Annotated in this window: 54 protein-coding genes; 25 read left to right on the top strand and 29 right to left on the bottom strand. The window is 69.3% G+C overall.

The features are described 5' to 3' along the window. Positions 1–177: 177 nt before the first annotated feature. Positions 178–1,002, top strand: a complete 825-nt coding sequence (locus ACE3OG_RS03375) for a lytic transglycosylase domain-containing protein (protein ID WP_374306060.1) — start codon at positions 178–180, stop codon at positions 1,000–1,002. 25 nt (positions 1,003–1,027) lie between these two features. On the opposite strand, the gene ACE3OG_RS03370 is transcribed toward ACE3OG_RS03375, so the two are convergent. The 19 genes from ACE3OG_RS03370 to ACE3OG_RS03280 all read right to left on the bottom strand — a co-directional run bounded on the left by ACE3OG_RS03370 (position 1,028) and on the right by ACE3OG_RS03280 (position 22,797). Beyond that, positions 1,028–1,834: a lytic transglycosylase domain-containing protein gene (locus ACE3OG_RS03370; RefSeq protein WP_374306059.1), complete on the bottom strand. Its 807-nt coding sequence runs from the start codon at positions 1,832–1,834 to the stop codon at positions 1,028–1,030. A 184-nt stretch (positions 1,835–2,018) separates the two neighbouring features. After that, positions 2,019–2,774, bottom strand: a complete 756-nt coding sequence (locus ACE3OG_RS03365) for a hypothetical protein (RefSeq protein ID WP_374306057.1) — start codon at positions 2,772–2,774, stop codon at positions 2,019–2,021. 61 nt (positions 2,775–2,835) lie between these two features. Then, positions 2,836–5,499 (bottom strand): excinuclease ABC subunit UvrB, encoded by a 2,664-nt coding sequence (gene uvrB, locus ACE3OG_RS03360; RefSeq protein ID WP_374306055.1) that lies wholly within the window; start codon positions 5,497–5,499, stop codon positions 2,836–2,838. 48 nt (positions 5,500–5,547) lie between these two features. Beyond that, positions 5,548–5,733: a hypothetical protein gene (locus tag ACE3OG_RS03355; protein WP_374306054.1), complete on the bottom strand. Its 186-nt coding sequence runs from the start codon at positions 5,731–5,733 to the stop codon at positions 5,548–5,550. 68 nt (positions 5,734–5,801) lie between these two features. Continuing rightward, positions 5,802–7,256 carry a trypsin-like peptidase domain-containing protein gene (locus ACE3OG_RS03350; RefSeq protein WP_374306053.1) on the bottom strand — a complete coding sequence of 485 codons (1,455 nt, stop codon included), beginning with the start codon at positions 7,254–7,256 and terminating at the stop codon, positions 5,802–5,804. 85 nt (positions 7,257–7,341) lie between these two features. Further along, positions 7,342–8,439 carry a hypothetical protein gene (locus ACE3OG_RS03345; RefSeq protein WP_374306051.1) on the bottom strand — a complete coding sequence of 366 codons (1,098 nt, stop codon included), beginning with the start codon at positions 8,437–8,439 and terminating at the stop codon, positions 7,342–7,344. Next, positions 8,436–8,591: a cbb3-type cytochrome oxidase assembly protein CcoS gene (gene ccoS / locus ACE3OG_RS03340; protein ID WP_374306050.1), complete on the bottom strand. Its 156-nt coding sequence runs from the start codon at positions 8,589–8,591 to the stop codon at positions 8,436–8,438. Before ccoS ends, ACE3OG_RS03345 begins: the two co-directional genes overlap by 4 nt. Continuing rightward, positions 8,588–10,828: a heavy metal translocating P-type ATPase gene (locus tag ACE3OG_RS03335; protein WP_374306049.1), complete on the bottom strand. Its 2,241-nt coding sequence runs from the start codon at positions 10,826–10,828 to the stop codon at positions 8,588–8,590. Before ACE3OG_RS03335 ends, ccoS begins: the two co-directional genes overlap by 4 nt. 107 nt (positions 10,829–10,935) lie before the next feature. Continuing rightward, positions 10,936–11,460 carry a FixH family protein gene (locus tag ACE3OG_RS03330; RefSeq protein WP_374306047.1) on the bottom strand — a complete coding sequence of 175 codons (525 nt, stop codon included), beginning with the start codon at positions 11,458–11,460 and terminating at the stop codon, positions 10,936–10,938. Between the two features lie 46 nt (positions 11,461–11,506). After that, entirely contained in the window at positions 11,507–12,952 is a 1,446-nt protein-coding gene (gene ccoG, locus ACE3OG_RS03325; protein ID WP_374306046.1) for a cytochrome c oxidase accessory protein CcoG, read from the bottom strand. Between the two features lie 131 nt (positions 12,953–13,083). Further along, positions 13,084–13,968 (bottom strand): cytochrome-c oxidase, cbb3-type subunit III, encoded by an 885-nt coding sequence (ccoP, locus tag ACE3OG_RS03320; RefSeq protein WP_374306044.1) that lies wholly within the window; start codon positions 13,966–13,968, stop codon positions 13,084–13,086. 4 nt (positions 13,969–13,972) lie between these two features. Continuing rightward, positions 13,973–14,125: a cbb3-type cytochrome c oxidase subunit 3 gene (locus ACE3OG_RS03315; RefSeq protein WP_374306042.1), complete on the bottom strand. Its 153-nt coding sequence runs from the start codon at positions 14,123–14,125 to the stop codon at positions 13,973–13,975. A gap of 9 nt (positions 14,126–14,134) precedes the next feature. After that, complete coding sequence (gene ccoO / locus ACE3OG_RS03310) at positions 14,135–14,902, bottom strand: cytochrome-c oxidase, cbb3-type subunit II (protein WP_374306041.1); 768 nt, start codon at positions 14,900–14,902, stop codon at positions 14,135–14,137. A gap of 11 nt (positions 14,903–14,913) precedes the next feature. After that, the gene (ccoN, locus tag ACE3OG_RS03305; RefSeq protein WP_374306040.1) at positions 14,914–16,581 is read right to left on the bottom strand and encodes a cytochrome-c oxidase, cbb3-type subunit I; all 1,668 of its coding nucleotides are present in this window, start codon (positions 16,579–16,581) and stop codon (positions 14,914–14,916) included. Positions 16,582–16,769: 188 nt separating this feature from the next. Continuing rightward, positions 16,770–17,033, bottom strand: coding sequence for a formate dehydrogenase subunit delta (locus ACE3OG_RS03300; RefSeq protein WP_374306039.1), 264 nt, complete (start codon positions 17,031–17,033; stop codon positions 16,770–16,772). Further along, positions 17,023–17,877, bottom strand: coding sequence for a formate dehydrogenase accessory sulfurtransferase FdhD (gene fdhD, locus ACE3OG_RS03295; protein WP_374306038.1), 855 nt, complete (start codon positions 17,875–17,877; stop codon positions 17,023–17,025). The genes ACE3OG_RS03300 and fdhD overlap by 11 nt, the downstream gene beginning before the upstream one ends. Next, a complete protein-coding gene (gene fdhF, locus ACE3OG_RS03290; protein WP_374306037.1) occupies positions 17,874–20,723 on the bottom strand; it encodes a formate dehydrogenase subunit alpha in 2,850 nt (949 codons plus the stop codon). Before fdhF ends, fdhD begins: the two co-directional genes overlap by 4 nt. 11 nt (positions 20,724–20,734) lie before the next feature. Beyond that, complete coding sequence (locus tag ACE3OG_RS03285) at positions 20,735–22,285, bottom strand: formate dehydrogenase beta subunit (RefSeq protein WP_374306035.1); 1,551 nt, start codon at positions 22,283–22,285, stop codon at positions 20,735–20,737. Next, on the bottom strand, positions 22,282–22,797 hold the full coding sequence (locus ACE3OG_RS03280) for a formate dehydrogenase subunit gamma (RefSeq protein ID WP_374306033.1): 516 nt from the start codon (positions 22,795–22,797) through the stop codon (positions 22,282–22,284). Before ACE3OG_RS03280 ends, ACE3OG_RS03285 begins: the two co-directional genes overlap by 4 nt. A gap of 802 nt (positions 22,798–23,599) precedes the next feature. Here ACE3OG_RS03280 and ACE3OG_RS03275 point away from each other — a divergent pair. The 3 genes from ACE3OG_RS03275 (at position 23,600) to ACE3OG_RS03265 (ending at position 25,492) form a co-directional block, all read left to right on the top strand. After that, a complete protein-coding gene (locus ACE3OG_RS03275; protein ID WP_374306032.1) occupies positions 23,600–24,427 on the top strand; it encodes a TorF family putative porin in 828 nt (275 codons plus the stop codon). Positions 24,428–24,578: 151 nt separating this feature from the next. Beyond that, positions 24,579–24,896, top strand: coding sequence for a hypothetical protein (locus ACE3OG_RS03270; RefSeq protein WP_374306031.1), 318 nt, complete (start codon positions 24,579–24,581; stop codon positions 24,894–24,896). Positions 24,897–25,102: 206 nt separating this feature from the next. Beyond that, a complete protein-coding gene (locus tag ACE3OG_RS03265) occupies positions 25,103–25,492 on the top strand; it encodes a GFA family protein (protein WP_374306030.1) in 390 nt (129 codons plus the stop codon). A gap of 24 nt (positions 25,493–25,516) precedes the next feature. Here ACE3OG_RS03265 and ACE3OG_RS03260 read toward each other — a convergent pair whose 3' ends face one another. The 5 genes from ACE3OG_RS03260 to zwf form a co-directional block, all read right to left on the bottom strand. Beyond that, on the bottom strand, positions 25,517–25,711 hold the full coding sequence (locus tag ACE3OG_RS03260; RefSeq protein WP_374306029.1) for a hypothetical protein: 195 nt from the start codon (positions 25,709–25,711) through the stop codon (positions 25,517–25,519). A gap of 77 nt (positions 25,712–25,788) precedes the next feature. Further along, on the bottom strand, positions 25,789–26,454 hold the full coding sequence (locus tag ACE3OG_RS03255) for a class II aldolase/adducin family protein (protein WP_374306028.1): 666 nt from the start codon (positions 26,452–26,454) through the stop codon (positions 25,789–25,791). Continuing rightward, entirely contained in the window at positions 26,454–27,101 is a 648-nt protein-coding gene (gene eda / locus ACE3OG_RS03250) for a bifunctional 4-hydroxy-2-oxoglutarate aldolase/2-dehydro-3-deoxy-phosphogluconate aldolase (RefSeq protein WP_374306026.1), read from the bottom strand. The genes ACE3OG_RS03255 and eda overlap by 1 nt, the downstream gene beginning before the upstream one ends. A gap of 50 nt (positions 27,102–27,151) precedes the next feature. Next, positions 27,152–28,963 (bottom strand): phosphogluconate dehydratase, encoded by a 1,812-nt coding sequence (edd, locus tag ACE3OG_RS03245; protein WP_374306024.1) that lies wholly within the window; start codon positions 28,961–28,963, stop codon positions 27,152–27,154. A gap of 43 nt (positions 28,964–29,006) precedes the next feature. Further along, positions 29,007–30,479, bottom strand: coding sequence for a glucose-6-phosphate dehydrogenase (gene zwf / locus ACE3OG_RS03240; protein ID WP_374306023.1), 1,473 nt, complete (start codon positions 30,477–30,479; stop codon positions 29,007–29,009). Positions 30,480–30,843: 364 nt separating this feature from the next. On the opposite strand from zwf, the gene ACE3OG_RS03235 reads away from it, so the two are divergent. From ACE3OG_RS03235 to truA, 5 genes are read left to right on the top strand one after another with little or no spacing between them, the layout of a single operon-like run. Next, complete coding sequence (locus tag ACE3OG_RS03235; RefSeq protein WP_374306021.1) at positions 30,844–32,298, top strand: M17 family metallopeptidase; 1,455 nt, start codon at positions 30,844–30,846, stop codon at positions 32,296–32,298. Positions 32,299–32,302: 4 nt separating this feature from the next. Continuing rightward, the gene (locus ACE3OG_RS03230) at positions 32,303–33,154 is read left to right on the top strand and encodes an NlpC/P60 family protein (protein ID WP_374306019.1); all 852 of its coding nucleotides are present in this window, start codon (positions 32,303–32,305) and stop codon (positions 33,152–33,154) included. A 49-nt stretch (positions 33,155–33,203) separates the two neighbouring features. Then, complete coding sequence (gene def / locus ACE3OG_RS03225; protein WP_374306018.1) at positions 33,204–33,815, top strand: peptide deformylase; 612 nt, start codon at positions 33,204–33,206, stop codon at positions 33,813–33,815. Positions 33,816–33,827: 12 nt separating this feature from the next. Further along, the gene (gene fmt / locus ACE3OG_RS03220; RefSeq protein ID WP_374306017.1) at positions 33,828–34,763 is read left to right on the top strand and encodes a methionyl-tRNA formyltransferase; all 936 of its coding nucleotides are present in this window, start codon (positions 33,828–33,830) and stop codon (positions 34,761–34,763) included. 1 nt (position 34,764) lies between these two features. Continuing rightward, entirely contained in the window at positions 34,765–35,502 is a 738-nt protein-coding gene (gene truA, locus ACE3OG_RS03215; protein ID WP_374306016.1) for a tRNA pseudouridine(38-40) synthase TruA, read from the top strand. On the opposite strand, the gene pgeF is transcribed toward truA, so the two are convergent. From pgeF to lgt, 3 genes are read right to left on the bottom strand one after another with little or no spacing between them, the layout of a single operon-like run. Then, positions 35,499–36,278 (bottom strand): peptidoglycan editing factor PgeF, encoded by a 780-nt coding sequence (pgeF, locus tag ACE3OG_RS03210; protein WP_374306015.1) that lies wholly within the window; start codon positions 36,276–36,278, stop codon positions 35,499–35,501. The two genes, truA and pgeF, sit on opposite strands and share 4 nt — an antisense overlap. Beyond that, complete coding sequence (locus ACE3OG_RS03205) at positions 36,268–37,356, bottom strand: class I SAM-dependent methyltransferase (protein ID WP_374306014.1); 1,089 nt, start codon at positions 37,354–37,356, stop codon at positions 36,268–36,270. Before ACE3OG_RS03205 ends, pgeF begins: the two co-directional genes overlap by 11 nt. Then, the gene (gene lgt, locus ACE3OG_RS03200) at positions 37,353–38,171 is read right to left on the bottom strand and encodes a prolipoprotein diacylglyceryl transferase (protein ID WP_374306013.1); all 819 of its coding nucleotides are present in this window, start codon (positions 38,169–38,171) and stop codon (positions 37,353–37,355) included. The genes ACE3OG_RS03205 and lgt overlap by 4 nt, the downstream gene beginning before the upstream one ends. Positions 38,172–38,327: 156 nt before the next feature. Here lgt and ACE3OG_RS03195 point away from each other — a divergent pair, with 156 nt between their 5' ends. The 5 genes from ACE3OG_RS03195 (at position 38,328) to ACE3OG_RS03175 (ending at position 41,378) form a co-directional block, all read left to right on the top strand. After that, positions 38,328–38,597, top strand: coding sequence for an accessory factor UbiK family protein (locus ACE3OG_RS03195; protein ID WP_374306012.1), 270 nt, complete (start codon positions 38,328–38,330; stop codon positions 38,595–38,597). Positions 38,598–38,797: 200 nt separating this feature from the next. After that, positions 38,798–39,298 carry a YbjN domain-containing protein gene (locus ACE3OG_RS03190; protein WP_374306011.1) on the top strand — a complete coding sequence of 167 codons (501 nt, stop codon included), beginning with the start codon at positions 38,798–38,800 and terminating at the stop codon, positions 39,296–39,298. Continuing rightward, a complete protein-coding gene (proC, locus tag ACE3OG_RS03185; protein WP_374306009.1) occupies positions 39,295–40,137 on the top strand; it encodes a pyrroline-5-carboxylate reductase in 843 nt (280 codons plus the stop codon). Before ACE3OG_RS03190 ends, proC begins: the two co-directional genes overlap by 4 nt. Next, positions 40,138–40,566, top strand: a complete 429-nt coding sequence (locus tag ACE3OG_RS03180; RefSeq protein ID WP_374306008.1) for a hypothetical protein — start codon at positions 40,138–40,140, stop codon at positions 40,564–40,566. 77 nt (positions 40,567–40,643) lie between these two features. Then, a complete protein-coding gene (locus tag ACE3OG_RS03175) occupies positions 40,644–41,378 on the top strand; it encodes a TetR/AcrR family transcriptional regulator (RefSeq protein ID WP_374306007.1) in 735 nt (244 codons plus the stop codon). A gap of 6 nt (positions 41,379–41,384) precedes the next feature. Here ACE3OG_RS03175 and ACE3OG_RS03170 read toward each other — a convergent pair whose 3' ends face one another. Continuing rightward, a complete protein-coding gene (locus tag ACE3OG_RS03170) occupies positions 41,385–41,894 on the bottom strand; it encodes an FxsA family protein (RefSeq protein ID WP_374306006.1) in 510 nt (169 codons plus the stop codon). A 143-nt stretch (positions 41,895–42,037) separates the two neighbouring features. Here ACE3OG_RS03170 and ACE3OG_RS03165 point away from each other — a divergent pair, with 143 nt between their 5' ends. From ACE3OG_RS03165 to ACE3OG_RS03115, 11 genes are all read left to right on the top strand, one after another. Then, complete coding sequence (locus ACE3OG_RS03165; protein ID WP_374306005.1) at positions 42,038–42,730, top strand: Tim44/TimA family putative adaptor protein; 693 nt, start codon at positions 42,038–42,040, stop codon at positions 42,728–42,730. Between the two features lie 14 nt (positions 42,731–42,744). Next, positions 42,745–43,806 (top strand): MltA domain-containing protein, encoded by a 1,062-nt coding sequence (locus ACE3OG_RS03160; RefSeq protein ID WP_374306004.1) that lies wholly within the window; start codon positions 42,745–42,747, stop codon positions 43,804–43,806. Further along, the gene (locus ACE3OG_RS03155; RefSeq protein ID WP_374306003.1) at positions 43,803–44,426 is read left to right on the top strand and encodes a Smr/MutS family protein; all 624 of its coding nucleotides are present in this window, start codon (positions 43,803–43,805) and stop codon (positions 44,424–44,426) included. The genes ACE3OG_RS03160 and ACE3OG_RS03155 overlap by 4 nt, the downstream gene beginning before the upstream one ends. A 2-nt stretch (positions 44,427–44,428) precedes the next feature. Continuing rightward, positions 44,429–44,851 carry a metallopeptidase family protein gene (locus ACE3OG_RS03150; RefSeq protein ID WP_374306002.1) on the top strand — a complete coding sequence of 141 codons (423 nt, stop codon included), beginning with the start codon at positions 44,429–44,431 and terminating at the stop codon, positions 44,849–44,851. Positions 44,852–44,924: 73 nt separating this feature from the next. Next, complete coding sequence (gene leuD / locus ACE3OG_RS03145) at positions 44,925–45,530, top strand: 3-isopropylmalate dehydratase small subunit (protein WP_374306000.1); 606 nt, start codon at positions 44,925–44,927, stop codon at positions 45,528–45,530. A gap of 356 nt (positions 45,531–45,886) precedes the next feature. Next, complete coding sequence (pqqA, locus tag ACE3OG_RS03140; protein WP_374305999.1) at positions 45,887–46,009, top strand: pyrroloquinoline quinone precursor peptide PqqA; 123 nt, start codon at positions 45,887–45,889, stop codon at positions 46,007–46,009. Positions 46,010–46,059: 50 nt separating this feature from the next. Next, entirely contained in the window at positions 46,060–46,956 is an 897-nt protein-coding gene (gene pqqB, locus ACE3OG_RS03135) for a pyrroloquinoline quinone biosynthesis protein PqqB (protein WP_374305997.1), read from the top strand. After that, entirely contained in the window at positions 46,953–47,726 is a 774-nt protein-coding gene (gene pqqC / locus ACE3OG_RS03130) for a pyrroloquinoline-quinone synthase PqqC (protein WP_374305996.1), read from the top strand. Before pqqB ends, pqqC begins: the two co-directional genes overlap by 4 nt. After that, positions 47,723–48,013 (top strand): pyrroloquinoline quinone biosynthesis peptide chaperone PqqD, encoded by a 291-nt coding sequence (pqqD, locus tag ACE3OG_RS03125; RefSeq protein ID WP_374305994.1) that lies wholly within the window; start codon positions 47,723–47,725, stop codon positions 48,011–48,013. Before pqqC ends, pqqD begins: the two co-directional genes overlap by 4 nt. After that, positions 48,010–49,140: a pyrroloquinoline quinone biosynthesis protein PqqE gene (pqqE, locus tag ACE3OG_RS03120; RefSeq protein WP_374305993.1), complete on the top strand. Its 1,131-nt coding sequence runs from the start codon at positions 48,010–48,012 to the stop codon at positions 49,138–49,140. The genes pqqD and pqqE overlap by 4 nt, the downstream gene beginning before the upstream one ends. 311 nt (positions 49,141–49,451) lie before the next feature. Then, positions 49,452–52,961, top strand: coding sequence for an indolepyruvate ferredoxin oxidoreductase family protein (locus ACE3OG_RS03115; protein WP_374305992.1), 3,510 nt, complete (start codon positions 49,452–49,454; stop codon positions 52,959–52,961). A gap of 65 nt (positions 52,962–53,026) precedes the next feature. On the opposite strand, the gene ACE3OG_RS03110 is transcribed toward ACE3OG_RS03115, so the two are convergent. Beyond that, positions 53,027–54,457 carry a homospermidine synthase gene (locus tag ACE3OG_RS03110; protein WP_374305991.1) on the bottom strand — a complete coding sequence of 477 codons (1,431 nt, stop codon included), beginning with the start codon at positions 54,455–54,457 and terminating at the stop codon, positions 53,027–53,029. Positions 54,458–54,632: the final 175 nt, after the last annotated feature.

Genomic DNA, 54,632 nt, shown 5'->3' with positions numbered 1-54,632 from the left:
TCGAGCCGCGCTCCGAGGAAAACGTCGGCTCCGCCCAAGGCTTCTTCCGTCAACCGATGTTTGATCGACTATGGCGATTGTCTGGCGAAGCCTTGCGCATTAACAGACAGGATGCGGCCGGAGCCGGCGCCTCCGGCGCGCGCTTGCGGCCGGCGGCGTCCCACCGGAGCTTCCCGCATGCGATCGACGACGCGCCTTCTCGCCAGCGCCATCGCCCTGTCCGGCGCCGTTCTCGCCGCGTCCGCCGAGGCCGCGACCTGCCGCGATCCGCGCGGATTCGACGCCTTTCTCGCCGACATGAAGAAGGAGGCGACGGCGCAGGGCGTCTCGCCCGCCGCGGCGGCGGCGCTCGACGGGCTGACCTACGACCCCAAGGTGATCTCGCTCGATCAGGGCCAGCACGTCTTCAAGCAGACGTTCGAGCAATTCTCCGGCCGCATGATCAACGCGAGCCGCATGAAGCAGGGCGCGCTGAAGCTCAAGCAGTACGCCTCCCCGCTCAGCCGGATCGAGGAGACCTATGGCGCGCCGGGGCCGGTGATCGTGGCGATCTGGGGCCTTGAGACCGACTTCGGGGCGGTGAACGGCGACTTCTCGACGCTGCGCTCGCTGGCGACGCTCGCCTTCGACTGCCGGCGGACCGACAAGTTCCAGGCCGAGCTCATCGACGCGCTGCGGCTCGTCGAGCGCGGCGACCTCCCGCCCGAGGCGATGCGCGGCGCCTGGGCGGGCGAGCTCGGACAGGCCCAGTTCATGCCTTCGTCCTACGTCAAATACGCCGTCGACTTCACGGGCGACGGCAAGCGCGACCTGCTGCGCAACCCCCTCGACGTGATGGCCTCGATCGCCAACTACCTCAAGGCGCACGGCTGGAAGCCCGGCGAAGGATGGGAGCCGGACCAGCCGAACTTCGCGGCGATCAAGGAATGGAACGCCGCCGACGTCTACGCCCGCACCATCGCCGCCTTCGCGACGAAGCTCGCGGCGACGCAGGCCCAATAGGGGCGCGCCGCGAGCCGCGCGGCTTTTAGCGGCCGCCGCCGTCGATCTTCGCGCCGACCATGGCGATCGCCTGCTGATAGACCGAGGCCGCGTTCCAGGCCTGCAGCACGGAGAAATTCGGCTCGCCCGGCTGGTAGCCGGCGCCCGGCGTCCAGCCATGCGCCTTCAGGAACGTCGCGGTGGCGTTGAGCGCGCCGGACGGCGTGTCGAGATTGGCCCCGCCGCCATATTGCAGGATGTTCTTCGGCAGGAACTGCGTCTGGCCGATCTCGCCATGCATCGAGCCGCGCTCATTGGCCGACATCAGGCCCTTGTCGATCAGGGTCAGGGCGGCGAGGAGCTGGTCGGTGAAATAGGCCGAGCGGCGGCAGTCATAGGCGAGCGTCGCCACCGCCGAGAGGGCGTGCTGGTTGCCCTTGACGGCGCCGAAACCCGTCTCGAAGCCCCAGATGGCGATCAGCGGCCCGGCCGGCACGCCGGTGCGCTGCTGGATCGAGGCGAACAGGCCGGCGTTCGACTGCTTCAGCGCGCGCCCGCGCGAGGCGATGACATTGCCGCCGCGCTTGGCCATGAACTGGTCGAGCGACAGCCTGAAGCCGTGCTGGCCGCGGTCGGCGCCGATGGTCGCGGAATTGTAGTGCGTTCCCTGCAGCGCCGAGATCCCCGCCGCGCCGACGCCCCTGCCCTTCGCCTCTTGCGAAAAGGCCTGCTTCCACGCCTCGAAGCCGCCGGGGCCGTTGCCGCATTGCGCGGCGAAGGCCTCGCCCGACAGCGCGACGACACCTGCGGCGGCCGCGAACGCGACCGCCCTGAACCGCCCAACCTTGGTCATTCAGATCCCCTCCGCGCCCTTCGCCCGAACGGGGCGCCCGCTCGCGCTTAGCGCCCTGCGCGAGTTGTGTCAAAATGTGGCCCTAAGCAGATCACGAACGTAAATCAAGACATGACTTATGAGACACGATTTCTTTTGACTATAGGCGTAATTTATCTGCCTTCATTACCAGTGAGTCATTTCGCTAGTTACGCCCTTGTATAAAAAAGAACGGCTCTCCCGGTTTAGGCGCAGGAAGGATAGGAGGATCCTTGTCCGGAGGAAGCCCTTTCCCACCAAACACCAAAACTCGATCTCCTGATTTTATCTTTAGGTCAACACCTCCATAAAACGGTGCCTGAGGACCAGCACCATAGCTATTTACAACTACCCCCGCAGCTTCAAGTCCAATTTTTAATGGATCTTTAGATATATCATCTGAAGATATATAATTATCTGTGACAATAAATAGACCAACACCTACACTGTCTCCGATTCTATTTACCCCACCAGCGTAATGTTTTTCAATATCAAGCGCCATGGACACAAGCCCACCATAATGATTTCCTTCAACGTCCCCATTTTCTATTACAAAGACTCGTCCGACCTTACCACGGATTGCGTCATTAAGAGTTTTACTTTGTTGATTTGTAAATATCCTTGGTGCAAGAGATCTTTCAATTCTCAATCTTTCAGATTTTTCTCTTTCTAGATCTAATGTAATAAGCAAGTTTTTTTGATGAATTTCCTCTGCTTTTTTGTCTGCAATCGCAGCCTGTTCGTTAAGCGACGCAATCTTAAGATCACTCTCGGCTGAAATGCTAATAGCCGAAATAAGAGCTATAAATCCGGAAAACGTACTAAGCGTTGCTAATGTTTTAATATATTTTGTAGAAAACGCAGCGCCTAACGAAAATATAAGTACTGCTACTTGGCTAATCATGCTGACATAATTAATCATATTTATATTCCGCATCGCACGCATGTTAAACGACGAATAATTCGCATACAAATTTTCAAGTCTACCGCGACTTCCCCCTGAACGTTCGTGTGCCGCCCTTCCCCGCGCTGGAGCGCGGCTTCTGCGGCGCCGGGCGCGAAAGGCCCCTCGCCTCGCCGCCGCCGAAATTATGCGGCCCCATCTCGGCGTCGGTCGGCTTATGCGGCCGGCTCGCCGGCAGGTTGGCGGCGGCTCCATATTTGCGCTCGCCCTGATAGGCGCCGCCGGCCGCCTCGACCTCGCGCTGGCTGGCCATCGGATCGGCGCCGACGGCGAGCTCCACCGCCTGCAGCCGCTTGAGCTCGTCGCGCAGCCGCGCCGCCTCCTCGAAGTCGAGATCGGCGGCGGCCGCCCGCATGCGCTTCTCGAGGTCGGCGACCGTCGCCTGGAAGTTGTGGCCGACGAGCGATTGCGGCGCGACGAGGCCGGAGTCGACGCTCACATGGTCGCGCTCGTAGACCGAGCCAAGAATGTCCTGGATGTCGCGCCTGATCGAGGCCGGGGTGATGCCGTTCGCCTCGTTATACGTCGCCTGCTTCTCGCGCCGCCGGCTGGTCTCGGCGATGGCGCGCGCCATCGAGCCCGTCTCATGGTCGGCGTAGAGGATCACCTTGCCGTCGACGTTGCGCGCGGCGCGGCCGATCGTCTGCACGAGCGAGGTCTCGCTGCGCAGAAAGCCCTCCTTGTCGGCGTCGAGGATGGCGACGAGGCCGCATTCGGGAATGTCGAGCCCTTCGCGCAGGAGGTTGATGCCGACGAGGACGTCGAAGGCGCCAAGGCGCAGGTCGCGGATGATCTCGATGCGCTCGATGGTGTCGATGTCCGAATGCATGTAGCGCACGCGCACCCCGTGCTCGTGCAGATATTCGGTGAGGTCCTCGGCCATGCGCTTGGTCAGCACGGTGACGAGGACGCGCAGGCCCTTCGCCGCCGCCGCCTTCGCCTCGCCGAGCAGGTCGTCGACCTGCGCGCGCGCCGGGCGCACCTCGACGGGGGGGTCGATGAGGCCGGTCGGGCGGATCACCTGCTCGACGAACACGCCGCCCGTGCGCTCCATCTCCCAGCTTCCGGGCGTCGCCGAGACATGCACCGTCTGCGGGCGCATCGCCTCCCATTCCTCGAAGCGCAGCGGGCGGTTGTCGAGGCAGGACGGCAGGCGGAAGCCATATTCGGCGAGCGTCGCCTTGCGGCGGAAGTCGCCGCGGTACATGGCGCCGATCTGCGGCACGGTGACATGCGACTCGTCGGTGAAGACGAGCGCGTCGTCGGGCAGATATTCGAACAGCGTCGGCGGCGGCTCGCCCGGCTTGCGGCCGGTGAGGTAGCGCGAATAATTCTCGACGCCGGCGCAGGAGCCGGTCGCCTCCAGCATCTCGAGGTCGAAGGTCGTGCGCTGCTCGAGCCGCTGCGCCTCGAGCAGGCGCCCGGCGGCGTAGAGCTCCTCGAGCCGCTGCTTCATCTCCAGCTTGATGCCCTTGATCGACTGCAGAAGCGTCGGGCGCGGCGTGACGTAATGCGAATTCGCGTAGATCTTCACGAATTCGAGGTCCTGCGTCTTCTTTCCCGTGAGCGGATCGAACTCGGAGATCGACTCGATCGAATCGCCGAAGAAATTGATCCGCCAGGCGCGGTCCTCGTAGTGGGCCGGAAAGAGATCGACGGTGTCCCCTCTCACCCGGAAAACGCCGCGCGAAAAATCGCCGGCCGAGCGCTTGTATTGCAGGGCGACGAGGTCGGCGACGAGCTGGCGCTGGTCGATGCGCTCGCCCGTCTTCACGGTGAAGGTCATCGCCGTGTAGGTTTCGACCGAGCCGATGCCGTAGATGCACGACACCGAGGCGACGATGATCACGTCGTCGCGCTCGAGCAGCGCGCGCGTCGCCGCGTGGCGCATCCGGTCGATCTGCTCGTTGATCGAGCTTTCCTTCTCGATATAGGTGTCCGAGCGCGGAACATAAGCTTCCGGCTGGTAGTAGTCGTAGTAGGAGACGAAATATTCGACGGCGTTCTCGGGGAAGAAGCTCCTGAACTCGCCGTAGAGCTGGGCGGCCAGCGTCTTGTTGGGCGCGAGGATCAGCGCCGGGCGGCCGGTGCGCTCGATGACCTTGGCCATGGTGAAGGTCTTGCCCGAGCCCGTGACGCCGAGCAGCACCTGGTCGCGCTCATGCGCCTCGAGGCCCGCGACGAGCTCGTCGATCGCCGCCGGCTGGTCGCCTCTCGGCTCGAACTCGGAGACGAGCCTGAACGGCACGCCTCCCTCGCTCTTGTCCGGCCGGGGCGGCCGATGCGGCGTCCAGGGCTTCTTCTCGCGCAGGTTGGGATCGCCGCGCTCGAGCAGGTCTTTCAGCGATTCGACCGTGGCGACGGCGCCGGAGAGGCCCTCTTCGCGGCGCGCCGGCGCCCGGGAGGGCGGATCGGAGGGCCTGACGAGGCCGAAAGTTTCGGCGAGCTTTGCGTCGACGCCCGAAACGGCGCCGGCGTCATAGGCGGCCGGCGCCTCGGCGAGGCCGGTTGGGCGGGCCCCGGGCCGAGGCTGGTTGAGCGCCGGATTGAGCAGCTCCGCGAGATGCTCGTCGAGCGGGACGACCTCCGGTCGCGAGGCCTTCGAGCGCGGCGATTTTTGCGCAGGCGCGCGCGGAGACTTCGATCTGGCGGGCGCGGCGTCGGAACGGGGCGGCTTCGGCATGGGCCCAATATGGGGCCGATCGCTCGCCTGCGGAAGGCGCCGGCGTGGCTACAGCCGATGCGACAGCACGCCCAGCAGCAGCGCGCCATAGGCGATCGCGAGCGCCCAGAAGCGATGCGGCGCCACATAATGGCCGACGACGGGAATGCGCCAGTAGAGGCTCGCGATCGCGAGCCCGGCGAGGACGAGCGACAGCAGCACGATCGGCGCGCCGGGAGACGAGAGTTTCGGCATGGCGTTGAGCTTCCGGTTTCGGGCCGGAGGAGTCTTCGCGCGGCGGCGTTAACAATTTCTCGCGCGGCTCATTCGCAGAGGATGAACACGACCATCGCCTTCGCCGCGTCGGCGAGATCGGGCGGCGCCATGGCCCCGCTCGCCGTCCCCTCGGCGTAGTCGACGCCGGCGCTTTGCAGGAAGCTCTGCGCCACCGTCGCCTTGATGGCGAAGGCGACGTTCTGCGGCAGGTCGCCGATAGAAACGGCCACTTTCAGCGCGTCGAGCTTCGACGAAACGACGCCGACGACATTGCCGGCCTGGTCGAGCAGCGGACCGCCGGAATTGCCCGGCTGGACGGGCGCGGAAATCTGCAGATAGCGGCTGTCGTCCACGACCCCGGCCAGCGCCGTGACGTTGCCAAGCGTGAAATTGCCGGAGCTCGCCAGCAGCGTCGATAGCGGGAAGCCGAAGACCGCGACCCCTTCGCCGAGCCGAATTTTCCCGCGCAGCGCCGCGAAGCGCTCCGGCTTCAGGGACGTGCGCAGCGCGGCGAGGTCGTTGCGCTCGTCGCGCGCGACGACGGCGGCGTCTTGCCCGGCCTCCTTCTGGCGGAAGACGCGCAGGCGGCCGCAGTCCTCGACGACGTGGGCGTTGGTCAGGACATAGCCGTCGGCGTTGACGAAGAAGCCGCTCCCTGAGGAGGCGCCATGCGGCTTCGCTTCGGGCGGCGCGGGCTCAGCCGGTTTCGCCTGCGGCGGCCTTGCGACGACGATCTCGGCGCGCGGGGCAGGTTCGGCCGGCTGCGGGATCGCCGCGAACGGCGCGTCGCCCATCGCGGCGGCGAGGGAGCCGGACATCAGCATGGCGACGCGCTCGATGTGCAGGGCCTTCTCCTCGGTTCGCCAGGTGAGGAAGAAGCACAGCAGCCCCGCGCCGTCCTGCTGGCAGCGGGAATATTTGTCGAGCGCGCCGACCGAGGCCGAAATGGCGAAGAAATCCGGCTTTCGCGCCTTGTAATGAATGACGCCGCCCTTCGAGAGCAGCGACGCGAGCGAAGCCTCGAAGCCTACGCCGACGGTCGCCTTCGGGAAATATTCATAGAGAATCTCCAGCCGGCCCGCGGGATCGCTCCAGGCTGTGCCGTAGGCGTCGTCGCGGGCGACGAGGCCGAGGCCCATGGGAATCCAAATCCGGCGACCGCGCTGCGGATGCGCGAGGGCGCGGAAGCCCCAGAGCCGCCACAGTGGCGCCGCGCTCGTCTCGACGGCCTCGACCAGCGCGGCGTCGACGACGCCGGTCGGCGCGAGGCCATGATCGACCTGGAAGCGCGCGACGGCGTCGAACAGCTTCGGACTGAAATCGGGGGTCGGCACGACCACCCAGTAGCCGGCCCCGGTCAGGAGAATCTTGAAGCCTATTCTGTCGTCGGGGGCGAGGCGCTCATAGGCGGCCTGCGCGCGGGCGTAGGCCGCGGCGCTCCCCTGCGCCAGCGCGGGCGCGGCGGAGAGAATGAAGATGACGATCGCAGCAAGGGCGCGCATGGCTGTCTCCCGCGCCGCAGAGTTTCCGCCATAAATTCGCCGCAGAATAGCCGGATTTCGGCAAAAATCGACAATCCTGCGCGTCCTAGCCGCGCAGGGTCGCCGCCGACAGCGCGCCGAGCACGGCGGCGCAGAACAGCGCGCAGTCATGCAGCGCGAGCAGCGCGCGGGAGACGCCCGCCCCCCGATGCAGCCATTGCGTCGCGCCGAGCGTCGCCAGCGACCAGCCTGCGCCGCCGACGATCAGCGCGAGGTCGAACCCGGCCGCGCTCACCTGCGCGGGCAGCGCGGCGACGGCGAGCGCCAGCAGGACGAGGCCGGCTGCGACGCCGGCGACCGGCCTCGGGCGGAGGCCGAACGCGCCGGCGAGCGCCGCCGGCGCATACATGGCCAGCAAATGCCAGGACACCGCGCCGGCGGCGGCGCCGAGCCCGAGGCCGCAGGAGGCCATGACGAGGGGCGCGCCGGCCATCAGCACCATCATGCCGAACCAGGCCAGCGCCGCCGCGAGCGTCACGACGGCGTAGCGCGAAAGGTCGCGGCGCTCCGGCGCGCCGACGTCGGGCGCCTCGAAGCCCGACGGCAGGGGCGCCGCGAGCGCCAGCACGCAGAGCTGCGCGAGGCCCGCGCCGATCAGCGCGCCCGCCGGCGCGAGCGGGCCGAGCGCCTCGCGCGAGAGGGCCGCGACACCCGGCGCGGCGAAGGCGGCGAGAGCGCCCGCGCCGAGCACCAGCGCCGCCGCGCGCGGGTCGGCGCCGACGCTGTGGCGGTAGTAGAGCCCGAAGCCCTGCGCCGCGCCAAGCCAGAAGGCGCCGAGGCAGAGCGCCGGAAACGCGCCGGCGTAAAGGCTCCAGGCCGCGATCGCGGCGCCGGCGACGCCAAGGCTCGCCCCCAGCGCGAAAGAGGAGCGCCGGCCGAACAGCCCGGTCAGAAAAGATGCGGGGAACGTCGCCGCCGCCGCCCCGGCGAGCAGGATCGCGACGGGAAGCGCCGCGGCGCCCTGCGAGGGCGCGAGCGCGGCGCCTGCGAGCGGCAGGGCGGCGAAGGCCAGCGCCTGCGACAGAACCGCGAAGGCGAAGCCGGCGCAGACGAGCCCGATCGGAGCCGGGCGCGCCGGCCGCTCGTCGTCGGGAAGCTCGAAATCGCAGGAGCAGCTGATGAGCCCCGCGCGGCCGCGCGTCATGCGCGCGGCTTCAGGTCGTCGTCGCCCAGCACCCGCACCGCCGCGCCGTCGAGATCATCGTACTGACCGCTGCGCAGCGCCCAAAGGAAGGCGACGAGCCCGGTCAGGCCGAGCAGCAGCGCGATGGGCACGAGAAAGAGCAGAACGGTCATGACTGCATGGCCTCGTTCAGGCGGGCGCGCGGCGCGGCGGCGCCCTGGCGCGGTTCGCCGCCGCGCGTCCGCGCCCGCAGCGCGTTGAGCGTCACGACGATGGAGGAGCCCGACATCGCCGCGGCCGCGACGAGCGGCGTGGCGAGGCCGGCGACCGCCACCGGCACCGCGATCATATTATATGCGACGGCGAAGACGAGATTCTGCCGCATCAGCCTCCGCGCGCGGCGCGAAATCTCGACCGCCGCGACGACCGGCTCCAACCGGTCGCCGAGGAACAGCGCGTCGGCGGCGGCCTGCGCCAGCCCGGAGGCGGCGACCGGCGACAGCGAGGCGTGCGCGGCGGCGAGCGCCGGCGCGTCGTTCATGCCGTCGCCGACCATCAGCGGCTTGCGCCCCTGCGCCTTCAGCGCCGCGAGCAGGTCGAGTTTTCCGCCCGGGCGCAGGCCGGCGCGCCAGTCTTCGACGCCAAGCTCCCGCGCGCAAGCGGCGACGGCGGCCTCGCGGTCGCCCGAGGCGACGATGATGTCGAGCCCGAGCGCGCGCAGCCGCACCACGGCGGCGGCGGCGTCAGGCCGCAGCTTCTGGCGGATGCGGAAGATCGCCGCCTCCTCGCCGCGGCGGAAGGCGATGAGGGAATCGAGCGGATGCGCCCGCCCCGCCGCGAGCGCCAGCGCCTCGAGGCCGCAGAAGGCGGGCGAGCCGAGCAGCGCCTCGTGTCCGCCGACGACGGCGCGCACGCCGGCCCCGGCGATCTCCTCCGCCTGCGCGAAAGGCGCGCCCTCCGGCGAGAGGCGGGCGAGCGCGGCGGCCAGCGGGTGGCGCGAGGCGAGCGCCAGCCGGGCGGCGCAGGCGACGAGTTCGGGCGCGGTCCCCGCCTCGACCTCGACGCCAAGGTCCGGCAGGGTCAGCGTGCCGGTCTTGTCGAACACGACGACGTCGGCCTCGGCGAGGCGCTCGATGGCGTCGCCGGCGTTGAGCACGACCTGCGCGCGCAGGAGCGCGCCGGCGGCGACGACCTGCACGGCGGGCACGGCCAGCGCGAGGGCGCAGGGACAGGTGATGATGAGCACGGCGATAGCGGTGATCAAAGCGAAGTGGAGCGAGGCGCCGAAGGCGAGCCACCCCAGCGCCGTCAGCGCCGCCGTGGCGTGCACGAGCGGCGCGTAGAGGCGCGCGGCGCGGTCGGCGAGGCGGACATAGGCGCTTTTCTGGGTCATCGCGCCGTCGAGCAGGCGCTCGATCTCGTCGATCAGCGCGTCGCCGCCGGCGGAGCTCGCGCGCACGCGCAGCGTCCCGCCATAGTTGAGCGCGCCGGCGTAGATTTCGCCGCCGGGCGCGACGGGAGCCGGCGCGGTCTCGCCAGTGACGAGGCTGAGGTCGATCTCCGAGGAGCCTTCGGCGACGACGCCGTCGACCGGCGCCCGCTCGCCGGGGCGCACCAGCACGACGTCGCCGGGACGCAGCGCGGCGGCGGGAACCGGGACGAGGCTTCCGTCAGGCTCGACGCGGGCGGCCGTCGGCGCGCGCAGGGCGGAGAGGTTGGCGGCGTAGGAGCGCGTCCTGCGGCGCATCGCCTGGTCGAGATAGCGCCCGGCCAGCAGGAAGGTGAGCAGCATGACGGCGCTGTCGAAATAGGCGTGCTCGGCGTGGCGCGCGGTCTCGAACACCGACATGGCGAGGGCGAGCAGGACGCCGAGCGAGATCGGCACGTCCATGTTGAGCTGGCGCCGTCCGAGCGCGGCGATCGCGCTGCGGAAGAAGGGCTGTCCGGCGAAGGCGCAGGCGGGCAGCACGATCAGCGCCGAGAGCCAGTGGAAGAAGTCGCGCGTCTCGGGGGTGATGTCGCTGACGTTGCCGGCCCAGACCGACACGGACAGCAGCATGACGTTCATCGCCGCGAAGGCGGCGACGGCGAGGCAGCGCAGCAGCCAGCGGGCCTGCGCCGCCTCGACGTCCTCCTCGCGCGTGCGCGGGGCGAAAGGATGGACCCTGAAGCCTCGCGCGGCGAGCCGCTCGACGACGAGCGCGGGGACGAAGGCGCCGGCCCATTCGACGGTCAGGCGCTTCTCGGTGAAATTGACGCGCGCGCGCGTGAGGCCCGCCAGCCCGTCGAGGGCGCCCTCGATCGCCCGGATCGCCGCGGCGTCCTCGACGCCCTCGACGGCGAATTCGATCCGGTTCGCGCCTTCCTCGAGAGGCTGGACGAAGGCGGAGAGGTCGAGCGGTTCGGACATCGGCTACCCCGGTGGCCGTCGCGGTTCACGAGGCTCGGCGGCGCGTCGTCGCTGAGCCTTTTTGCGCGCGGCCGTTGCGCTCGGCAAGCCTCAACGCAAGTCGCGCCTCAGCGCAAATCAAGCCTGTTCACGGAGCGGAACAGCCGTTCGTTATCTCGTCTGGCGTCGATCATGAGGTCCCATTGGCCAGGCCGCGCGTCCGCAAGCCCGACATAGACGCCCGGCGCGACGCCGGGCTCCGCCTCGCGCAGCGCTACGGCCGCGTCGAGCTTGACGTCGGCCGGCGACTGCAGGGCGGCCTGGACGTCGAGGCCGCGGATCGGCGCGCCTTCGCGGTCGACGAAACGAATCTCGATGGAGCGCCGCCCGGTGGCGGCCTCCTGCCCGACATGGGCCGTCACGTTCCAGCCGCGCGCGTCCTGCGCGCGCGCCGCGTCGATGTCTTTCTGATAGGCGAGTCCGTCCTCGTAAGGGCTCGGGTCGGAAAGCCCGCGGAAGGTCGAGACGGCGTAATAGGCCATCAGGCCGTTGACGGCGAACATCACGCCGAAGCACGCCGAAGCGATCAGGAACACGAAGCGCCCGGTCAGGCGGCGGCCGCTCTGCTCGGGCGTCACGTCGAAAATGCTCATTGCGGCCTCCCTGTGCGCATTGCGCCGCCGCGGCGGCGCGCCGCTCTCACGGCGCGAAGAAGGTGTCGGCGATCGTCGTCGTCTCGCCGGTCGCGACGTCGGTGACCCGCAGCACCAGCGGCTGCTTCGACGGGATCGAGTCGCCGCGCGGAAGGACCGCGAAGAGGCGCAGCTCGCGCACCTGGTCGGGTCCGACCTCGACGATCTGCTCGCCGCCGTTGTTGTCCGACGCGCCGACCACCGAAAGCTGCGCGCCGGCCGGATGCTCGATCTCGATCTTGAATCGCCGCAGGACGCCCTGCCGATTGACGACATGCACGCCGAGGGCGTTGCGGATCGAGCCGTCGGCGGTCTTGACGAAGAGCGGATTGCGGTCGTGCATGGCGCTGACGCCCATGTCGGACCGGGTGAGAAGCGTGAAGACCATGATGCCGCCGACCAGCGCGATCACGGCGGCGTAGAGGACCGTGCGCGGCCGGACGAGCTTGAACTCTTCCGGCTGGCCGGCGAGGCGGCGCGCGACGTTGACGTCCGTGTCGTACGCAATCAGGCGCGTCGGCCGGTCGATCTTGCGCATGACGGCGTCGCAGGCGTCAATGCACAGGCCGCACTGAATGCAGCCGAGATTGGGGCCGTTCCTGATGTCGACGCCGGTCGGACAGACGGCGACGCATTGGCCGCAGTCGACGCAGTCGCCGGCCGCGCCGCCGGCGGCGCGCGCGAAGGCGGCTTTCTTGACCGACATGCGCGGCTCGCCGCGGTCGTAGCGGTAGGTGACGTTCAGCGCGCTCTCGTCGGTCAGCGCCGCCTGAATGCGCGGCCAGGGGCACATGTAGACGCAGACCTGCTCGCGCATGAAGCCGGCGAGGACGTAGGTCGTCGTGGTGAGGATGGCGATCCAGATCAGCGCCGCCGGCGGCGCCTCGAAGCGCAGCAGCTTGCCGACGAGAGTCGGCGCGTCGCTGAAGTAGAGCACCCAGGCGCCGCCCGTCCACCAGGCGATGATCAGCCACACGGAGTGCTTGAGGAATTTCTCGCGCACGCGCTGGAAGGTCCAGGGGCCGGCGTCCTTGCGCATGCGCTCGCGCCGGTCGCCCTCGAAGAAGCGCTCGGTCCAGAAGAACAGGTCGGTCCACACCGTTTGCGGACAGAGATAGCCGCACCACACACGTCCGGCGAGCGCGTTCATGAGGAACAACGCCATCGCCGCCAGAATCAGCAGACCGGTGATGTAATAGACTTCCTGCGGCCAGATCTCGATCCAGAAGAAGTAAAATTTCCGACGCGCGAAGTCGATCAGAACGGCCTGATTCGGGGCGTTGGGACCGCGGTCCCAACGCACGAACGGCAGGAAATAATAAATGCCGAGCGTTATGAAGAGAAGCGTCGTCTTGATGCTTCTGTAGGTGCCGGCGACCTTCTGCGGATAGATCTTGGGGGATGAGGCGTAAAGCGGGACGTCGCGCGACTCGCTTGCTTCAACCTGCGTCATGATCTTGCTTCTAAGTTATGGATCGGGACGCGCGGCGCACGTCCCGATCTTTCAACCCTTCGTTGGGCCATTTTCAGATATAAGTCAAAATCGTTCTCGATTTCACATAATTATCCAGTTCCACCCGGCGGCTATTTGCCGCCGCCGAGCGTATGCACGAAGACTGCGAGGGACTTGATCGTGGCTTCGTCGAGCTTGTCGTGCCAAGCGGGCATGACGCCGCCGCCGCCGACCTCGATGCGGTGCATGATGTCGGCCTTCGTCGGCCCGTAGAGCCACACCTGGGTCGTCAGATTGGCCGCGCCCATGTCCGTGTTGCCTTTGCCGTCCTCGCCGTGGCAGGGGGAGCAGTTGTCGATGAACAGCTGCTTGCCCTTGGCGAGGTCGGCGCCGGCGTCGGGCGCGTTGCCCGAGAGCGTGCGCACATAGTCGGCGATCGTCGAAATTTCCTGAGCGTTGAGCAGGCCGTCGCGTCCGAAGGCTGGCATCACCCCGGCATGGGTGTCCGGGTCCCCCGCCCAGCGCACGCCATGCGTGATGGTCGTATGGATCTGGTCAAGGGTTCCGCCCCAGAGCCAGCGGTCGGCGTTGAGGTTCGGATAGCCGCGCGAGCCCTGCGCGCCCGCGCCATGGCACGGCGAGCAGTTCTGAGCGAAGGCGGCCGCCCCGACGGCGCGCGCGAAGGCGAGCAGCTCGGGGTTCTTTTCGATCTCCTGGAGCGGCGCGGCGGCGATCTTCTCCATCATCGCGGCGCGGGAGGCGTGGAGCGCGTCGAGCTCCCGCGTCACGACGGCCCGCGCGTTCCAGCCGAGCAGCCCCCGCGTATAGCCGTGGAGCGTCGGCCAGGCGGGAAACAGGATCCAGTAGATGACCGCCCAGACGATGCAGGCGTAAAAGGAGTAAAGCCACCAGCGGGGCAACGGCGTATTGAGCTCGGAGATGCCGTCCCAGCTATGTCCGGTCGTAGTTTTCCCGGTCGCGGCGTCGAATTCGCCGACGTGATGATCTTGCGCCACGGGTCTAGTCCTCTCTGAGCGGAATATGCGCCGCTTCGTCGAAAGCCCGGCCCTTCGACGGCCAGAGCGCGTACACGGCCACGGCGATGAAGATCACGCCGAAATACAGAAGTCCCCACGTCCCGGCGAGGGCGCGCAACGCTTCATAATCCGACATTGCGCGCCCTCACCTGATGTTGGCTTTGTTGTCGTAGACCTTGAAGTCGACCTGCGTGCCGAGCTGCTGCAGGTAGGCGATGACGGCGTCGGCTTCGGTGAGCGGATGCTTGTCGGCGCCGAAGTCATGCGCGATCGCCTTCGGATAGCGGGCCTGCAGCTCGGCGAGCGCGGCGGGCTCCGCGGTCCCTTGAGTCGCGATGTCGTCGGCGGCCTTGTCGATCATCTCCTGCGTATAGGGCACCCCGGTGAGCGCCAGCGTGCGCATGTTCGCCTGGATATGCTGCGCGTTGAGCGGCGTCTCCTCGAGGAACTTGTAGCGCGGCATGATCGAGGCCGGCACGACCGCCTGCGGATAGCGCAGATGGTCGCGGTGCCAGTCGTCCGAATATTTGCCGCCGATGCGGGCGATGTCCGGGCCGTTGCGCTTCGATCCCCACTGGAAAGGATGGTCGTACATGCTTTCGGACGCGAGCGAGTAATGCCCGTAGCGCTCGACGTCGTCGCGCAGGGCGCGGATCATCTGCGAATGGCAGAGATAGCAGCCCTCGCGCACATAGATGTCGAAGCCGGCGAGCTCGAGCGGGGTCTTCGGCCGCACGCCGTCGACTTTCTCGATCGTGCTCTTGAGGAAGAACAGAGGCACGACCTCGACCAGGCCGCCGATCGCCACGACGAGCAGGACGCCAAGCAGCAGGATGATCGAATTCTTCTCGAAGATCGCGTGGTGGTCCCACAGCGAGCGCTTCGGAGGAGGAGCCTGATTGGTGACGGACACGGATGTTTCTCCTACTCGGCCGGAGCGAGGCTCGGCTGCGGCGAGGGCCGCGATTCCGGGACCTCCTCAGCATCGGGCGAGACGATCGTCATGTAGAGGTTGTAGGCCATGATCAGCGCGCCGACGAGGAACAGGAAGCCGCCGAGGGCGCGGATCACGAACATCGGATGCATCGCCTCGACCGTCTCGATGAACGAGTATTCGAGGAAGCCGAGCGAGGTGTAAGCCCGCCACATCAGCCCCTGCATGATGCCGGCGACCCACATCGAAGTGATGTAGAAGACGATGCCGATCGTCGATATCCAGAAGTGCCAGTTCACGAGTCTGAGTGAATAGAGGCCCTTGCGGTTCCAGAGCCACGGCACGATGCAGTAGAGCGCGCCGAAGGAGATGTAGCCGACCCAGCCGAGCGCGCCGGAATGGACGTGGCCGATCGTCCAGTCAGTGTAATGGCTGAGCGAGTTGACGGTCTTGATCGACATCAACGGCCCCTCGAAGGTCGACATGCCGTAGAAGGCGATCGAGACCACGAGCAGGCGCAGGACGGGATCGGTGCGCAGCTTGTCCCAGGCGCCCGACAGCGTGAGCATGCCGTTGATCATGCCGCCCCAGGAGGGCATCCAGAGGATGATCGAGAAGGTCATGCCGAGCGTCTGGGCCCAGTCGGGCAGCGCCGTGAAGTGAAGATGGTGCGGGCCGGCCCAGATATAGATGAAGATCAGCGCCCAGAAATGGATGATCGACAGGCGGTAGGAATAGACCGGCCGTTCGGCGCGCTTCGGCACGAAATAGTACATCATGCCGAGGAAGGAGGCGGTCAGATAGAAACCGACGGCGTTATGGCCGTACCACCACTGGATCATGGCGTCCTGGACGCCCGACCAGACGATGTAGGACTTCGGCGAGAACAGCGACACCGGGATCGCGGCGTTGTTGCCGAGAACGAGCATCGCGATGGTCACGATGAAGGCGAGGAAGAACCAGTTCGCGACATAGATGTGCGGCTCGCTGCGCCGAGCCAGGGTGCCGAGGAACAGGGCGAGATAGGAGAGCCAGACAACGACCAGCAGGATGTCGGCGTACCACTCCGGCTCGGCGTATTCCTTCGAGTGGGTGATCCCGAGCAGGTATCCCGTGCCTGCGACGACGATGAAGAGATTGTAGCCGAGCGCGACGAGCCAGGGCGTGAGCTCGCCGGGCATCCGCGCCCGCGAGGTGCGCTGCACGACATAGAGCGACGTCGCGAGAAGGATGTTGCCGCCGAAGGCGAAGATGACCGCGGAGGTGTGCAGCGGGCGCAGCCGGCCGAAATTGAACCAGGGTTCGACGTTCAGCCAGGGAAAAGCCAGTTCGAGCGCGATATAGACTCCGACCGAAAAGCCCGCGATCCCCCAGAATATCGAAGCGATCGTCAGGAATTTGATCGGCCCGAAATTGTAGTTCGGCCGCCCGTCGATCGTCAGCGGCGGCGGTTCGGGGTCGCGCAACTGGTAGCGGCGATAGATGGCGTAGACGCCGCCGAGGCTGGCGACGCTGATCAAGGCCATGTGGAAGGCGTAGGCGCCGGTCCAGGCGTTGACGGCGATGAAGCCCGCGAGCAGCGCAAGGCCGATGAGGACGGCCGATAGGCCGACCTCGCCAAACCTCATGCTTTTGGCGGGACTGACGATTTGTGACATGCGCTGCGCCCCTTCGGCAGGGTTTTTGGACTGAGGTCTAAAGGATTGGCCGCCGACGCCGAAGACGTCAAGCCACGGAAAGAATGCCGGTGTCTGGACGAATTCCAAGTCCCGGGCAATGCGCGAGATCAATCAGGGCGCAAGGCAAATTATCCCTCCGTCGACGCGGACCCTGAAAACGCGCGCGCCTAGGCTTCGTTGGCGCCGGCGGGTTGGTGCGGCCACACTTCGAGCCCGCGCGCGAGAAGACCGACGGCGCGGGCGACCTCCGGGTCGAGCCCCTCCCCGCCCGCGCGCAGATGCGCGACGATGCGCGCGCGCATCCGGGGGTCCCAGTATTTCGCGAGATGGTCGGCGATGGCCTTGGCCGGATCGATGTGCTTCTGGGTCGAAAAATACTTGCCGATCTGGTTCGCCATATAGATCAGGCGTTCTTGGGTGCTATGCGACATGGATTGATGCTCGATCGGTGACGCGCGCGGCGTGCGTGAAAACCTCGAAGTCACGCCCGCGCGCGATCGCGACGAGCGTGACGCCGCTCGCCTGCGCGAGGCGGATGGCGGCGGCGGTTGGGACGGAGATCGCGACGACGACGGGCGCTCCCATGCGCGCCGCCTTCTGGATGAGCTCGACCGAAACGCGGCTCGTCAGCAGCACGAGCCCGTCCCCGCACGCCGTATCGCGCCGCAGCAGCGCGCCGGCGAGCTTGTCGAGGGCGTTATGGCGCCCGACGTCCTCGCGCACGACGACGAGGCCGCGCGCCGGCGTCCAGAATCCCGCCGCATGCACCGCGCGCGTGCGCGCGTTGAGCGGCTGACCCTCGGACAGCCCCGCCATCGCCTCGACGATCTCGCGCCGGTCGAAGACGGCGTCTGAGACGACCGCAGGCGCAGGACGCATGGCTTCGCCGAGGCTCTCGACGCCGCACAGACCGCAACCGGTCGGTCCCGCCATGCTGCGCCGCCGGGCGGCGTAGCGCTCCGCCTTTTCGCGCGGCAACCCGACGCGCAGCTCGATCCCGAGTCGCGTCGACAGGAGGTCGAAACTCTCCACCTCGGAGGCGGCGTCGATCAGCCCTTCGGTGAAGGCGAAGCCATAGGCGAAATCCTCGAAATCGTCGGGCGTCGCCATCATGACCGCGTGCGTCGAGCCGCCGAAGGTGAAGGCGACCGCCGTCTCCTCCGGCACGACGCGCGCGTCCTGCGAACGCGCTGGTCCCTTGTAGGCGACGCAGGAGGCCGGCGCGCAGGGCGCCGGCGCCGGAGAGAAAATAGCGTCGCAGTCGAGGTCGCTCATTCCGCCGCGTCGGCGCCCTCGAGGATGCGGCGACTCTGTTCGGCGTGCTGGCGATAGCTTTCCTGCCATTCGCTCGCGGGGCCGTTCGAACGCGAGACCTGCACCGCCGTGACCTTGAACTCGGGGCAGTTGGTCGCCCAGTCCGAGAAATCGGTGGTGACGACGTTGGCCTGGGTCAGCGGATGGTGGAACGTCGTATAGACGACGCCAGGCGCGACGCGGTCAGTGATGAGGGCGCGCAGCGTCGTTTCGCCGGCGCGGCTGTGAAGCCTGACCCAGTCGCCGGCGACGATTCCCCGCTGCTCGGCGTCATACGGATGGATCTCGAGGACGTCCTCCGGATGCCAGGCGACGTTGGCGGTGCGCCGCGTCTGCGCGCCGACGTTGTAATGCGACAGGATGCGGCCGGTGGTCAGCAGCAGCGGGAAGCGCGGTCCGGCGCGCTCGTCGGTGGCGACATATTCGGTCACGACGAACTTGCCCTTGCCGCGCACGAAACCACCGATGTGCATGACCGGCGTGCCATGCGGCGCGTTGTCGTTGCAGGGCCATTGCACCGAGCCCTCGGCCTCGAGCTTGGCGTAGGAGACCCCTGCGAAGCTCGGCGTCGTGAGGGCGACCTCGTCCATGATCTGCGAGGGATCGCTGTAGTTCATGGGATAGCCCATGGCGTTGGAGAGCATCATAGTGATCTCCCAGTCGCCATAGCCGTTGAGGGGCGTCATCACCTTGCGCACGCGCTGGATGCGGCGCTCGGCGTTGGTGAAGGTGCCGTCCTTTTCGAGGAAGGTCGAGCCCGGCAGGAAGACATGGGCGTAATTGGCCGTCTCGTTCAGGAACAGGTCCTGCACGACGACGCACTCCATGGCGGCGAGCCCGTCCGCGACATGCTTGGTGTCCGGGTCGGACTGGAGAATGTCCTCGCCCTGGATGTAGATGCCGCGGAAGACGCCGTCGACGGCGGCGTCGAGCATGTTGTTGATGCGCAGGCCCGGCTCATGGTCGAGCGCGACGCCCCACATGTTCTCGAACACCGCGCGCGTATCCTCGTCCGAGACGTGGCGGTAGCCCGAGAACTCGTGCGGGAACGAGCCCATGTCGCAGGCGCCCTGCACGTTGTTCTGGCCGCGCAACGGATTGACGCCGACGCCGGGCCGGCCAAGGTTGCCGGTGGCCATGGCGAGATTGGCGATGGCGAGCACGGTCGTCGAACCCTGGCTGTGCTCGGTGACGCCAAGGCCGTAGAAGATCGACGCGTTTCCGCCGGTCGCGTAGAGCCGCGCGGCGCCGCGGACGAGCTCGGCCGGAACGCCCGAGATCTTCTCGACCTCCTCGGGGCTGTGCCTGGGCTCGGAGACGAAGGCGGCCCAGTCGGCGAACTCCTGCGCGTCGCAGCGCTCGCGCACGAAGGCCTCGTTGACGAGCCCTTCGGTCACGATGACATGGGCGAGCGAGGTGACCACCGCGACGTTGCAGCCGGGCCGCAGCGGCAGATGGAAGTCCGCCTTCACATGCGGCGTCTCGACGAGGTCGATGCGGCGCGGATCGATCACGATCAGCTTCGCGCCTTCGCGCAGCCGCTTCTTCATGCGCGAGCCGAACACCGGATGGCCGTCGGTCGGATTGGCGCCGATGACCAGCATCACGTCGGTGTCGTCGATCGAATCGAAGTCCTGCGTGCCGGCCGAAGTGCCGAAGGCGGTCGAGAGGCCGTATCCCGTCGGCGAGTGGCAGACGCGGGCGCAGGTGTCGACGTTATTATTGCCGAAGCCCGCGCGGATCAGCTTCTGGACCAGATAGGTCTCTTCATTGGTGCAGCGCGAGGAGGTGATGCCGCCGATGGCGCCCCGTCCGTGCTCGGCCTGGATGCGCCGGAATTGCGACGCGGCGTAGCCGATCGCCTCCTCCCAGGAGACCTCGCGCCACGGATCGTTGATCGAGGCGCGGATCATCGGCTTCAGGATGCGGTCGCGATGCGTGGCGTAGCCGTAGGCGAAGCGCCCCTTGACGCAGGAATGGCCGTGGTTGGCCTTGCCGTCCTTGTAGGGGACCATGCGCACCAGCTCCTCGCCGCGCATCTCCGCCTTGAAGGCGCAGCCGACGCCGCAATAGGCGCAGGTCGTGACCGCCGAATGCTCCGGCTGGCCGATCTCGATCACCGACTTCTCGATCAGCGTCGCGGTCGGGCAGGCCTGCACGCAGGCGCCGCAGGAGACGCATTCGGACTGCAGGAACGGCTCGTTCTGGCCGGGAGAGACACGGCTTGCGAAGCCGCGGCCGTCGATCGTCAGCGCGAAAGTCCCCTGCGTCTCCTCGCAGGCGCGAACACAGCGGTTGCAGACGATGCACTTCGTCGGGTCGTAGGCGAAATAGGGGTTCGAGACGTCTTTCTGCGAGTCGAAATGGTTCTTGCCTTCGTAGCCGTAGCGCACCTCGCGCAGGCCCACGGCGCCGGCCTGCGTCTGCAGCTCGCAGTCGCCGTTGGCCGCGCAGGTGAGGCAGTCGAGCGGATGGTCGGAGATGTAGAGCTCCATCACGCCGTTGCGCAGCACCTTGAGTCGCGGCGTCTGGGTCTTCACCTTGATTCCAGGCGCGACCGGCGTCGTGCAGGAGGCCGGCGTGCCGTTGCGGCCCTCGATCTCCACGAGGCAAAGGCGGCAGGAGCCGAACGCCTCGATCGAGTCGGTGGCGCAGAGCTTCGGTATCTCCGTGCCCATCTCCATGGCGGCGCGCATGATCGAGGTGCCTTCGGGAACCGAAATCTCGACGCCGTCGATGGACAGGGTGACCATCTTGTCCGACTTCGGAGCCGGCGTGCCGTAGTCGATCTCTCTGATCAGGGACATCGTCGTTCTCCTCACTCGGCCGCGATCGCGTGGCGCGGGGCGAAATCTTCGGGGAAATGGCGAAGCGCGCTCATCACAGGATAGGGAGCGAAACCGCCAAGGGCGCAGAGGGATCCGAATTTCATCGTCTGGCAGAGATCCTCGAGCAGGGCGAGGTTCTCGTTCGGGCGCACGCCGCCGAGGATGCGGTCGATGGTCTCGACGCCGCGCGTCGAGCCGATGCGGCAGGGCGTGCACTTGCCGCAGCTCTCGATGGCGCAGAACTCCATGGCGAAGCGGGCCATCTGGGCCATGTCGACCGTGTCGTCGAAGACGACGAGGCCGCCATGGCCGATCAGCGCGTCCCTCGCGGCGAAGGCCTCATAGTCGAACGGCAGGTCGAAATGGGCGACCGGCACATAGGCGCCGAGCGGGCCGCCGCACTGCACGGCGCGCACGGGGCGGCCCGAAAGCGTCCCGCCGCCGATCTCCTCGACGATCTCGCCGAGGGAGAGGCCGAAGGCGGTCTCGAACAGGCCGCCGAAACGGACGTTGCCAGCGATCTGCAGCGGCATCGTCCCGCGCGAGCGGCCCATGCCGAAGCTTGCGTAATATTCGCCGCCCTTGTCGAGGATGGTCGGGACGGCGACGAGCGAGAGCACGTTGTTGATGATCGTCGGCCGGCCGAACAGGCCCTTGTGCGCCGGCAGCGGCGGCTTGGCGCGCACGACGCCGCGCTTGCCCTCGAGGCTGTCGAGAAGCGCCGTCTCCTCGCCGCAGACATAGGCGCCGGCGCCGACGCGCAGCTCGAGCTCGAATTCATGGCCGGAGCCGAGGATGTTCGGGCCAAGGTAGCCCGCCGCGCGCGCGAGCCCGATCGCCTCGATGAAGGTCTTGGCGGCGTGCGGATACTCCGAGCGGCAGTAGACGTAGCCCTTGGTCGCGCCGACGGCTACGCCGCCGATGGCCATGCCCTCGATCAGGGAATATGGATCGCCTTCCATGATCATGCGGTCGGCGAAGGTGCCGCTGTCGCCCTCGTCGGCGTTGCAGACGACGTAGCGCCGGTCGGCCGGCGCGTCGGCCACCGTCTTCCACTTGATCCCGGTCGGAAAGCCCGCGCCGCCGCGCCCGCGCAGGCCCGACTTGGCGATTTCGGCGAGCGTCGCCGCCGGACCGATCTCGATGGCGCGCCTGAGGCCGCGCCAGCCGTCCATGGCCGCATAGTCGTCGAGCGAAGTCGGGGCGATGATCCCGCAGCGGGCGAAGGAGAGGCGCGTCTGGCGCGCGAAGAACGGGTGGTCCTCCGTCCGGCCGACGCGCAGCGCGTGCGCCCCGCCCTGCGCGAACCCGGCGTCGAACAGGCCCGCGACGTCGGCCGCCTTGACCGGGCCGTAGCCGATGCGCCCGCCAGGCGCCTCGACCTCGACGAGCGGCTCGAGAAAGACCATGCCGCGCGAGCCGGTGCGCACGATCTCGACGTCGAGCCCGCGCGCGGCGGCCTCGGCGGCGATGCGCGCGGCGACGCGGTCGGCTCCGAGCGCGAGCGCGGCGGCGTCCTTGGAGACGAAAATCCTGGTCATGAGCGCACGAACTCCCGTGCCTGGTCCGCCGCCTCGGCGAGCGCATCCTGATCCACCCGTCCGATCAGCTCGTCGTCCATCATGGCGGCCGGCGAACAGGCGCACAGGCCGAGGCAATAGATCGCCTCGACCGTCAGCGCGCCGTCGGCGGTCGTCCCGCCCCATTCGATCGCGAGGTCGGACAGAAACTTGCGGGCGAGCTCTTCGCTCCCCATGCTCTGGCACGACTCGCCGCGGCAGAGCTTGAGGACATGACGGCCCGCCGGCGCATGACGGAAGTCATGGTAGAAGGTGATGACGCCATGGACTTCGGCGCGCGTCACGTTGAGCGCCCTGGCGATCAGCGGCGCGGCGTCCTCGCCGACATAGCCGAACTCATGCTGCAAGGCGTGCAGGATCGGCAGCATCGGCCCCTCAAGACCGAGATGATCCTCGATGATTTCGCGCGCCCTCGCCTCATTCCAGACGGGCGCGCTTTCAGGAGCGGCGCTCCAGGACGACGCTTTTGCCATTTATTCCACCCACAAGAAATTTTCTTATTCTCATTCTAACATCTATCTCATCGATGCGAAAATCAATGGGCGCCTTTGCGTCGAGTGATAGGAAACTTCTATATCCACTCCCCGGCGGCAGGCGCGCCGTCTGCAAGCGACGGCTCGGCCCAAGCCGCGCAGGGCCGCCGGGCGGCCCGTTCCGTTCCCACGATTGGCGAAGGCGCGCGTTGAAGGAAATCCAAGGCGTTTGCTCTCAGAGGCGATCTGCTCGATCCGACGGTCTGCTCGATCTGGCGATCGGACTGCGCCGGCGAAGGCGCGTTCGGAAAGTATCGACGCGGAGAAAATTAAAGACAATCAATTTTTTAGATCGTCGACCGCGGTCGTCTCGGCCCCGCAGGAACTTCAGCGTCTCGTCGGATTCGGCCGCGCCGGGCGTAAAACACCTTTAAGCACAATGAATTACGACACGAACGCTCCGCGCGACGCGCACGGCCGGCGGAATTTACGCGGCGGAGCCGTTTCGCCGTCGGCCGCACTTTTGCGCGGCGCCTTCCGTCGAGGCGCCCCAGATGGACCGAAGCGGGCGATCCGCCAACCGAATAGGCGCGCATGCGCACGCTCGCCGCGACGCGTCAGGCGGGCGCCGGCCGCGCGGACGCCCCTGGCCTCCAGGATCTTGCGAAGCCCCCTACAGACGCCACAGGAAGCTGTGTGACGCGTTTCACACACTCTCGCCACGAAACTTCTACAATGGCCTCCGTCCCCTGTGCGCGGCCCGGCCTTCGCTTTAGAGTCGCTCGAAAGGGAGAGACGTGAAATGTCTGACACGTTTAAAACTATGCTTGCGGCATGCGCTGGGGCGATGATCGCCGGCGGCGCCATGGCCGCCGACGTCGCGCCTGCGCCGGCCGCGCCGCCGACGCCGCTGTGGGACATCGCCTTCGGCATGAAGCTCGCCAACGACTATGTGTTCCGCGGCATCGACCAGTCTAACGGGCATTTCGCGGCGCAAGGCTATGTCGAGGGCCGCGCCTTCGACTGGATCTACGCCGGCGTGTGGACGTCGAACGTCAGTTTCCCCCAAGCTTACGGACTGCTTGATCCGTCGGCCGAGGTCGATATCTACGGCGGCATCCGGCATACCTGGGGCAACTTCACCGCCGACGCCGGCGTTCTCTACTATGTCTATCCAAACCAGATCAATCAGCCCGGCCTCTACGGCATGGATTGGGCGGAGGCGTATTTCAAGCCGAGCTACGTCATCAACGACACCTTCACCGTCGGCCTCAACGGCACCTACGGCTGGAACTACGCCAACACCGGCGCCGATTCGGGCTACGTCAGCGGCACGCTGAAGGCGAATCTTCCGCCCATGCTGCCCTGGAAGGACGTCTCAACCTATATTTCCGGCGAGTTCGGCGGACAGTTCATCGGAACCACCCGCTACGGCTACAAGCTTCCGTCCTACGCCACATGGAACGTCGGCGTCGGCGCGACCTGGAGCGCGATCACCCTCGACCTGCGCTACTCCGGCATGAGCCTCAGCCACAACAGCTGCGCCCTTCTGACCGGCGTCGGCAACTGGTGCGGCCAGCGCTTCATAGCGAGCCTCGCCTTCGACACGACGCTCTTCACGCTGAAGTAGCGGCTACGGCGCCTCGGCGACGCCGTGTCGCAACCTGAGCGAAGGCGGCGGTCGCAAGACCGTCGCCTTTTTTGATGTCGCCCGACGCGCTCGGGCGTTAGTCTTGGTCAGGAAAGCGGCGTCGGTCGGGTGAGAAATGAGCGGAGCTGTCATGGCGTCCCGTGCGGCGCTTCTTTCGGCGGCGCTTGCCCTGGGGCTGGCGGCCCGCCCGGCGGACGCCGCGTCCTATCTCTTCCGCGTCGATTGCGGCGACGAGAGCTTCGCGGCGCTATGGGAAGAGCCTGCGCCCGATCCCGGCCGCGACTACTACCGGACCGCGACGGGGACTCTCAACCTGCATTGCGTGATCGCCGATTACGACCGGCGGACGGACGCGGGCCTCGCGCGACGGCTATGCCGCGATCCGGGGCGCGTCATCAACGCCTTCCCGATAGCCCTGATCTTCGCCGGCCTGACCCGCTGCGGCTGATCGGCGCAGGCCAGCGCTGGCGCTGGAAAGGGCGATTCGCCCGTTCCGCGCCGCCGTCGAGGCTTGCCGACGGACCCGCCGCCCCCGTCCAAACGCGTCGGGCGCCTGCGACGTGGACGAAGCCTCGACCGGATGCTTAAATTCGCAGGCGCCGGCTGGCGAAGCGACGCCGCATCGGGCGACACGGCGATCCGGAGCACGCAAGAATGAAGATCTGGACCGGCGCCTGCCTGTGCGGAGGGGTCCGCTACGAGACGAAAGGCGAGTTGAGCCAGCCCATCGCGTGTCATTGCTCGCAATGCGCGCGCACGAGTGGCGATTTCGCCGTCATGGCGAGCTGCCGCTCAGACGACCTCGCTTTGCTCGCGTCGGACACGTTGTCGTGGTTCCAGTCGTCGGGATCCGTGCGGCGCGGCTTTTGCGCCCGCTGCGGCGGCAACCTGTTCTGGCGAGCGACTCCTGACGACGTGGTCTATGTGACGGCGGGCACGCTCGATCGGCCGACCGGGCTCTCCCTCCGCGAGCACATTTACGTCGGGTCGAAATCGGATTTCTACGCGATCGCCGACGGCCTGCCGCAGAAACGGGAATGGTGAGGCCGACGCGGCCGCGGCGGCGCTCTACCCCTCCTCCTTCTCCCCGCGCAGGCGGCGGACGAGCTCGGGCAGATAGACCGCGAGCAGGATGAGCGCGACGATCAGCACGATCACCGCCATGGCCTGAAAGATCGAGAAACGCACCGTTCCGTCGGCGACGAAGAGGCCGGAGACGGCGCCGGCCAGGAACCACAGCGCGCGGACGGCCAGACTGATCATCGGGAGGCTTCCGATTCGCCGCGGGACGCGTAAGCTTGCATTATCGAAGCGCGCGGCTCGCCCCGCAAGCGCGCCGCTCAGCCTTCGCCGTTCCGGCGCGGCCGCAAGCCATAAGCCTTGAACTTCTCGACGTTGCGCGCGATCTCGTCGTCGTCGAGAATGACCGGGCGACCGACCTGCAAGGCGGAGGCGTACTGACGCGCCAGCGTCTCGACTTCATGGGCGAGCCATAGCGCCTTCGCAAGGTCGGGACCCGCGGCGACGAGGCCGTGATTGGCGAGCAGCGCCGCCGAGCGCCCCTCCATCGCCTCGATCGCGGCCGCCGACAGCGCCGAAGTGCCGAAGGTCTCGTAGCGCGAGCAGCGGATGGTCGGGCCGCCGGCGGCGGCGATCATGTAATGGGCGGCCGGGATCTCCATCCGGCACATCGCGAAGGCGACGCAGAAGATCGGATGAGCGTGGACGACGGCGCCGAATTCGGGCCGGGCGCGCAGCACGTCGGCGTGCAGGCGCCATTCCGAGGAAGGCTGAAGCGGATGGTCGTAGCCGCCCGAAAAGTCCATGCGCACGATGTCGTCCGGCGTCATCTCCTCGTAAGGGAGGCCGGAGGGCGTCACCAGCAATCCGTCGTCAAGGCGGACGGAGATGTTGCCGGCGGTCCCCTGATTGAGGCCGCTCGCGTTCATCTCGCGACAGGCCGCGACGATTTTCTCGCGCGACGCCGCTTCGCTCGATCGTTCCATCAGCCGGCCGGGCGCAGCGCCGCCGCCTCGCGCGAGAGCCGCTCGACCGATTCATAATCGCGGGCGGCGATCAGCTTCGGCGCGACCATCCACGAGCCGCCGACGCAGGCGACGTTCTTCAGGGCGAGATAGGCTCTCGCCTTCTCGGGATCGACCCCGCCGGTCGGGCAGAAGACGAGGTCAGGCAACGGCCCGGCGAGCGAGGCGAGATATTTCGCTCCGCCGGCGGGTTCGGCCGGGAAGAATTTCATGCAGCGGAAGCCGCGCTCGGCGAGCGCCATCGCCTCGGACGCGGTGGCCGCGCCCGGCAGGAAGGGGACGGGCGATTTTCGCGCCGCTTTCAACAGGCGCCGCGTCATGCCGGGGCTGACGAGGAAGCTCGCCCCGGCGTCGAGCGCCGCCTCCATCAGCTCGGGCGTCGTGACCGTGCCCGCGCCGATCTCGACCTCGGGGAAGGCGCGCGAGAGCATCTCGATCGCCGGCAGGGCGGCCGGCGTGCGCAGGGTGATCTCGAGCGCAAGCAGCCCGCCGGAGATCACCGCCCTCGCCTGCGCGAGCGCGTCGGCGGCGTCCATGACCTGCATGACCGGGATCACCGGCGCGAGCTTCATGAGGGCGAGCGTGGCGTCGGCGTGTTCATAGCTCATGGAAGCGCGATTCCCCGTCTGCGCGCGCACTCTAAGGCTTCGCGCCCGGTTCAGCCAAGGCTCGAGGCGCCGAGCTCCGGCCCCGTCGCGACGAGACGGAAATTGGCGAAAAGCTCGCGGCCGTAGCCATGCTCGTGAGGCTCGAGGTCGCATGAGGCCGGCTCCCGCGCGGCGAACTCCTCGGGCGCGACCTCGACGTCGAGCGTTCCCGCGACGGCGTCGAGGGTGATCATGTCGCCGTCGCGGATGCGCGCGATCGGGCCGCCCGCCTTCGCCTCCGGCGAAAGGTGGATCGCCGCCGGCACCTTGCCGGAGGCGCCCGACATGCGCCCGTCGGTGACGAGCGCCACCTGATGGCCGTGCGCCATCACCGAGGCGAGAATCGGCGTCAGCTTGTGCAGCTCGGGCATGCCGATGGCCTTGACCCCTTGAAACCGCACGACGCAGACGAGGTCGCGCGAAAGCTCGCCCGCCCTGAACGCCGCCTCGACCTCCTCCTGCGCATGGAACACGCGGGCGGGCGCGCGCACCACATGGCGCTCCGGCGCGACGGCGCTGATCTTGATCACCGACTGGCCGAGATTGCCGCGCAGCACGCGCAGGCCGCCGTCGGGCGAGAAGGGCCGCTCGATCGGCCGCAGCACGGCCTCGTCGAGGCTCGCCGCCGGCGCGTCGCGGAACTTCAGCTCGCCGTCGTCGAGATAGGGCTCCTTCGCGTAGTCGCCGAGCGGCAGGCCCGACACGGTGCGGGCGTCGGGATGCATGAGGCCGCCCTTGAGAAGCTCGCCGATCAGGAAGCCCGTGCCGCCGGCCGCCGAGAAGTGGTTCACGTCGGCCGAGCCGTTCGGATAGACGCGCGCGAGCAGCGGGACGACGCGCGAAAGATCGTCGAAATCCTCGAGCGTCAGATAGATCCCGCCCGCGCGCGCCATCGCGACGAGATGGATGACGTGGTTGGTCGAGCCGCCGGTGGCGTGCAGGGCGACGACGCCGTTGACGAAGGCGCGCTCGTCGAGGACGCTCGCCGCGGGCGTGTACTCGTTGCCGAGCGCGGTGATGGCCAGCGCGCGCTTCGCGGCGGCGGCGGTCAGCGCCTCGCGCAGCGGCGTGCCCGGGTTGACGAAGGACGCGCCGGGCAGATGCAGGCCCATCGCCTCCATCAGCATCTGGTTCGAGTTGGCGGTGCCGTAGAAGGTGCAGGTGCCGGGCGCGTGATATGAGGCCGATTCGGCGGCGAGAAGCTCGTCGCGCGTCGCCTTCCCCTCGGCGTAGAGCTGGCGCACCTTCGACTTCTGGTCGTTGGAGATGCCCGACGGCATCGGCCCGCCCGGCACGAAGACGATCGGCAGATGGCCGTAGGCCTGCGCCGCGATGACGAGGCCGGGCACGATCTTGTCGCAGATGCCGAGCATCACCGCCGCGTCGAACATGTCGTGCGACAGGGCGATCGAGGCCGCGAGCGCGATGACGTCGCGCGAGAACAGCGAGAGCTCCATTCCGGCGCGCCCCTGCGTGACGCCGTCGCACATCGCCGGCACGCCGCCGGCGACCTGAGCGACGGCGCCCGCCTCATGCGCGGCGCGCCTGATGACGTCGGGATAGCGCTCGTAAGGCTGATGCGCCGAGAGCATGTCGTTGTAGGCGGTGACGATGGCGAGGTTCGGAACGACGTCGGCGACGAGCTCCGCCTTGTCATGCGCGCCGCAGGCGGCGAAGCCGTGGGCGAGGTTGGCGCAGCCGAGCGCGCCGCGGCGCGGCCGCTTGCTCGCCATGCGCTCGACGCGCGCGAGATAGGCCTCGCGCGCCGGCCGGCTGCGCTCGACGATCCGCGCCGTGACGCGGGCGATTGTCTCGTGAACCATTGCGCCTCTCGATCCCCTCGCCAATCCCGCGCGTCGACGCCGCTCAGTTGCTCTCCTCATACCAGCTGCGCCCGTCGCGTTCGACGAGGGCGGTGGCGGAGGCCGGCCCCCACGTCCCGGCGAGATAGAAACGCGGCTCCAGCGGCGACTGGTTCCACGCCTCGCGGATCGGATCGATCCAGGCCCAGGCCGCCTCCACCTCGTCGCGGCGCATGAACAGGGTGGCGTTGCCGCGGATCACGTCCATCAGGAGGCGCTCATAGGCCTCCGGCGCGTAGATCTGGAAGGCTTCCGCGAAATTCATGTCGAGCGGAACGTGGCGCATGCGCATCCCGCCCGCGCCCGGCTCCTTGAGCATCAGCCACAGCTTGATGCCCTCGTCCGGCTGCAGGCGCACGACGAGGCGGGTCGGCAGAATCTTGACCTCCGGCCCGAAGATCGAATGCCGCACGTTGCGGAAGGAGACGATGAGCTCCGAGACGCGCTTGGGCAGCCTCTTGCCGGTGCGCAGGTAGAAGGGCGTTCCGGCCCAGCGCCAGTTGTTCACGAAGACCTTCAGCGCGACGAAGGTCTCGACATGCGTCCCTGGATTGCCGACGTCCTCCGGATAGCCCGGCACGGCGCCCGTCGCCGAGGCGCCGGCGCGGTACTGGCCGCGCACGACGCACGCCTCGTAATTGCTCGCGTCGATGGGGGCGAGCGCCTTCAGGACCTTGAGCTTCTCGTCGCGCACGGCGTCGGCCTCGAAGGCCGCCGGCGGCTCCATCGCGACGAGGCAGAGGAGCTGCAGCAGGTGGTTCTGCACCATGTCGCGCAGCGCGCCCGAGGTCTCGTAATAGGCCCCGCGCCCCTCGACGCCGATGGTCTCGGCGACGGTGATCTCGACGCTTTCGATGTGGCCGGAGTTCCATAGCGGCTCGAACAGGGCGTTGGCGAAGCGCAGCGCCATCAGGTTCTGCACCGTCTCCTTGCCGAGATAATGGTCGATCCGGTAGATCTGGTTCTCCGCGAAGACGGCGCCGAGCGCGTCGTTGATCTTCGCCGCCGAGGCCGCATCCCTGCCGATCGGCTTCTCGACGATGATGCGCGAGCCGGGCGTGATGAGCCCATAGGCCGCAAGCTGCGCGGCGACGGCGCCGAAGCGGTCCGGCCCCGTCGCCAGATAAAACGCGCGCACCTCGTTGGCGTCCTCGGGCAGCCGCTCCGCCAGCACGTTCCAGCCGGCGTCCGAGCCGATGTCGAGGCTCACATAATCGACGAGCTCGAGGAAGGCGTCGAGGTCGGCGTCCTTGATCGCCTCGAGCGCGAACTGGCGCAGGGTCTTCGCCACCGTTTCGCGGAACGCCTCGCGGCCGTAGTCGTGGCGCGCCGCGCCGATGATTCGCGTGCCGTCCGAGAACTGCCCGTCGTGGAAGCGGCGGAACAGCGCCGGAAACAGCTTGCGATAGGCGAGATCGCCCGTGCCGCCGAAGACGACGAGATCGAAGGGGGCGACTTTCACTATGCGGGAAACCATCGACAGCCTCTCGCTCGACGCCGGGCCCGGCCTTGGGCTCTGCAAGAAACGCTCCGAACCGCGAAAGATCTCGCCGCGCGCCCGGCCGCCGCTCCGACGTCCGGCGCGCGACGCGAGCGCGCAGAGCCTTCGAGTCGCGCACGCCCCGACGCCGCAGGCTAGAACCTGAGCGCGCTTCGGCAAAGCTCAAATCCCGTTCCGCGCCCGTCCGTTCCGCCCAAGGCGCGGCCGAGGGCGACGCGCAACCGGTCGCGGCGCCGTCGCGGCGGTCTCGCCTGCGCGCGCTCCCTTTGCAAGAGCGGGCTTAAAGGCTAACGCTGCGCTGGTCCGCCGCGCTGAAGCGCGGCCAGCCGCGGAGCGTTCGATGTCCCTTCTGCGTGAGCCCAGCGCGCAGGCCCGTCCGATCCACTTCGTGACCAGGGCGAGCTGGCCCGCGACGCGCGAACGCCTGCCGCGCGCCTGCGCCGACGTCGCCGCGGCGAACGGCTTCGAGCCGAACCCTGCAAGCCATCTGATCTTTCCCGGCGAGGGCGGCGCGGAGGTCGTGTTCGCGCTGGAGGACGAGGACGGCGCCGCGAAGGACCTCTTCGCGCCCGGCAAGCTCGCGGGCGCCCTGCCCGCCGGGCTCTACCGCTTCGCCAACGATCCGCACGATCCCTATCTCGCCGCCCTCGGCTGGCTGCTTTCGGCTTACGCCTTCGACCGCTACCGCGCGAAGAAGGCGGAGGCGGCGCAGCTCTGCGTTCCCGACGGCGTCGACACGGCGCGCGTCGAGCGCGTCGCGGCGGCCATCGCCATGGGCCGCGACCTCATCAACACGCCGGCCAACGACCTCGGCCCCGCCGCGCTCGAGGCGGCCGCGCTCGCGACCGCCGCGCAGCATCAGGCGAGCGCCTCGGTCGTCCGCGGCGACGCGCTGCTGGCCTCGGGCTTCCCGCTGATCCACGCCGTCGGGCGGGCGGCGAAGGAGGCGCCGCGCCTCGTCGACTTCCGCTGGGGCGATCCCGACGCGCCGAAGGTCACGCTCGTCGGCAAGGGCGTCTGCTTCGACACCGGCGGGCTCGACATCAAGCCGTCCGCCGGCATGCTGATGATGAAGAAGGACATGGGCGGGGCGGCGACGGCGCTCGCCCTCGCGTCGATGGTCATGGGCGCCGGCCTCGCCGTGCGCCTGCGCGTGATCCTGCCGATCGTCGAGAACTCGATTTCGGCCGACGCCTTCCGCCCCGGCGACATCTACGCGAGCCGCAAGGGGCTCACCGTCGAGATCGGCAACACCGACGCCGAGGGGCGGCTGATCCTCGCCGACGCGCTGGCGCTGGCCGACGAGGAGGCGCCGGACCTGCTCGTCGACTTCGCCACGCTGACCGGCGCCGCCCGCGTCGCGCTCGGCCCGGACCTGCCGCCCTTCTACACCGGCGACGAGGCGCTGGCTCAGGACGTCGCCCGCCATGGCGCGGCGGCGCAGGATCCGGTCTGGCGCATGCCGCTGTGGGACCCCTACGACAAGATGCTCGAGTCGAAGGCCGCCGACCTCGGCAACGTCGGCGGCGGGCCGTTCGCCGGCTCGATCACCGCCGCGCTGTTCCTGCGCCGCTTCGTGGCCAAGGCCAAGGCCTGGGCGCATTTCGACGTCTACGGCTGGACGCCGACGGGAAAGCCCGGACGGCCGGAAGGCGGCGAGATCCAGTCCGCCCGCCTGCTCTACGACCTGCTCGAGGAACGCTTCGCGCCGCCGCACGGCCCGCGCGCCGTCCGCCATCTCGTGGCGAGAGCGGAGGAGGACGAGGACGCCGACGCCGAGGAAAAGGCGCGCTAGGACGATGGCGGCGCGCCCCTTCGACCGCCGCCTGACGCCGGCGCGGCCCGACCTCGCCGCCGCCCATCTACGCGGGCTCGTCGAGGCTGCGCGCTTCGTCGAGGGCGAGCGCGTCACGGTCAGAGCCCCGCTCGCCGACCTGCGCCCGCGCCCGGACCTTTCCGCCTCGATCGACACGCAGGCGACGTTCGGCGAGGCGGCGAGGCTCTACGAGACGCGCGACGGCTTCGCCTTCGTCCAGCTCGAACGCGATTCCTATGTCGGCTACCTGCCGGCGGCGGCGCTCGGGCCGGCGCCCGGCGCGCCGACGCATCGCGTCGCCGTTCCGCTGACCTTCGTCTATCCCGCGCCCGACATGAAGCGGCCGATCGTCTGCGCCCTGCCGCTCGGCGCTCGGCTCGCGGCCGTCGCGGAGGCCGGGGCCTGGCTGCGGCTCGTCGAAGGCGGCTTCATCTTCGCCGCGCACGCCGCGCCGGTCGAGGCGCGCGCGCCCGATTTCGTCGCGGTCGCCGAGGCTTTCCTCGACGCGCCCTATCTGTGGGGCGGCAAGTCGGCGGGCGGAATCGACTGCTCCGGCCTCGTGCAGGTCAGCCTCGACGCCGCCGGGATTTTCGCCCCGCGCGACGCCGACCTGCAGGAGAAGGCGCTCGGCGCGCCCCTGCCCGAAGGCGCGCCGCTCGCGCGCGGCGACCTGATCTTCTGGCGCGGCCACGTCGGGATCATGCGCGACGGCGAAACCCTGCTGCACGCCAACGGCCACCACATGCAGGTCGCGAGCGAGGCGTTGGAGGGCGCGCGGGCGCGCATCCTCGCGACGGCGGGGCTTGAAGTCAGCTCGGCGCGACGGCTGGGCTGAAGGCGCTCCAAAAATTGCCTTTCGCGCCGCCGCGCTCTATCTCTCCGCCATGTCGCTTCGTCCCATCATCATCATTCCCGACCCGCGCCTGCGCAAGGTCGCGCGGCCCGTCGAGCGGGTCGACGAGCGCGTGCGCGCGCTCATGGACGACATGCTCGAGACCATGTACGACGCGCCGGGCATCGGCCTCGCGGCGCCGCAGATCGCCGAAGATTGGCGCGTGATCGTGCTCGACGTCGCCAAGCGCAAGGACGAGTCGGCGCGCGCCGAGCCGCTGCGCCTCGCCAACCCCGAAATCCTGTGGGCTTCCGAGGAGCTTTCGTCCTACGAAGAGGGCTGCCTCTCGATCCCCGATTACTACGAGGAGGTCGTGCGTCCGGCGAAGGTCGCCGTCGGCTATCTCGACCGCGAGGGGCGAAAGCAGGAGATCGAGGCCGACGGGCTGCTCGCGACCTGCCTGCAGCATGAGATCGACCATCTGAACGGGGTCCTGTTCATCGATCATATCTCGCGGCTGAAGCGCGCCCGCGTCGTCAAGAAGTTCGAGAAGGCGGCGAAGACCGAGCCGCCCGTGCGCAAGCGCGAGCCGCCGCTCCCGCGCCCCGCCCCCACCGCCGCGCCCGTCCCCGTCAAGGGCCACGGCGCCGCCGGCGATCTCTGACGGGCGCGCCGCTTGCGCGTCGTGTTCATGGGGACGCCTGACTTCGCCGTCCCCGTCCTCACCGAGATCGTCGGCCAGGGGCACGAGGTCGCGGCCGTTTATACGCGCGCGCCAAAGCCCGCCGGGCGGCGCGGCCTCGAGACGACGCCCTCGCCCGTCCATCGGGCCGCCGCGCGCTTTGGCCTGCGCGTCGAGACGCCGGCCAATTTTCGCGCGCAGGAGACGCTCGCGGCGCTCGAGGCGCTGGACGCCGAGGCCGCGGTCGTCGTCGCCTACGGGCTGATCCTGCCGAAGCGGGCGCTCGACGCCTTCCCGCTCGGCTGCCTCAACCTGCACGCCTCGCTCCTGCCGCGCTGGCGCGGCGCGGCGCCGATCCAGCGCGCGGTGATGGCGGGCGACGCCGAGACCGGCGTGATGGTCATGCAGATGGAGGAAGGGCTCGACGTCGGCCCCGTCTCGCTCGTCGAGCGGATCGCCATCGGGCCTGACACGACCGCCGGCGAGCTTCACGACGCCCTGAGGCCGCTCGCCGCCGATCTCGCCGTCCGGGCGCTGGCGGCGCTCGGGCGGCGCGGCCTCGTCTTCGCGCCGCAGGCGCAGGAAGGCGTCAGCTACGCCGCCAAGATCGACAAGGCCGAGGCGCGGATCGACTGGCGCGCGCCGGCGCGGCGCGTCCACGACCTCGTCCGCGGCCTTTCGCCCTTCCCCGGCGCGTGGTTCGAGGCCGATTTCGGCAAGGGCCTCGAGCGCGTCAAGGTCCTGCGGGCCTCGCTCGCGGACGGCGAAGGCGCGCCGGGCCTCATCCTCGACGACGCGCTCGCCGTCGCCTGCGGCGAGGGCGCGGTCCGGCTCGAGACCCTGCAGCGCGCCGGCAAGGCGGCGATGAGCGCCGCCGAGCTGCTGCGCGGCGCGCCGCTCGCCGCCGGGCTCGTCCTGCCCTCGCCCTGAAATGCCGCGCTACAAGCTCACCATCGAGTATGACGGCGGACCGTTCGTCGGCTGGCAACGGCAGGCCAACGGGCTGTCCGCGCAGGAGGCGATCGAGACGGCCGTGCTGGCGCTCACGGGCGAGGACGTCCGCATTCAAGGCGCCGGGCGCACCGACGCCGGCGTCCATGCGCTCGGCCAGTGCGCCAGCCTCGACCTCTCGCGCGACTGGCGTCCCGACGTGCTGCGCGACGCGCTCAACGCCTGGCTGCGCCCGCGCCCGGTGGCGATCCTTTCCGCAGAGCGCGTCGCCGAGGATTTCAGCGCGCGCTTTTCGGCGATCCGCCGCCATTACCTCTACCGCATCGTCAACCGCAGGGCGCCGCTCGCGCTGATGGCCGGCCAGGCGTGGCTGGTGCGCCGCAGGCTCGACGCCGGCGCCATGCACGACGCCGCGCAGCTTCTCGTCGGACGGCACGATTTTTCGACCTTCCGCGACTCCGACTGCCAGGCCGCCTCGCCGCTGCGCACGCTCGAGCGCTTCGACGTCTCGCGCGACGGCGACCTCATCGAATGCCGCGTCGCCGCCCGCTCCTTCCTGCATTCGCAGGTGCGCTCGATGGTCGGCTCGCTGGAGCATGTCGGCTGCGGCAAATGGAGCGCCGGCGCGCTTCGGGGCGCGCTCGAGGCGCGCGACCGGCGCCGCTGCGGCCAGGTCGCGCCGCCCGACGGCCTCTACCTGACGCAGGTCGATTATTAAGCCGGATCGAGCAGCGCGATCGCCGAGACCAGCCGCCCATAGTCGGGCTCGTCGAGATGCACGCTGCGGCGATAGGAGAAGAAATGCGCCGGCTCGGCGTAAGTGTCGCGCGCGAGGTCCTCGAACAGGCCGACCCCGGCGGCGCGCAGCCGGAAGCCGATGAAGCGCGGCAGGTCGAAATGGAATTTCTCCGCGCCCGGGCCCGGCGTGAAGAAGGCGGCGTAGCCCTCGTCGGCCTCGACGAAGGCGCCGTAGAATTCCGCGCCGACCTCGTAGCTCTTCGCGCCGATCGCCGGCCCGAGCGCAGCGACTATCCTCTCGCGCCGAGCCCCGAGGCGCTCCATGGCCTCGAGCGTCGCCTCCAGCACGCCGCCGAGCGCGCCGCGCCAGCCGGCGTGCGCGGCGCCGACGACGCGCGCCTGCGGCTCGGCGAACAGGATCATGCCGCAGTCGGCGCCGGTGACGCCGACGGCGAGGCCCGGCGTCGCGGTGACGAGCGCGTCGCAGCGCGGCCGCTCGGCGAACGGCCCGGTCACGATCACGGCGTCGGGCGAGTGAGTCTGATAGGGAATGAGCAGGGCGTCCGGCGCGACGCCGAGCGCCGCCGCCATCCGGAGCCGGTTCTCGGCCACGGCCTCCGGCGCGTCGCGCGAGCCGACGCCGCCGTTGAGGCTGGCGTAGACGCCGTCCGAAACGCCGCCCTCGCGGGTGAAGAAGGCGTGCGCGATCCCCGGCGCGCGCAGCGCCGCGCCGACGAGCGCGCTCTCAGGCTTCATCGCGCGCCGTTCCGAAGCCGGGCGGCGGCGGCGCGCCGCGCCGCGTGACGGCGATAGCCTTGAACAGCCGCCCCATGTCCGTGCGCCCACCCGCCCCGGCGAGCCGTTCGAGCGCCGCCTCGACAAGAGCGCGTTGCGCCTCGTTGGCGGCGGCGAGCGCGGCGGCGCGCTCGACGAGGCCAAGGCGCGTCAGGAACTCGCCCTGCTCCAGCGGCCCGTGCGCCGCCGCGCCCGCGCCCTTCGCGGCGCGCGCCAGCGCGGAGAAGTCGACATGGGCGGTGAGGTCGGCTTCCCCCGGCGACTCGAGCGGATCGACGAAACGATGGCCCTTCATCGCCTGCAGCGTCTCGCCGCGCGCCGGCTGCTCGTAGCCGTAGTCGATGGCGAGCAGCGCGCCGCCCTGCGCCGCGATGCGCACGCCGATCCGCGTCATCATCCGCGCCGCGGCGACGCCGACCTCCAGAATGTCGCCCTCCTCGCCGCGCGCCTCGATCGCCTTCTCGATCTCGCCGAGGCCGAAGCACAGGCGCCCTTCGACGTCGAGCCCCACCCGCCGCTCGCGCCAGCCGCCGTCGCGGAACACATAGTGACGCACGGGCAGCGCGTCGAAGAACTCGTTGGCGATGAAGATCGCCGGCCCGGGCGGCGTCTCGTCGACGGAATTGCGCCAGTTGATCCTGACGCCGCTTTTTTCGAGCGCGGCGCGCTGGCGCTCGCGCAACGGGGCGCTGATCTCGACGAGGTCGACCTCGAGCGCGGCGAGGAAATCGGGCGCGAGGCGCGCGGCGCGCAGCGCGTCGGCCATCAGCGTGCCGCGTCCGGGGCCGAGCTCGACGAGGCGGACCGGCGCCGGCGCGCCCATCAGCCGCCAGACCTCGACCGCCCACAGGCCGATCATCTCGCCGAACATCTGGCTGATCTCGGGCGCGGTGACGAAATCGCCCTGCGGCCCGAGCGGATCGCGGGTGCGGTAATAGCCGTGGACGGGATGGGCGAGCGCGAGCGCCATGTAGCGGTCGAGGCTGATCGGGCCGTCCTCGAGGATCAGCTCGCGCAGGATCGTTTCGAGCGGGCTCATGCGGGAACGGCCTCCCTTCTGAGCGCATGGGCGAGGAGCCCCGCGCCGACGGCGATCAGCGGCAGCGACAGGAGCATGCCCATCGTCGCGCCGCCGAACAGGAACCCGAGCTGCGGGTCGGGCTCGCGGAAGAATTCGCAGGCGATCCGCGCGCAGCCGTAGCCGATCGCGAACAGCCCGGCGACGAGGCCGGGCCGCGCGAGCGCGCCGCGCCGCGCCGCGACATAAAGCAGCGCGAACAGGACGAGCCCCTCCAGCGCCGCCTCATAGAGCTGGCTCGGATGGCGCGGCAGCGGCCCAGCGCCGGGAAAGATCATCGCCCAGGGGACGTCGCCCGGCCGGCCCCACAGCTCCGGCTTGATGAAATTGGCGAGGCGGCCGAGGAACAGGCCGATCGGCGCCGCGGCGGCGGCGACGTCGGCGAGGGTCAGGGCGGAGAGCGCGCGCCGGCGGGCGAGAAGAAAGACGCCGACGCCCGCGCCGAACAGGCCGCCGTGGAAGGACATGCCGCCCTCCCAGACCTTCACGACCTCGAGCGGATGGGCGAGATAATAAGCCGGATTGTAGAACAGCACGTAGCCGAGCCGGCCGCCGAGCACGACGCCGAGGGCGGCGTAGAGCAGCAGGTCGTCGACCGTCTCGGCGTCCGGGCGCGCCGCGCCGCGCCAGAGCGCGGCGTTCGCCGCCAGCGCGCGGACATAGGCCCAGCCCAGCACGAGGCCGACGATATAGGCGAGCGCGTACCAGCGGATCGGCAGCGGGCCGATCGAGACCAGCACCGGGTCGATGACCGGATAGGCGATGAGGAAGGTCACGCGCGGCGGCTCCAGTCGTCGCCGAGGTGTGCCGCGCCGCGGCCCGCGCGTCAACCCGGCGCGCCGCCGCGGCCCCGCGCCGCCCCGCTCTTGCGCCGCCGCCGCCGCCGGGCCATGTGAACGGCTTGTGTGAAGGCGTGCGTCAGGAGAGGCCGCATGAAGGAGAACAGGGTTTTCGACGATCTGACGCGGCTGTTCGCCGACGCCGGCGAGGTCGCCCACGGGGTGCGGCGCGAGGCCGAGACGGCGCTGCGCGCGCAGTTCGAGCGGGCGGCGCAGGCGATGAATTTCGTCACCCGCGAGGAGTTCGAGGCGGTGCGGGAGATGGCCGCCCGCGCCCGCGACGAGAACGAGCGCCTGCGCGCCCGGATCGAGACGCTCGAGGCGCAATCGGCGACGGCGCGGCGCGCCGGGGCGGGCTCCTGAGGCGATCGGCTTTCGCGAAGCTCATTCCGCGCTGCCGCGAGGCTGGTTAGACAGGGGACAACCCGGTTTTGGCCAGTTGCGCTCGCCCTGCCCCTTGTGATTCCTTCAGATTCAAGACGTGACGGAGATTTTGAGTCGGCGCCGCGGCCGGCTCGAGCCGTCGCCGGCCTTGCGCCGACGCCCGTTCTGAAGGACCCTAGATGTCGCTCACGCACTTCGACGCCGTCCGCTCCGAGCATCCGGTGGACCTCATCGAGAGGCTCGCCTCGCTCAACCAGTGGCCGTTCGACCGCGACGAGGAGGACGAGATCTCGATCACCGTCTCCGGCGGCTGGACCGACTACAACGTCGCCTTCACCTGGCTCGAGGATCTCGAGGCCCTGCACGTCGCCTGCGCCTTCGACCTCAAGGCGCCGGGCGCGCGGCGCGGCGAGGTCGGCGCGCTGATCGCCCTCGTCAACGAGCAGCTCTGGCTCGGCCATTTCGACCACTGGGTCGAGGACGGGATCGTCATGTTCCGCCACGCCATCGTGCTCGCCGGCGGCGCCGACCTCAACGGGCCGCAGTGCCAGACCGTTCTGACCAGCGCGGTGCGCGCCTGCGAGCGCTATTATCAGGCCTTCCAGTTCGTCGTCTGGGCCGGCAAGTCCGGCCGCGAGGCGCTCGAGTCGGCGATGCTCGAAACGCAGGGCGAAGCGTGACGGAGAGCGTCAGACGCGCGGCGCCGGCGTTTCCGTCGGCGGTCCTGCTCGCCGGCGCGGGCAAGATGGGCGGCGCGATGGCGCGCGGCTGGCTCGCGGCGGGGCTCGCCCCGCAGGCCCTGCGCGTCGTCGAGCCGCGGCCCTCGCCCGAGCTCGAGGCGCTCGCGCGCGCCCGCGGCTTCGCGCTCCTCGACGCGCCGCCCTGGGACGGCGCGCCCGACGTGCTCGTGCTCGCGATCAAGCCGCAGGCGCTGGACGAGGCGCGCGCCTTCGCCCCGCTCGCGGGCGAGCGCGCCGTCGTGCTGTCAATCCTCGCCGGCAAGAGCGTCGCCGACGTCGCCGCCCGCCTGCCCGACGCGGGCGCCGTCGTGCGGGCGATGCCGAACCTTCCGGCGGCGGTCGGGCGCGGCATGACCGGCCTTTACTGCGCGACGGCGCTCGATCCGGCGCGCCGGATCGAGATCGAGACGCTGATCGGCGCGACCGGCGCCTTCGAATGGCTCGCCGACGAAGCGCTGATGGACGCCGTCACCGCCGTGTCGGGCTCCGGGCCGGCCTATGTGTTTTATCTCGTCGAATGCCTCGCCCGCGCCGGCGAGGCGCAGGGCCTTGCGCCCGAGGCGGCGGCGCGCCTCGCCCGCGCGACGATCGAAGGGGCCGGCGAATTGCTGCGCCTCTCCCCTGACAGCCCCGCCTCGACGCTGCGTGAAAACGTCACGTCGCCGGGCGGCACCACCGCCGCCGCGCTCAAGGTTCTGATGGCCGACGACGGGCTGGAGCCGCTGATGCGGCGCGCCGTCGAGGCCGCGCGCCGACGCGCGACGGAGCTCGCCGGCTAGATGCGGCGGGCCGCGCTCCCGCCTTTCCTCGCGGCGGCGCTCGCCGCGTGCGGGGCGGCCGGCGCGCAGGACCTTCCCCAGCCCGTCTTCCTGCCGCTGAAGGGCGCCGCGCCCGGCGCCTTCAGCTACGCGCGGCTCTCCGACATCCAGGTCTTCCTCGACGCCAGCCCGACGCGCTGCTCCGTCATCCTCGTCAACGGCGAGGAGATCAGGGCCTTCCAGCGCTGCGCCGAGATCACGTCGCGGCTCAGCCACGACGGCTTCCTGTCGCTGCCCTCGAGCTTCGGCTCCGCCCTGCTCGCCCCCGGCTTCGTGACGAGCCTCATCTCGCAGAGCGACGGCTTCTGCCGGCTCAACCTGCGCAACGGGCGCTGGATTCCGGCGAGGCTGCCGTGCGACGCCGTGCGCGAGACGCTCGAGGGGCGTTGAACGGCCCCCTCGAAAGTTTCGACGCCGCGCCGGCGAGCCGCTAAACTGGCGTCGGCCGCAAGGCGATGGGAGACGGAATGATGAACGACCACGACGAGACGCTCGCCCCGGACGCCGGCGAAAAAGGCCTCAAGGCGACGCCGCGCGATCCGCGCGAGGCCATCGTCGAGGCGCTGCTGGAGCTCGCCGGCGAGCGCAACTGGGAGGACGTCTCGATCGCCGACGTCGCGACGCGCGCCAACCTCTCGCTGTCGGCCTTCCGCGACCTCTTCCCCTCCAAGGGAGCCGCGCTCGCCGCCTTCTGGCGCAAGATCGACAAGATCGTGCTCGACGGAACGGACGGCTCGCTCGCCGAGGAGCCGATCAAGGAGCGCCTGTTCGACGTGCTGATGCGCCGGCTCGACGCCCTCGCCCCTTACAAGCACGGCATGGAGGGGATCGCCGCCTGGACGAGGAGCGACCCGATCGCCGCCGCCGCGGTCAACCGCCTCGACGTCAACTCCATGCGCTTCATGCTGGAGGCCGCCGGCGCCGATTCGGAAGGCGCCGTCGGCGCCCTGAAGCTGCAGGGCCTCGCCCTCGCCTGGGAGCGCGTGCTGCGCGTATGGCTGCGCGACGGGGATCAGGGGCTCGCCAGGACGATGGCCGCGCTCGACCGCGAGCTTTCGCGCGGCGAGAAGCTCGTCGCGCGCGCGCAGGACATGAACAGGCTGGCCGCGCCGCTGTTCTCCCTCGCGCGCTCGCTGTTCGAGCGGCGCGGGCCCCCGAGCCGCGAGCGCGCGCGGGAGGCGGAGCAGACGACGGAGTTCTGAGCCGGGCTAATCCTCGACGGCCGGCGGCGCCTTGCCGCGTCGCCGCGACGCCTGCGGCTGGTCGAGCCGCGTCCATTCCCCCGGATCGAGGTCGAGCGTCGCCGGCCCGCGCGCGCGCGGGCCGCGCCCGCCGCCGGACGACAGCCTGCCCTGCACCCATGCGCGCACGGAGGGCGAAGCGAGGGCGAGGCCGAAGAAGTCGGACACGAAGCCGGGCAGGATGAGCAGCAGCGCGCCGAACGCGGCGAGCGCGCCGTCGAGAGCCGCCTCGCGCGAGGCCTGCGCCGCGACGTCGGGATCGCGGCCGCGCGCCATCGCGCGCCGCAGCCCCAGCGCGGCGGAGAGGCCGACCCGACGCAGCATCGCGACGCCGGCGAGGCTCGTCATGAGGCACAGGAGCAGCGCCCCGAGCAGCCCGAATGTCTTCGACACCATCGCGAAGGCGGTGAATTCGGCGAGCGCCCAGGCGAACAGGAGAAGCGGGAGCTTGGCGCCAAGGCGCAGGGATGCGGTCATGATGATGGCGCGCCGGACCTTCGCGGGCTGGTTTTCGGAGGTCTCGCCCCCTAATTCAAGATATATGATAACCAGGAAGGCGCGGCGCAACGGCCGCGCGACGACGGGAACGACGCCAGGGTCCGATGCAGAACTCCTTCGACATGTCCACGATCATCTTCGCGCTGCTCGCCGCCTTCGTCGTATGGAAGTTGCGCAGCGTGCTCGGCGCGCGCACGGGAACCGAAAAGCCGCCGCGCAATCCTTTCGTCGGCGACGCGCCGGCGCCCCGCCCGCCCGAGGCGGACGGCCGGCCGCTTCCTCCGCCGGGCGCTCCGGCGCCGCAGGCCGCGCCGACCGCGCCCGACGCCGCCGACCGCTTCGCGCCCTACGCCGAGCCGGGCTCGCGGACCTCCGCCGGGCTCGCGGCGATCGCCGCCGCCGACCCCGGCTTCGACGTCAAGGGCTTCCTCGGCGGCGCCAAGGTGGCCTATGAAATGATCGTGACCGCCTTCGCCGACGGCGACCGGCAGATGCTGCGCAACCTGCTCGACAAGAGCGTCTACGACAGCTTCGCCGCGGCGCTGTCCGAACGCGAGAAGCTCGGGCGCAAGGTCGAGACCTCGTTCGTCGCGCTCGACGACGGCAAGATCGAGGACGCCGAGCTTAACGGGCGCCTCGCCGAGATCGCCGTGCGCTTCACCGCGCAGATCGTCACGGCGACGCGCGACGGCGCGGGCGCCGTCGTCGAAGGCAATCCGGATCAGGTGGTCGAGATCACCGACACTTGGCGCTTCGCCCGCGAGGCCGGCTCGAACGACCCCAACTGGCGCCTCGTCTCGACGCACGGCTCCTGAGCGCGCGACGCTCCATGGCCGCCCTCCGCCCCGGCGCTTCGCGGTTCGACGACCCCGCGGGGTTCGACGACCCCGTGGGGTTCGACGACCTGGCGGGCTTCTTCGACGACGCGCTCGGGGAGGCCTTCGAGGTCTTCCGCGCCACGGCCCTGGCGTTTCGCGCCGGCCTGACGCCGCTGCGCGCCGCGACGTCGCCTTCCCCCGCGCTCGTCGCCGCGATGGACGATGCGATCGCCGCAAAGGCGGCGGACGCGAAAGCCTTCTTCTCGCGCGCCTTCGAGCCCCGCCCCGCCCGGGACGGCTTCTTCACAGGCTATTACCAGCCGGTCGTCGAGGCCTCGCGCGAGCGCGCGCCGGGTTTCGAGACGCCGCTTCTGGGAGCCCCGCTCGACGCCGACGGCGCGCCATGGCGCGGGCCCTTGCCCGAGCGCGCGGCGATAGAGGACGGCGCGCTGTCCCGCCTCTCCCGCCCCGTCGTCTGGCTGCGCGACGCGGTCGAGGCCTTCATGATCCAGGTGCAGGGCGGCGCCCTCGCGCGCCTGGCCGACGGCGCGCTCATGCGCCTCGTCTACGCCGGACGCAACGGGCGCGCCTACCGCTCGATCGGCCGTCTGCTGATCGAGCGTGGCGAGATCGCCGAGCCCGACATGTCGCTTTCGCGCCTCAAGGGATGGATTCGCGCCCATGGTCAGGCGCCCGACGCGCCGGGCGGGCGCCTCATGCGCGAAAATCCCTCCTATGTGTTCTTCCGGGCCGAGCCCTGCGCCGGCCTCGACTGCGGCCAGATCGGCGGCGCCGGCGTCGAGCTGACGCCGCTGCGCTCGCTCGCCGTGGACCGCTCGCTTTACGCCTATGGGACGCCGGTGTGGGTCGACGTCGACCTGCCGGCGGCGGCGGGCGGCCGGCTGCGGCGCCTTTTCGTGGCGCAGGACGTCGGCTCGGCGATCGTCGGGCCGGGGCGCGGCGACATCTTCTTCGGCTCGGGCGATGCGGCGGGCGAAAAGGCCGGCGCGACGCGCCGCGACGGCGTCTTCGTCGCGCTGAGCCCCGTCGGCGAGCGGAGCCGCGCTCCGTGACCGCCGAGCCGAACCTTCCGCGCAGAAGGCTGCGCCGGCTGACCGACGAGGAGATCGCGCTGTGGACGGCCGTCGCGCGCACCGTCGCGGCCCGCCCCGAGGCCATGCTGCCACGGCCGTCGACGCCCCCGCCCGACCCGGCGCCGGAGTCCGCCAAGGATCTCGCGCGGCCGCAGGCGTCCTCGTCTTCGCCCTCCCGGCCTCAAGAGGCGAGCCGGCCGCGCGAAATCCCGCCGCTGGAGCCGCTCGAACGGCGGCTGCGTCGCAAGCTCTCGCGCGGCCAGCTCGCCCCGGATGCGACGATCGACCTGCACGGCCTGCGCCAGCACGAGGCGAGCTCGGCGCTGCGGCGGTTCCTGCTGCGCGCGCAAAAGGACGGCGCGACGCTCGTCCTCGTCGTCACCGGCAAGGGAAGCGCGGCGCAGGGCGTCTCGGGCGTCGGCTTCGACGAGGAGCCCGGCGTGCTGCGGCGCGCCGTGCCGCGCTGGCTGCGCGCCCACGAGTATCACGCCGTCGTGGTCGGCTTCGAGGAGGCGCAGCGCCCGCACGGCGGCGCCGGAGCGCTTTACGTGCGGCTGCGCCGGCTGCGGCGCGGCGCGCCCCATATGAGGGACCTTTGACCGTGGTGAAACGCGACGCGATCGACTGGGCCGGCGCCGCGGCGCCTGGCCTTGAGGACTTCGACCTCATAGCCCGCGACGCCTTCGCGGAGCTTCCCGAGGATTTCCGGCGCCTGTGCGAGGGCGTCGTCATCCGCGTCGAGGATTTTCCCGACGACGAAACCCTCGACGAGATGGACTGCGAAACGGAGTTCGACCTTCTCGGCCTTTTCCGCGGACGCGGGCTCGCACAGGGCGCGGCCTCGATGCAGACCGGCGAATTCCCCAACATGATCTGGCTCTACCGGCGCCCGATCCTCGACTTCTGGGCGCAGCAGGAGGAGACGCTCGGCGCGGTCGTCACCCATGTGCTGGTCCATGAGATCGGCCATCACTTCGGCCTGTCGGACGAGGACATGGAGGCGATCGAGGCGTCGGCGCGCTGAATTTGCGGGCGCAGCGGGCCTTTGTTAGAAGCGCGCTAAAATGGACGCCTTCGCGTCCGCTGGAACGAGGCAAATGGAAAAGTTCGCCAAGCTGACCGGCGTCGCCGCGCCGCTCAAGATCACCAATGTCGACACCGACATGCTGATCCCCAAGCAATATCTGAAGACCATCAAGCGCACCGGGCTCGGCGTCGGGCTGTTCTCCGAGCTGCGCTATCGCGAGGATGGCGCCGAGAACCCCGATTTCGTGCTGAACAAGCCGGCCTACCGCAAGGCGTCCATTCTTGTCGCGGGCGACAATTTCGGCTGCGGCTCGTCGCGCGAGCACGCCCCCTGGGCTCTGCTCGACTTCGGAATCCGCTGCGTCATCTCGACGAGCTTCGCCGACATCTTCTACAACAACTGCTTCAAGAACGGCATCCTGCCGGTCGTCGTCTCGCCGCAGGACCTCGAAAAGCTGATGGACGACGCCGAGCGCGGCGCCAACGCCACGCTCTCGATCGACCTCGAGGCGCAGGAGATCCGCGGCCCCGACGGCGGCGTCGTGCGATTCGAGATCGATCCGTTCCGCAAGCATTGCCTGCTCAACGGCCTCGACGACATCGGCCTCACCCTTGAAAAATCGGCGGCGATCGAAGAGCATGAGCGCGAGCTGGCGCAGCGGGCCGAGTGGCTTTGACGCGCCGGCGCCGTCGCGCTCAGCCCGATCCTTGAGCTTTGCGCTTCGTTCGCGCCGCCCGGAAAGGTCTGAATCCTTTCGCGCGGCGCCCTCAACTGGAACTTCTGGCAAGCGCCGCGGGATATTTTGGCGCTTATTCATGGATGATTTGGACGAATTCGGCGCCTCCTCTCCCAAGACTTCGATTGGATGCCTCTATGATTTTCATCGAAACAAACATCGGCGGCCTGTTTTCGTCTGAAATCGAAGCGAATTCAATAATTTGCGTTGGTTCTCCCGGAAAGTTCAAAAAAATCGCCATGGCGGATCGCCGGGGCCGATGCTATATGACTTGTCGAACGGGCTAAGTCCTGTTCATGGAAGGAAACTTCAGCCCGGCATTCGCCACTCAGGAGGTCACTATGGCTTGGAACACCCCCGTCGCCACCGAAGTCTGCGTCGGCATGGAAGTCACCAGCTACGCTTCGGCCGAGATCTGATCTCGACGTCGAAAGACTCGTTCGACGGCTAAGACAAGACGGCTCGCGCCTTGCGTATCCTCGTTCTAGGTTCGGCGGCGGGCGGCGGTTTCCCTCAGTGGAACTGCAACTGTCCCGTGTGCCGGCTCGCTTGGGACGGCGATCCCCGCGTCAAGGCGCGGACCCAATCAAGTCTGGCGGTGAGCGCGGATGGGGAGCGCTGGTTGCTTCTCAACGCCTCTCCTGATCTGCGTCAGCAGATTATCTCCCAGCCCGCGCTGCATCCCCGCGGCGCGAGCCGGCATTCGCCGATCGCGGCGGTCTTCGTCACCAACGCCGACGTCGACCACCTCACGGGCCTCCTCACGCTTCGCGAGCAGCAGCCCTTCTCCGTGTTCGGCAGCGCCTACACCCTGGCGCAGATCGAAAGCGGCGTGTTCGGCGTGCTCAACCGTGAGCTTGTCCGCAAGATTCCGATCACGCTCGATAGCCCGGTCGATGCGGGAATCGGCCTGACCGTCACGCCTTTCGCCGTTCCCGGCAAGGTCGCCCTTTATCTCGAGGGCGAGTCGGTCGACGTCGGCGCGGAGAGCGAAACCACCGTTGGTCTCGAGATCACCGACGGGAAGAAGACTTTCTTCTACGTTCCCGGCTGCTCCGACGTGAACGAGCGCGTCCTGAAGCGCCTTTCCGGCGCGGAGCTTCTGTTCTTCGACGGCACGACCTATGTCGACGACGAGATGGTCGCGCTCGGCCTCTCGCCCAAGACCGCCCATCGCATGGGCCATGTGGCGATGAGCGGCGAGAACGGCTCGCTCGCCCGCTTCGCCTCTAGCGGAATCGGGCGCAAGATCTATGTCCATATCAACAACACAAATCCCGTTCTGATTGAGGATTCGCAACAACGCGCGAGCGTCGAGCGCGCAGGATGGGACGTCGGCTTCGACGGCATGGAGGTGATCCTGTGAGCGATGACGCGCCGCTTTCCGCCGCATACCTCGAAGCCCGGCTGCGCCGCACCGGCGCCGAGCGCTATCATAATCTGCACCGCTTCCACCGCCGCCTGCACAGCGGCGGCTGCTCCTATGAGGAAGTGCAGGCCTGGGCGCTCAACCGCTACTATTACCAGTCGATGATCCCGATCAAGGACGCGACCGTGCTGACGCGGCTCGCCTCGATCGAGGACCGCCGCGAGTGGCGCAAGCGCATTGAGGACCATGACGGGACGAAGGAGGGCGACGGCGGCGTCGAGCGCTGGCTGAAGCTCACCGACAGCCTCGGCTTTTCGCGCGACTACGTGCGCTCGACCGAGGGGATCCTCCCCGGCGCGCGGTTCGCCGTCGACGCCTATGTCGAATTCTGCCGCGCCCGCACGCCGCTCGAGGCGGTGGCCTCGTCGCTGACCGAGCTTTTCTCGCCGACGGTCATCGGCGAGCGCGTTTCGGGCATGCTCGCCCATTATGATTTCGTCAGCAGGGAGACGCTCGCCTATTTCTCGCAGCGGCCGCCGCAGGCCAAGCGCGACGCCGAATGGGCGCTCGCCTTCTGCCTCGCCAACGCCCACACGCGCGCGCAGCAGGAGCTGGTGGTGAAGGCGCTCGAGTTCAAATGCGCCGTGCTCTGGACGCAGCTCGACGCGCTATGGACCGCCTATGTCGAACGCGAGGCGCCGCCCGGCGTGTGGCTCCCGGCGGGCTGGCCGCAGGCGCATTCGGGAGCTGCGGGAGTCGCCGCATGAGCGAAGCCGTCGCCTCCCCCCAGGCTGAGCTGGTCCCGCGCCTGCCGCGCGGCGTCCGGCTGAAGCTCGACGAGACGCGCAGCCAGTGGCTGCTGCTCGCGCCCGAGCGCGTCGTCAAGCTCGACGCCGTCGCCAAGGCGATTCTCGAGCGCGTCGACGGCGTCGCCACGATCGGGCGGATCGTCGACGACCTCGCCGCCGCCTACGCCGCCGAACGCGCGGTGATCGAGGCCGACGTGACCAAGCTTCTGAACGAGCTCGCCGCCAAACGCATGGTGGACCTATGAACGCGCCGATCGCCCAGCCGCGGATTCCCAATCCCGTCGGCGTCCTCGCCGAGCTGACCCATCGCTGCCCGCTCGGCTGCCCCTATTGCTCCAATCCGCTCGAGCTCGACGCGCGCGCGGAGGAGATCGACACGCAGACCTGGATGAAGGCCTTCTCGGAGGCCGCCGAGCTCGGCGTGCTGCACGCGCATCTTTCCGGCGGCGAGCCGGCGGCGCGGCGCGACCTTATCGAGCTTGTCGCCCATTGCTGCAAGGTCGGGCTCTACACCAACCTCATCACCTCCGGGATCGGGCTGACGCAGGAGCGCGTCAAGGCGCTCGCCGACGCCGGGCTCGACCATGTCCAGCTCTCGATCCAGGATTCGGAGGCGAAATCGGCCGACCGCATCGCCGGCTATGAGGGCGCCTTCGCGCGCAAGCGCTCGGTCGCCGCCTGGGTGACCGAGGCGGGCCTGCCGCTCACCGTCAACGCCGTCATCCACCGCGCCAACGCCGAGCGCGCCGGCGCCATGGTCCGGCTCGCCGTCGAGCTCGGCGCGCGGCGCGTCGAGATCGCGCATGCGCAGTATTACGGCTGGGGCCTCGTCAACCGCGCCGCGCTGATGCCGACGAAGCGGCAGGCCGACGCCGCCATCGCCGAAGTCGAGGCGCTGCGGCAAGAATACGCCGGGACGATCGTCATCGACCACGTGATCCCCGACTATCACGCGCGCTATCCAAAAGCGTGCATGGGCGGCTGGGCGCGGCGCACCTTCAACATCACGCCTGCCGGCAAGGTCCTGCCCTGCCACGCCGCCGAGACGATTCCCGGGCTCGAATTCTGGAACGTCAAGGACCGCTCGCTGCGCGAGATCTGGTTCTCCTCGCCGGCCTTCAACGCCTATCGCGGCACGAGCTGGATGAAGGAGCCCTGCCGCTCCTGCGAGCGGCGCGAGATCGACTTCGGCGGCTGCCGCTGCCAGGCCCTCGCCCTCCTCGGCGACGCGAGCGCGACCGATCCCGTGTGTCATCTCTCGCCCGACCATCACAAGGTCGCCGAGATCGCCGCGCACGCGAGCGAGGACGAGGCCGCGGCCGAGACGCCCTATGTCTATCGCACGCTGAAGACGCCCGCTCCCGCGCACTGAGGCCATCCGGCCGTTCTTCGCCCGGGCCGTTACGCTTCGTAACAAAAGTTTTCCTCCGCTCCGCCCGCCGTCCTCTCTGGCGGAGCGGCTTCGCGCCTTGCGCAAATCGCCGAAAAGCCGCAATTGCGTCGCCTGTTCGGAACGCTCGCCTTATCCTGCGCGGCGGCGGATCACGCGTGTAAACAAAAACTTACACAAGTTGATCGCAGGTTGATTCATTGGAAAGCCCGCTCGTGCGAGTGTCGTCGTGGCGTTTTCCTCACCATCGCGCTGACGGCGCAGGCCGGCTTCGGCCGCAGGAGCTTCAAGGGATGGCGGAGGCAGCACGAGGCCCCGGAGACGCCGCCCGCGCCGGAACAGCGCGAGGCCTCGCGCCGCGCTCGCTCGCCGACCGCTACGATCTCTCGCGGGAGCGCGTCTTCCTCACCGGCTCGCAGGCCGTCGTGCGCCTGCTCCTGATGCAGAAGGCGCGCGACCGCGCGCGCGGCGTCTCCACCGCGGGCTATGTTTCCGGCTATCCCGGCTCCCCGCTCGGCGGCCTCGACGGCGCCCTGCTCGGCGCCCGCGAAGAGCTCGAATCGAGCCTTATCCGCTTCCAGCCCGGGCTTAACGAGGACTTGGCCGCGACCGCGCTCTGGGGCGCGCAGCAGGCGGAGATGCGTGGCGAAGGACGCTTCGACGGCGTGTTCGGCCTCTGGTACGGCAAGGGTCCTGGCGTCGACCGCTCCGGCGACGCCCTGCGCCACGCCAATCTCGCCGGAACGTCGCGATATGGCGGCGTCCTCGCCCTCATGGGCGACGATCATACGGCCGAATCCTCGACGACGGCGCATCAATCCGACTTCGCCTTCGTCGACGCGATGATGCCGGTGCTGGCCCCCGCCGGCGCGCAGGAGCTTCTCGACTTCGGCCTGATCGGCTTCGCGCTCAGCCGCTACGCCGGCCTCTGGGTCGGGCTCAAATGCGTCAAGGAGGTGATCGAGGCGACCGCGAGCGTCGACGCCTCGCGCGAGCGCGGCGCGGCCGTCGAGCCCGACGACTTCACGCCTCCCCCGGGCGGCCTCAACATCCGCGCGCGCGATCCCGTGCTCGAGCAGGAGCGCCGTCTTCACCTCTTCAAACTCCCCGCGGCGCAGGCTTTCCTGCGCGCCAACCGGGTCGACCGGCTCGTGACGTCGGGCGGGCGGCGGCCGCGAATCGGCGTGATCGCCGCCGGCAAGTCCTGGCTCGACGTGCAGCAGGCGCTCGACGAGCTCGGCCTCGACGAGGCGCGCGCGGCCGACCTCGGGCTGCGGCTCTACAAGGTCGGCTGCGTCTATCCGCTCGAGCCCGAGGGCGCGAAAGCCTTCGCGCAAGGGCTCGACCTCGTGATCGCAGTCGAGGAGAAGCGCGCGCTGATCGAGCCGCAGCTGCGCGAGGCGCTCTACGACGCCCCTTCCCGGCCGACCATCGTCGGCAAGCGCGACGAGGCGGGACGCTGGCTGTTTCCGGCGCATGGCGCGCTCGATCCGCGCGACGTCGCGCTCGCGATCGGACGGAGGCTCCTGCGCTTCTCGCGCGACGTCGCGCTCGCCGAACGCCTGGACGGGCTGGAGCGTGCGGGCGCGCTTTCGACGAATTACGAATCCTTCCCGCCGCGCGCGCCCTATTTCTGCTCGGGCTGTCCGCACAATTCCTCGACCAGGGCGCCTTCGGGGACGCGCGCCTACGCCGGCATCGGCTGCCACTACATGGCGCAGACCATGGACCGCGCGACCGAAGGCTACGCCCAGATGGGCGGCGAAGGCGCGAACTGGGTCGGCGAGGCGCCGTTCTCGAAGCGCGACCACGTCATCCAGAACCTCGGCGACGGCACCTACCACCACTCCGGCTCGCTCGCCATCCGCTTCGCCGTGGCCGCCAAGGCCAACGTCACCTACAAGATTCTCTATAACGGCGCGATCGCCATGACCGGCGGCCAGAAGCTCGAAGGCGGGCTCGACGCGCCGGCGATCGCCCGTCAGGTCGCCGCGGAAGGCGTCGCCAGGATCGCCGTCGTCGCCGACGATCCGCAAAAATATCCGGCCGGAACCGTCTGGCCGCAGGACGTCGAGATCCTGCCGCGCGAAAAACTCGACGCGGCGCAGCGGGCGCTCGCCGAAGTCCCCGGCGTCACGGTGCTGATCTACGACCAGATGTGCGCCACTGAGAAGCGGCGCCGGCGCAAGCGCGGGACCTTTCCGCAGCCGCTGGCGCGGGCGCTGATCAACGAGCGCGTCTGCGAAGGCTGCGGCGACTGCGGCCTCGCCTCGAACTGCGTCTCGGTGCAGCCGCTGGAAACCGAGCTCGGGCGCAAGCGCGCGATCGACCAGTCGAGCTGCAACACGGACTTCTCCTGCCTGCAGGGCTTCTGTCCGGCGCTCGTCACCGTGCGCGGCGCGCGGCCGAAGCAGCCGAGCCCGCCCGCCTTCGACGCGGACGTCCTGCCGGCGCCGCGCGTCCCGAGCCTCGGCGCGCGTCCCTATGGCGTGCTGATCTGCGGCGTCGGCGGCTCGGGCGTCGTGACGCTGGGCGCGATCCTCGGCATGGCGGCCCACATCGAGGGCAAGGCGTCGGGCGCGCTCGACATGGCCGGGCTCGCGCAGAAGGGCGGCGCGGTGACGAGCCATGTGAAGATCGCCGCGCGCGACGCGGACATTCACGCGCTGCGCGTCGGCCCCGGCGCGGCCGACCTCCTGATCGGCTGCGACCTCCTCGTCGCCGCCTCCGGCCCGACGCGCGCGGCGCTGCGCCGCGGCGTGGGAAGCGCCATCGTCAACAGCGCCGAGCTGATGCCCGGGGCCTTCACGCGCAGCCCCGACATGACCCTCCCCGGCGAGGAGATGCGCGGCGCCATCGCCCAGTCGGCGCAGGGGCGCGCCGCCTTCCTCGACTTCTCCGGCTTCGCTCAGGCGCTGTTCGGCGACGCGCTCGCCGCCAACATGATGCTGCTCGGCTGCGCCTGGCAGCGGGGGCTCCTGCCGCTAGAGGAGGCCTCCCTCCTCGCGGCGATCGACCTCAACGGCCAGGCGGCCGAACGCAACCGGCTCGCCTTCGCCTGGGGCCGCCGGGCGGCCGTCGATCCCGCCGCGGTCGCCGAAGCCGCCGCCGCGGCGCGCCCGCCGCTCGCCGCCGAGCCCGCCGATTTCGAGACGCTGGCGCGCCGGCGCGCCGGGGAGCTCGCCCTCTATCAGGACGAGGCCTACGCCGCGCGCTATCTCGCCGCGCTCGAGCCGCTCGTCGCGGCCGAGCGGCGCGTCGCGCCGGACTCGCAGGAGCTCGCCAAGGCGGGCGCCCGCGCGCTCTACAAGCTGATGGCGGTCAAGGACGAATATGAGGTCGCGCGGCTCTTCGTCGACGGCGGCTTCGCGCGGCAGGCGCGCGCGGCCTTCGACGGCGACCTTTCGTTCGATCTCCACCTCGCCCCGCCCTTCCTCGCGCGCAAGGGCGAGGACGGGAGGCCGCAAAAGCGCCGCTTCGGGCCGTGGATCCTGCCCGTGCTGGGGCTGCTCGCGCGCATGAAGCGGCTGCGCGGCACGCCGCTCGACCTGTTCGGCATGACAAGCGAGCGCCGGCTCGAGCGCCGGCTCGTCGGCGACTATGAGCGTCTGATCGCCGAGATCGCGACGAGGCTCGCGCCGGACAACCACGCGCTCGCCGTCAAGCTCGCCTCGGCCGCGCTGAAGATTCGCGGCTTCGGCCATGTCAAGCTGAAGGCGCTCGAGGCGACGCGGCTCGAGGAGGCGCGCCTCCTCGATCAGTTCCGGCAGGACGCGCGCGCGCTGAAGATCGCCGCCGAATAAGGCGTCGACAGGCGCAAAAAATCCCCGGATCGATCTGATCCGGGGATGTAGGAGTTTGCGCGAAGTCAGCGCACGATGACGTTGCTGAACTGCCAGGGGCTCTGCTCGTCGAGCTCCTCCGCGAACAGCGTTCCGCGGTCCTTCAGCGGCGTCCAGTCGGTGTATTCGCCAATCACCGGGCCGAGATAGGGCGTCTGCACCTCGAGGCAGCGGCGGAAGTCGAGCTCGTCGGCCTCGACGACCCCGGCGTCCGGGTTCTCGAGCGCCCAGACCATGCCGGCGAGGACGGCGGACGAGACCTGCAGGCCGGTCGCGTTCTGGTAGGGCGCGATGCGCCGCGTCTCCTCGATCGAAAGCTGCGAGCCGTACCAATAGGCGTTCTTCGCATGGCCGTAGAGCAGCACGCCGAGCTCGTCGATCCCGTCGACGATCTCGTCCTCCTCGAGGATGTGGTTCTTCGGCTGGGGGACCCATTGCCGGCCGGCCATCTCGTCGAGCGAGAGCACGGCGTCGTCGGCCGGGCGGTAGGCGTAATGGCAGGTCGGGCGATAGGCCGCCGCGCCGTTCTCCTTCACCGTGAAGTAGTCGGCGATCGAGATCGCCTCGTTATGGGTGATGAGCCAGCCGTGCTGCGCTTTCGCGGTCGGCGTCCATGAGCGCACGCGCGTGCCGGCGCCCGGACGCGTCAGGTAGATCGCGCAGTCGGGGCCGAACTCGTGGCGCCTGCCCTCCGGCGGCATCCGCTTCTCGAAAGTGCCCCAGCCGAGCTCGGCCGGCTGCACGCCCTCGGAGATGAAGCCCTCGACCGACCAGGTGTTGACGAAGACGCCCATCGGCTTGGGCGAAGCCGCGCGCTGGGTGTCGCGCTCGGCGATGTGGACGCCCTCGACGCCGGCGCGGCGCATCAGCTGCGCCCATTCCTCGCGCGTCTTCGGCTCGTCGAAGTCGAGGCCGAGATCGGTCGCGACGTTGAGGAGCGCCTGCTTGACGAACCAGGAGACCATGCCCGGGTTGGCGCCGCAGCAGGAGACCGCCGTCGGCCCCGGCCCCAGCGCGCGCTTCAGGTCCAACACCGCCTCGCGCAGCGCGTAGTTGGAGCGCTCGGACTGGGTGAGGCGGCCGTCCGTGTAAAAGCCGATCCACGGCTCGGCCACCGTGTCGACGTAGAGCGCGCCGACCTCACGGGCGAGGCGCATGATCGCGACGGACGACACGTCGACCGAAAGGTTGACGATGAACGGCCGGCCGCCGCCTTCGGTCAACAGCGACTTCAGGAGGTCGACGAAATTCTCGCGCGTGACGGGCTTCTGCACGAAGCGGATTCCGCGCTCGTCGAGCAGGCGGCGATCCTTGTCGACGGGATCGATGACCGTGAAGCGCGACTTGTCGAATTTGAAGTGGCGCTCGAGGAGAGGCAGGATGCCGCGCCCGATGGAGCCGAAGCCGATCAGGACGACCGGACCGGTGATTTCGCCATAGACGGGCCATTGCGACATTTCTGATTTCTCCTTCGATCGTTCGGTGCTGCGCCCCGCCGCTAGGCGAGCGGGGACGTCTCGTCAAGAGAAGGGGGGCCCCCGCCCCCCCCCCCCCCCCCCCGGGGGCGGGGGCGGGGGGGGGGCGCCCCGGCGACCCCGCGAAAGTGAGTGGAAAAGGCCCCCCCCCCCCACC

Origin of the sequence: Methylocella sp. (assembly GCF_041905455.1) — a bacterium.
Taxonomy (GTDB): Bacteria; Pseudomonadota; Alphaproteobacteria; order Rhizobiales; family Beijerinckiaceae; genus Methylocapsa.
This window is presented reverse-complemented; position numbering and strand designations above follow the sequence as displayed.

What these genes read in the sequence shown, in the direction of transcription:
- ACE3OG_RS03375 (WP_374306060.1), top strand. Translation starts at nt 178, where the DNA reads ATGCGATCGACGACGCGCCTTCTCGCCAGCGCCATCGCCCTGTCCGGC.
- ACE3OG_RS03370 (WP_374306059.1), bottom strand. Translation starts at nt 1,834, where the DNA reads ATGACCAAGGTTGGGCGGTTCAGGGCGGTCGCGTTCGCGGCCGCCGCA.
- ACE3OG_RS03365 (WP_374306057.1), bottom strand. Translation starts at nt 2,774, where the DNA reads ATGATTAATTATGTCAGCATGATTAGCCAAGTAGCAGTACTTATATTT.
- uvrB (WP_374306055.1), bottom strand. Translation starts at nt 5,499, where the DNA reads ATGCCGAAGCCGCCCCGTTCCGACGCCGCGCCCGCCAGATCGAAGTCT.
- ACE3OG_RS03355 (WP_374306054.1), bottom strand. Translation starts at nt 5,733, where the DNA reads ATGCCGAAACTCTCGTCTCCCGGCGCGCCGATCGTGCTGCTGTCGCTC.
- ACE3OG_RS03350 (WP_374306053.1), bottom strand. Translation starts at nt 7,256, where the DNA reads ATGCGCGCCCTTGCTGCGATCGTCATCTTCATTCTCTCCGCCGCGCCC.
- ACE3OG_RS03345 (WP_374306051.1), bottom strand. Translation starts at nt 8,439, where the DNA reads ATGACGCGCGGCCGCGCGGGGCTCATCAGCTGCTCCTGCGATTTCGAG.
- ccoS (WP_374306050.1), bottom strand. Translation starts at nt 8,591, where the DNA reads ATGACCGTTCTGCTCTTTCTCGTGCCCATCGCGCTGCTGCTCGGCCTG.
- ACE3OG_RS03335 (WP_374306049.1), bottom strand. Translation starts at nt 10,828, where the DNA reads ATGTCCGAACCGCTCGACCTCTCCGCCTTCGTCCAGCCTCTCGAGGAA.
- ACE3OG_RS03330 (WP_374306047.1), bottom strand. Translation starts at nt 11,460, where the DNA reads ATGAGCATTTTCGACGTGACGCCCGAGCAGAGCGGCCGCCGCCTGACC.
- ccoG (WP_374306046.1), bottom strand. Translation starts at nt 12,952, where the DNA reads ATGACGCAGGTTGAAGCAAGCGAGTCGCGCGACGTCCCGCTTTACGCC.
- ACE3OG_RS03315 (WP_374306042.1), bottom strand. Translation starts at nt 14,125, where the DNA reads ATGTCGGATTATGAAGCGTTGCGCGCCCTCGCCGGGACGTGGGGACTT.
- ccoN (WP_374306040.1), bottom strand. Translation starts at nt 16,581, where the DNA reads ATGTCACAAATCGTCAGTCCCGCCAAAAGCATGAGGTTTGGCGAGGTC.
- ACE3OG_RS03300 (WP_374306039.1), bottom strand. Translation starts at nt 17,033, where the DNA reads ATGTCGCATAGCACCCAAGAACGCCTGATCTATATGGCGAACCAGATC.
- fdhD (WP_374306038.1), bottom strand. Translation starts at nt 17,877, where the DNA reads ATGAGCGACCTCGACTGCGACGCTATTTTCTCTCCGGCGCCGGCGCCC.
- fdhF (WP_374306037.1), bottom strand. Translation starts at nt 20,723, where the DNA reads ATGTCCCTGATCAGAGAGATCGACTACGGCACGCCGGCTCCGAAGTCG.
- ACE3OG_RS03285 (WP_374306035.1), bottom strand. Translation starts at nt 22,285, where the DNA reads ATGACCAGGATTTTCGTCTCCAAGGACGCCGCCGCGCTCGCGCTCGGA.
- ACE3OG_RS03280 (WP_374306033.1), bottom strand. Translation starts at nt 22,797, where the DNA reads ATGGCAAAAGCGTCGTCCTGGAGCGCCGCTCCTGAAAGCGCGCCCGTC.
- ACE3OG_RS03275 (WP_374306032.1), top strand. Translation starts at nt 23,600, where the DNA reads ATGTCTGACACGTTTAAAACTATGCTTGCGGCATGCGCTGGGGCGATG.
- ACE3OG_RS03270 (WP_374306031.1), top strand. Translation starts at nt 24,579, where the DNA reads ATGGCGTCCCGTGCGGCGCTTCTTTCGGCGGCGCTTGCCCTGGGGCTG.
- ACE3OG_RS03265 (WP_374306030.1), top strand. Translation starts at nt 25,103, where the DNA reads ATGAAGATCTGGACCGGCGCCTGCCTGTGCGGAGGGGTCCGCTACGAG.
- ACE3OG_RS03260 (WP_374306029.1), bottom strand. Translation starts at nt 25,711, where the DNA reads ATGATCAGTCTGGCCGTCCGCGCGCTGTGGTTCCTGGCCGGCGCCGTC.
- ACE3OG_RS03255 (WP_374306028.1), bottom strand. Translation starts at nt 26,454, where the DNA reads ATGGAACGATCGAGCGAAGCGGCGTCGCGCGAGAAAATCGTCGCGGCC.
- eda (WP_374306026.1), bottom strand. Translation starts at nt 27,101, where the DNA reads ATGAGCTATGAACACGCCGACGCCACGCTCGCCCTCATGAAGCTCGCG.
- edd (WP_374306024.1), bottom strand. Translation starts at nt 28,963, where the DNA reads ATGGTTCACGAGACAATCGCCCGCGTCACGGCGCGGATCGTCGAGCGC.
- zwf (WP_374306023.1), bottom strand. Translation starts at nt 30,479, where the DNA reads ATGGTTTCCCGCATAGTGAAAGTCGCCCCCTTCGATCTCGTCGTCTTC.
- ACE3OG_RS03235 (WP_374306021.1), top strand. Translation starts at nt 30,844, where the DNA reads ATGTCCCTTCTGCGTGAGCCCAGCGCGCAGGCCCGTCCGATCCACTTC.
- ACE3OG_RS03230 (WP_374306019.1), top strand. Translation starts at nt 32,303, where the DNA reads ATGGCGGCGCGCCCCTTCGACCGCCGCCTGACGCCGGCGCGGCCCGAC.
- def (WP_374306018.1), top strand. Translation starts at nt 33,204, where the DNA reads ATGTCGCTTCGTCCCATCATCATCATTCCCGACCCGCGCCTGCGCAAG.
- truA (WP_374306016.1), top strand. Translation starts at nt 34,765, where the DNA reads ATGCCGCGCTACAAGCTCACCATCGAGTATGACGGCGGACCGTTCGTC.
- pgeF (WP_374306015.1), bottom strand. Translation starts at nt 36,278, where the DNA reads ATGAAGCCTGAGAGCGCGCTCGTCGGCGCGGCGCTGCGCGCGCCGGGG.
- ACE3OG_RS03205 (WP_374306014.1), bottom strand. Translation starts at nt 37,356, where the DNA reads ATGAGCCCGCTCGAAACGATCCTGCGCGAGCTGATCCTCGAGGACGGC.
- ACE3OG_RS03195 (WP_374306012.1), top strand. Translation starts at nt 38,328, where the DNA reads ATGAAGGAGAACAGGGTTTTCGACGATCTGACGCGGCTGTTCGCCGAC.
- ACE3OG_RS03190 (WP_374306011.1), top strand. Translation starts at nt 38,798, where the DNA reads ATGTCGCTCACGCACTTCGACGCCGTCCGCTCCGAGCATCCGGTGGAC.
- ACE3OG_RS03180 (WP_374306008.1), top strand. Translation starts at nt 40,138, where the DNA reads ATGCGGCGGGCCGCGCTCCCGCCTTTCCTCGCGGCGGCGCTCGCCGCG.
- ACE3OG_RS03175 (WP_374306007.1), top strand. Translation starts at nt 40,644, where the DNA reads ATGATGAACGACCACGACGAGACGCTCGCCCCGGACGCCGGCGAAAAA.
- ACE3OG_RS03170 (WP_374306006.1), bottom strand. Translation starts at nt 41,894, where the DNA reads ATGACCGCATCCCTGCGCCTTGGCGCCAAGCTCCCGCTTCTCCTGTTC.
- ACE3OG_RS03165 (WP_374306005.1), top strand. Translation starts at nt 42,038, where the DNA reads ATGTCCACGATCATCTTCGCGCTGCTCGCCGCCTTCGTCGTATGGAAG.
- ACE3OG_RS03160 (WP_374306004.1), top strand. Translation starts at nt 42,745, where the DNA reads ATGGCCGCCCTCCGCCCCGGCGCTTCGCGGTTCGACGACCCCGCGGGG.
- leuD (WP_374306000.1), top strand. Translation starts at nt 44,925, where the DNA reads ATGGAAAAGTTCGCCAAGCTGACCGGCGTCGCCGCGCCGCTCAAGATC.
- pqqA (WP_374305999.1), top strand. Translation starts at nt 45,887, where the DNA reads ATGGAAGGAAACTTCAGCCCGGCATTCGCCACTCAGGAGGTCACTATG.
- pqqD (WP_374305994.1), top strand. Translation starts at nt 47,723, where the DNA reads ATGAGCGAAGCCGTCGCCTCCCCCCAGGCTGAGCTGGTCCCGCGCCTG.
- pqqE (WP_374305993.1), top strand. Translation starts at nt 48,010, where the DNA reads ATGAACGCGCCGATCGCCCAGCCGCGGATTCCCAATCCCGTCGGCGTC.
- ACE3OG_RS03115 (WP_374305992.1), top strand. Translation starts at nt 49,452, where the DNA reads ATGGCGGAGGCAGCACGAGGCCCCGGAGACGCCGCCCGCGCCGGAACA.
- ACE3OG_RS03110 (WP_374305991.1), bottom strand. Translation starts at nt 54,457, where the DNA reads ATGTCGCAATGGCCCGTCTATGGCGAAATCACCGGTCCGGTCGTCCTG.